Raw genomic sequence first — 57,082 nt, forward strand, 5'->3', positions numbered from 1 at the left:
GCCCACACAGATTGCTTGATTCAAATTGTTAAAGAGCGTGGCGCTTGTCGCGCTGAGGTGGCGTATAATACCTTCCTCACTTCGAAAGTCAAGCGCTTGTTTTCGCTTTTCTTTCGGCGCTGGCTTCACGAGGAAGCGAGCTCATCAGGTTGGCGTGTTCTGCCGTGCTGGTGAGGGCGCATTATAGGGAGGCGCGCCGCAATGACAAGGGCTTTTTCACCAAAAAAACTCGTTCGCTCAGATATGCAGCAAAGCGGTTCTATTTCGCTCTCATCACCACCATTTCGGTCTTTCATTGGATTTAAATTGAACATTTGAAAAGCCAATTTATAATTAGCTTTTCAAATGTTCAATTAAGGTCTCGCCATGCATCAGATCCTGGATAGCCGCAAAGAGGAGAAAATCGTTCCTCTGTTCCGCCTCGGGTTTAGGCCCTTCTTTCTGCTTGGCGCCTTGTTCTCGGCATTGGCGATGCTGGGCTGGCTGGGGCAGCTCAATGGCTGGTTCGTTCTGACGGGGATTGGCAACCCCATCTGGTGGCATGCTCACGAGATGTTGTTTGGTTTCGGGGCGGCGATCGTCGCGGGATTTCTGCTGACGGCAGTGCAAAACTGGACCGCTCACCCCGGGGTCAGAAGCTGGCCCCTGGTGCTGGTCGTCGTACTATGGGCATTGCCGAGGGCCTTGCTGCCCTGGCTGGGTGAGCACAATACCTTCTTGATGACGGCAGACCTGCTCTGGTTGCCTCTTTGCGCCTGGTATCTGGCCAAACCCATAGTGGTAACCAGGCAGTGGCGCAACCTCTTCTTTGTGCCTCTGCTTGTCGTTCTGACCCTGCTCAACGCCGTCAGCTGGCTGTGGCAGACACAGTGGGCAGATATGGAACATCTGCTCATCACCACCGTGCTCTTGTTTACGACTCTGATCGCCGTGATGGGAGGGCGAGTCATTCCCTTCTTTACCGCCAGAGCCACCGGGATGGAAAAAGTCGTCCCTATTCTCTGGCTGGAACGGGCTTCCCTTGCCACGCTGTGGCTCATACTGGTGAGCTGGCTGCTGCTACCCACCCCATGGGTGACCAGCCTCTACATGCTTCCTCTATATATAGTGGCGGCCGTTTTGCACTTGTGGCGCCAGTTGCGTTGGCAACTGCCGTCCACCCTTGGCCAACCCCTCTTGTGGTCGCTGCACCTAGCCTACCTGTTTATTCCTCTCGGCCTGCTCGCCCTTGGTGCTCTGACCGCCGGCCTGCCCATCAGCTTGTCGCTCGCCAGCCACCTGCTCAGTGCCGGCTGCATGGGGACCATGATCCTGGGGATGATAGCCAGGGTCTCCCTCGGCCACAGCGGTCGGGCCTTGCAGGTGGGGCGCAGGATCCAGTGCGCGTTCGTGCTGGTCATCATGGCCGCCCTGCTCCGGGTGCTGATCCCGCTGCTTTGGCCTGCCTATACCCTGTACGGCTGGAACCTGAGCGGCCTGGCCTGGAGCCTGGCATATGCTCTGTTTGTCTGGGTCTATGCCCCCATACTGACCAGCCCCCGGGCTGATGGGCGCCCTGGCTGACCCGTGAGGGTCAAGATCTGCTGGCCGGATAGTGGATCAGATTGTGGAATATTGCAGGGGCCACCCCCTGATTTCGATAGCCATGGGGGCGGTCGGCCGCGAAACGCACCGCCTCCCCCTGCGTCAAGGAGCGCCACTCCCCTTCCACCAGCACTTCCATCTGGCCGCTGATGACGATGACATGTTCGGTCACCCCGGGTTCATGGGGTTCTGACTCTCGTTGATAGCCGGGCAACAGAGTCAGCTCAAACAATTCGAAACCAAAACGCCCCTCATAAGGGAAGAGGGGAGCGACCTGCATGCCTTCTCCCGCCGGTTGCTGGCGAATGGCATCGGCGGTGCGATAAAGCACATCGTCCTGCGTCGTGGGAGCCGGCTCGATAAAGCTGGAGAAAGAGACACGAAAGCCGGTGGCAATCTTCCACAGAGTGGCCACCGTCGGGCTCGACTCCCCCCGCTCAATCTGGCCCAGCATGGCCTTGCTCACTCCCGTCTCCCGCGCCGCCACATCCAGGCTCCAGCCCAGTTCGCTGCGCAAGTCCTTTAGACGTTGGGCCAGATGCTGATTCATCTCTTGCATGAATGCCTCTTTGTTGCGCTTGCTTGAATCGCCTTGTGCGCTATAGCGCACAGCGATATAGTCTGAAGCAATATTGTACGCAATAACGCACAAACCGTCACAACCCCACAAGGACGTCACCATGCCCTTTGCCCTCCCCCATCTGGTCGCCGGCTTCATCGCCGTGATGGTCGGCTATACCAGTTCGGTCATCCTGATCATTCAGGCAGCCACGGCAGCAGGGGCCGATGCTGCCCAGCTCGCGTCCTGGCTATGGACGCTGGGCATCGGCATGGGTATCAGCTGCATCGGCCTCTCCCTCTACTACCGCATCCCTGTCTTGACCGCCTGGTCGACCCCAGGTGCTGCCCTGCTCATCACCAGCCTCGGCAACTTCACCCTGGCCGAGGCCATCGGCGCCTTCGTTATCTCTTCTCTATTGATCACCCTATGCGGCATCAGCGGCTGGTTCGACCGGCTGATGCGCCATATCCCGGCCCAGCTGGCGGCGGCCATGCTGGCCGGAGTGCTGCTCAAGTTCGGACTGGATCTGTTCAAGGTCGCCCCGGCAGATCCCTTGCTGCTCGGCAGCCTGTTGCTGGCATTCCTGCTCGGTCGCCATCTCTGGCCCCGCTATACCATGGTGCTGGTGCTGGCAGTCGGGATCCTCATCTGTCTGTTGCGAGGGGAGCTGCAGCTTGACGTCATTCACTGGCAACTGGCCGGCCCGGCCATGGTCTGGCCAGAATTCTCTTTTGATGCCCTGTTCGGCATTGCCCTGCCGCTGTTCATCGTCACCATGACCTCCCAGAACATGCCCGGCATTACCATTTTGCGGGCCCACGGCTATCAACCCGCCACCTCCTCTCTCATCACCTGGACCGGCCTGACCGGCCTGTTACTGGCCCCCTTCGGCGGCTACGCCTTCAACCTGGCGGCCATCACGGCGGCCATCTGCATGGGGAAAGAGGTGGATCCGGACGCCAACCGGCGCTGGCCCGCGGCGGTGTGGGCCGGGGGCTTCTACCTGCTGACCGGCTGTTTCGGGGCCACGGTGGCGGCGCTGTTCACGGCCTTCCCGACCACGCTGGTGACCTGTGTCGCCGGGCTGGCGCTGCTCGGCACCATCGGCAGCAGCCTGCACACCGCATTGCAACACGACGATGCCCGTGAGGCCGCCCTGCTGACCTTCATCATCACCGCCTCCGGCATCAGCCTGCTAGGCATCGGCGCCGCCTGCTGGGGATTGCTCATCGGCATCATCCTGCATCAAGTCAACCAGCGGAGAAACTGACCTGACCATCTGGGGAGCCCCCCGTGAGACACCGCACATAATTCAGAGAATTTGGTTCACAGCTGAAACTAATTGCCATTAAGTGGTGGCGAGGCACTTCTTCTTCCCCGATGCGTGCCTCATGTCAGACTCATAAACTGGAGAATAATAATGAGGAATCAGGCTGTCATTTTGTTACTGGCACTGCTGGGCGCCACCACCGCCCAGGCTGCCGACACCGATCGGGAGCTGGCCCGCCAGCTCGCGCTGCAGCAGAAGAACCTGCTGCCGCTGCTGAACAATCAGGAGTACCAGAGCCCGCTGCCCAACCTGTTGCAAAAGGCCAGTCCGCGCCTGAAACGCCAGGCCCGGGATGCCAACCAGGCAGCCATCAGCCGGCAAGGGCTGGACGGAGAGGTCAAGGAGCTGATGCAACTGCGACTGGCCAACCCGGAACAGGCCGCCGCGCTGCAGCAGGGTGTCGAGCCGCTGGTCGCCTATGTACCGAGCGGAGATGAGAAGAGCTGGAGCGCCATCGAAGCCTTCGACAGCGCCGGCAACCCCGTCTATCTGGATGTGGACAAGGCACCGGCCCGTCCGGTCCTGGTCGTGGAGGCCGATCCCGTCAAGGCCAAGAACGCCGGCCTCAAGGTGATCCGCAAGGCGCTGGCTGCCGCCGACATGCAGGTGGCTCCCCGTGCGGCTGCCAGCACGGCGCCGCTCAAGACCAGCATCCTGAAGAAAATTCGGTTGAAGGATGATCAGGAGCCCTGGCTGCTGGGTGCGGCCGAAGTGTATGCGGTGGTCGCAGGGGTCAATCCCAGCCGGGATGAGCCCGTGGTCGACATCGTCGACATGCCCTATCTCGACTATGACAACACCGACTACACCCCCAACCAGATCCTGGTCTACTGGGATCGCTATCGCTGGGGTGCCGTCGACATCGTCATGATGGAGCAGGACGACAACGTCAACTACAAGGAGCTGAGCGGCCTGTTCATCGATGCCCTCAAGCTGGCCTTCACTGCTGGCGGCGTGCCCGAGGCTCTGCCCTTCCTCGATCTCGGCGGTCGTATCGTCAAGGCACTGCCCGACTCCTGGATGACCAACAACGATGACTATCTGGATACCTTCTACACCCTGGAGCAGGACCAGAGCTATCACCAGTACCCCGGCGCCGCCGGCAATGCGGTGATCGATCTCGAACCCAAAGAGATCGCTCCCACCAGACCCTGATTGGTCGCCATAACAAAAAAGCCAATGAGCAGCTCATTGGCTTTTTTTGTACCCGCGATCCGTTACGGCTGGCCTTTCGGCCTCACCCCCAGGGTATGGCAGATGGCGTAGGTCAGCTCGGAGCGGTTCAGGGTATAGAAGTGGAAATCCTTCACCCCCTCCTGACTCAGCACCCGTACCTGATCGATGGCGATGCTGGCCCCCACCATGTTGCGGGTCATCTGATCGTCATCCAGCCCCTCGAAACGCTGATGCATCCAGCGCGGGATCTTCACGTTGGTGAAACCGGCAAACTTGGCCAAGGTCTGGTAGTTGGAGACCGGCAGGATCCCCGGCACGATTTCCGCATCGATGCCGATGGCGGCGCAGCGATCCCGAAAACGCAGGTAGGTCTCGACGTCAAAGAAGAACTGGGTAATGGCGCGGTTGGCACCGGCATCGATCTTGCGCTTCAGGTTGAGCAGATCCGACTGCGCACTGCGCGCTTCCGGGTGACCTTCCGGGTAGGCGGCCACCGAGATATCGAAGTCCGCTTCGGCCTTGAGCAGGGCTACCAGGTCGGTGGCATACATCTCCGGCTTCTCCAGGCCCTGGGGCAGGTCGCCGCGCAGCGCCACGATATGGCGGATGCCGCTGTTCCAGTAGTCGCGGGCAATGGTGCGCAGCTCGTCGCGGCTGGCGTCGATACAGGTCAGGTGAGGGGCGGCGATCAGACCGGTCCGCTCCTTGATGTCCTTGATCACCTTGTGCGTGCGATCCCGGGTGCCCGAGTTGGCACCATAGGTCACCGACACGAACTTGGGCTCCAGCACCTTCAATCGCTCGATGGATTGCCACAGGGTATTTTCCATCCCTTCGCTGTTGGGCGGAAAAAACTCGAAACTGACCGAAATGTCGCCACTCAAATCTGCCAGACTCTGGTTGAGTGCCTCAACCTGACGTGCGCTGTGAAATCCCATCTGCTCTCTCCCTGCCCTGCAATCCATTTCTCTACGTCAAAACGGATGTTTGGACGTCTAAACGTCTTTCTATCTTTATGAGAAAATGACACAAAGTCAACACTGTTTTACAGCGAGAGGAAGGCCGCCGATTTTTATTTGGCAATAAAGCCAAAGTAACGATTGGCACCCCATCCCAAAATCCGGCGAGTCGCGTTATGATGAACGCAGATCGTCCTGGACGTTCTGAATCTGCGTGTGATTGTTTGGCCGGAGGTTTCTCCGGCCCCTTTTCAACCTCTTCTCCTTCCTGCCGATAACCAATTGAACAATTCGCAGGAGCATCATCATGGACACCCACCCCGGCTTTGCCACCGACTTGCTGTTCGATCGCTATCAGGGCAACGTGGTCGACCATGATCAGTTCTGGGCCGTGCGCACTCCCGATGCTCCCGATTACTACTTTGGCAACTATCTGCTGCTCCCCTTCCCCCCCAGCGATCACGACAAGGGCTGGCTCGAGGCCAGTTTCGACAAGCTGATCGGGCAGGATCCCCGGGTCAGGCACCGCACCTTCCAGTGGCCTCTCGCGGCCGGACAGAACAGCCGGGTCGCCGGCTTCGTGGCGGCGGGATACCAATACATGGAGTGTGTGGTGCTGGCGCTGGAGGCCACCGACTGGCAACCGCCAGCCGCGACGGTGGCTGCGCGCCCCTTTACCCCGACCGACTGGGACGAGTGGCTCGCCTTTGAACTGGAGGAGCGGGATCCCGGCCATTCGGAGCAGAGCTACCTGCCCTATCTGCAGTCACGCCGCCAGTTGTATGAGGCGATGATCGGGGACGGGCTGGGTCAGTGGTGGGGGATCTGGCAGCAGGAACAGCTGGTCGCCAGTTGCGGCCTCTTCTTCACCGATACTCTGGGGCGCTTCCAGCTGGTGCGCACAAGGCAGGCATGGCGCAATCAGGGGTTATGCCGCCAGCTGCTGAGCCAGGTTGCCAGGCACGGGCTGACGCGGGTCAACCGGCTAATCATAGTGGCCGACGAGCACTATCACGCCCAGCGCGTCTATCGCTCGCTCGGGTTCGCTCCGGTGGCCCGCATCGGCAGTCTCTGCCGCTGGCCCCGTACGGAGCAATGAATCAGACCACGGGCAGCAAAGAAAACGGGAGGCTGATGCCTCCCGTTGTATATCTGCCGGCAGCTATTGCTGCGGCGTTTCCAGCTCATTGGAGAGCGCCTGCTCCACCTCGGCCGACGGCGCCGGTAGCGGGGCTGCCGCAGCAGATGCCGCTGCGGCAGGCGTTGCTGACGGCGCCGGGTCGGCTGGTGTATCTGTCACCGCCGGCGTCGCGGCAGGTGCAGCAGCAGGTTCGGTGGTCGCCGCTGCGGCCGACACCGCAGGCACGACGGCAGGAGCGTCACACTGGCAATCTGCCCCTTTCACCTTGTTGCCCTGATGGGGCGGATACCAGCCCTTCAGCCCCTGCTCCAGCCGATCGGCTGCCGCCTTGGGCTCCATCTTGCCGAGCAGCACGGCCTGACTCACTTCGGCCAGCTCGTCCCCCAGCTTGGGCGTACCGCGGGAGAGGATCTGGGTGGCCACCCGGATGGTGGAGTCGCACTGATCCCGCCACTCCATCATCTCCTTCGCCGCCGGGTTGGTGACCTCGAAGAAGTGGTTGGAGAGGGAGAAGAAGCCGGGCAGCGAGTTGGTATAGAGCTCTGCGAATTGGGGCGTGGTCAGCCACTGCAGGAAGGCCATGGCCGCCTCCTTGTTCTTGCTGGCCGGGTTCATGCCCATCCCGATGTCGGTGTGATCGGTAAAGAAGCAACCATCGCCCTGTTTTGCCACGGGCGGGCGCATCACGCCAAAGTCCACCTTGCCGGTGAAGGGGGCGATTTCCCAGGAACCCGCCACGTAGAAGGCGGCCTTGCCCGAGGTAAACAGCTCGTTGGTCGCGGCATAGTCGCGGCTCTCGCCACCTTCGCCGAGGTAGGGACGCCAGCGCGCCAGCTCCTCGAACACCTTGATGTAGGGCGGGTTGTCAAAGCGCTCCTGCCCCCCGATCAACGCCAGCCTGCCATCCTCCCCCTTCCAGTAGTTGGGGCCTATGTTCTGGAAGCCGAGCTCGGAGGATACCCAGCTTTCCGAGCCACTCATGGCCAGCGGCACGTAGCGGCCATCGGCCTTCACCTTGTCCAGCGCCGCGAAGAAGGCATCCCGGGTCTGCGGCACGCTCAGCCCCAGCTCACTGAAAATCTTCTTGTTGTAGAAGAAGCCGTGAATCACCGAGGCCATGGGCACGCAGAAGGTCTGGGCGCCGGAGTCGGTCTGCCAGGGTGACTGGGCAAAGCTCGGGAAGTTCTCCATCCCCGACATCTCGGTCAGCTCCGCCAGATGGCCCGCCTTGAACAGGGCCAGGGAGTCGTCGAACGGCCGGCAGGTGATGAGATCCCCTGCCTTGCCCTCCTTCAGGCTGGCCCACAGGGTCGGCATGTAGTCGACATTCTGCACCCCGTTGAATTTTACCTGGATACCCGGGTGGGAGGCCTCGAAGGCAGGGATGATCTTCTGCTCCCACAAGGCCTTGTCATCTATCCGCCAGCTCTCGATCACCAGCTCGCTGGCCATCAGCTGACCACACAACAGGAGACTCAGGGCCCCGATCCACTTGTTAGACATAAGCCCTCCTAAACCTTGAAATGTGCGATCAATTGCTGCTGCTTGGCCACCAGATCCGCCAGCACCTCGCTGCTGCTGGCCGACTCCCGTGCCTCCCGCTCGGTCTCGTAGGCCACCTCGGCGATGCCGGAGATATGGCGTGCCACCCCCTGGCTGACCGAGATCTGCTCCTGAGCCGCGTGCGCCACCTGATCCGCCATCGCCTTGATGGCGCTCATCCGGTCGGCGATGGACTGCAGGGCCGCATCCATCTCCCGGGTCTGTTCGACACAGCTGTGAGTCTGCTCCTGGCTGCGCCCCATCACCTCCACCACCAGCTTGCTCGAGCTCTGCAGGTTTTCGATCATCGCCTGGATCTCTTCGGTCGACGTCTGGGTCCGGTTGGCCAGCGCCCGCACCTCGTCGGCCACCACCGCGAAGCCACGGCCAGCATCACCGGCCCGCGCCGCCTCGATGGCCGCGTTCAGCGCCAGCAGGTTGGTCTGTTCGGCGATGCTGCGGATCACGTCGAGAATGCTGCCGATGTTGTCGCTGAATTCGCCCAGCTTGTAGGTGATACCGACGGCCTCCTCCATGGCACCGGCCAGTTGTTCCGTGATGCGACGGGTGGTTGCCACCTTCTGGCGACCGGTTCTAGCTTCGTCATCCGCCAGATCCACTTCCCGCTTGGTGCCGTCGGTGGAACGAGCCACCTCGGTGGCGCTCACCTCCAGCTCGGTGATGGCGGCAGCCACCTGATCGGTCTGGCTCTTCTGATCCTGTACCCGGGATACCGCCCTTTCGCTGATCTCGGCGGCGCGGCTTGCCTCCTCCACCAGATGACGGGAGCCGGCATTGATCTGGGAGAGCAGCTCGCCGGTCTTGCCGGCCAGCACATCGATGGAACGGGCCAGGGCGCCGAATTCGCAGCTGCTGCGGTAATTGATGCGGCGGGTCATGTCCCCGGCCGCCATGTAATCCAGCTCCTTGTTGATCATCTGCAGCGGACGTTGAATGCTGCGCGCCGTGGTATAGCCGATGATGAGGGCGGCGGCAGCCGAGATGGCGGCCACGATCAGGATCCAGAAGCTGGCACTGCTGACCGCGTCATCCGCCGTGGTACGGCTCTGGCTGGCAATCGAGCCGGCCGACTGTCCCATCTCGTCGAGCAGCCCCAGGCTGTTGATCAGGCTGGCGTCGAGCTGCTGATTGAGGGTCTGCAGCGAGGCGGCCAGCTGCTGGGCATTGCGCATGGTGGCGAGCAGCCCCTGCGGGCCGAGCGCCAGCTCCTGCATCCGGTCGAGGTTGGAGACGAAGCGCTGCTTCACGTCATCCGGCACCAGCACCCGGTCAAGCCGCTTGCGCGCCATCTCGATGTCCTTGCTCAGCACCTTCTCCAGTTCGTTGAGGTCGGTCTTGGCATCGGCCCGGCGAATGTTCTTCAGGTCGCGCGCGATGCCCGAGGTGATGAGCTCCGCCTTGTTGCGCATGGAGCGCTTGCTGGCGGTCTGCTGCAGCAGCAGATCGGCCGCCCACTGGTAGGTGTCTTCCAGCCGGATGAAGGCAATCTCCAGCTTGTGGCGCTGATCCTGGGCATTGACCCACTGACTGTGCTGGGAGAGCACCTGTTCGGCCAGGCCGTAGAACTGCTTGGTCGCCGCATCGACCTGCTGGAAGCGGGAACCGGCCTCGGTCACCCCACTGAACTTGTCCATCTCCTGGCTCAGCTGACTGAAACGCGCCTGCTGCTCCTTGAACTGGCTGGCCAGCTGCGGTAACTGACTGCCATCCTCATTGGTCCGGTAGACCAGCACCCAGCGGTTGCTGTCCTGTAGGGCCCCCTTCAGACCGGCCACTGCAATCACCAGGGGGGTTGCCCGGTCGGAAACCTGTGACAAACCGTCGTTGATGCCCCTGATCTTCAGGGTGCTGATCACACCCAGCAGGATCAACAGCAGCAGCATCAACACAAATCCGGCGATGATCCGCTGCACAATAGATAAACCCATGGAGACATCCTCACTCGTGGGGGAAAGGTAACGTGAACATAGACACTATCGGCACAAGGGGCGAATTATAGAGGGGAGACCGAGGGTATTTTATTGATCTATATGGGGTTGGATCACAGTTGGCGGGGAGTGGCCTGAACGTAAAAGGGCCCGGACTGTGCCGGGCCAAAGAGACATGCTAGCTGTAATGGCCCGTGGGGAGGCCAACCCTGTGTCCTATCAGAAGCGATAGCCGACACCAAACATGAAGGCCATGGGATCGATGGAGGTATTGATGGTCCCGACGGCGGTGTGCACATCGGTATCGATATCGATGATCCAGGCGGAAGCGTTGACGAACCAGCGGTCATTGATCGCCATGTCCAGACCGACCTGACCGGCCATGCCCCAGGAGGAGTCAACGCTCACGTCGGTACCATCCAGCGCACCGCGGCCCTGCTCGTCGAAGAAGGTGGTGTAGTTGATACCGGCACCGATATAGGGGCGAACCTTGCTGTTGGCATCACCGAAGTAATACTGCGCCATCAGGGTCGGCGGCAGGTGCTTGACCTTGGCCACTTCGCCCAGGCCGGCGGTGGAGACGGAGTGGGAGAAGGGCGTGGCCGCCAGCAGCTCGACACCCCAGTTGTCGGTAATCAGATAGGAGAGCGTCAGACCCAGCTGCATATTGCTGTCGATTTCCAGCTCGCCGGTACCCAGCACGTTGTCACTGCTCGTTTGCGGAGAAACGAAAGCCAGGCCGCCACGCACCAGAAAATCGCCGGCCTGGTGAGCCATGGCGACGGGGGACGCAAGCGCTGCTGCGATCATCAGAGGAAGGATCTTTTTCATCACGTATTCCTTTTAGTTTTCGTTTTATATGTTGCAAGCCCGAAAACTATAAAGGGATGTGAATGCCGAGTTATTGATTTAGCTCAAACGTTACCAAGAAATAGATGGATGTGTACAGCAGCTTACAACCACGCTGAGCATCGTGAAAAACACCAAAAATATCAAATAAAAACAATTAACTGGAGAGATTTGCCGCCTTAACAACTACAATAAGAAATAATTTCAACATATCTTATTGCGGATAAAAACGACTGAAAACGGTTGTTTCACTCGTCCAACAAGAGTATTTTTGCGGGCCATGTAGCCGGGCTGTAAGTAATTCTTTATGAAACCACAAACCAGAAGGGACAAAATAGTAGCCATATTGGCAGCCATCTGGGGCATTGGCTCTTTTCTGTTTATTTTGCTGGGCTTCGTGCTCGGCATGGCCCTGCTGATCCTGACCCATTAGACCGGTTGGTTGGCGTGGGAGGCCTGGCACAACAGCCACTCCCCTTCCGCCAGCTGCTCCGGGCTCAACCTCCACTGTGCCCGCCCCAGCTCGCCGCTGTATCCACGCCAGCGATCCCGGCCCTCCTGTTTCGCCCGGTACAGGGCCATGTCCGCCAGCTTGAAACTCAGACTCCAGAAAGAGTCCTCCAGCTCCGCATGCAGAGGATAATCGCAGAATCCCAACGAGACGGTCATGCGCAGCGGCAGCTCCTCCCGCCCGAAACGGCAGTCGGCGATCTTGCGGCGCAGGCGCTCGATCCGTTCCGCCACTTGTCCTGGCTCCTCTCTGGCCAGCAACAGCATGAACTCCTCGCCACCCAGCCGGATCAGCGGCTCCTCCTCATCCAGCGCCCCTCGCAACAGCTCGGCCAGCTGACATAACAGCAGATCGCCGATGTCGTGGCCGAAGCGATCGTTGACCCGTTTGAAGTGATCCAGATCCAGGATCACCAGCACCCAGCCTGCCGCCGGATCCTGGCGGTTCAGCAACCACTCATCGAGATAACGGCGGTTGAAGGCATGAGTCAGTGGATCCGTATAGGCGGCGACCTCCATGCGGGAGGAGTGGGCCTGCAGGGCACTGTGGTGCAGGCTGATCCTGGCCGCCATCTCGCGGAACTTGCGGCTGAGCAGCGCCATCTCCTGGCTGCTGTCGATGATGGGCAGCACGCTCGCGTCCTGCTTTTCGGTAAACTGGTGCAGCGCCCCCACCAGCTCGCCGATCGGCCCCAGCACGATGGCCCGCAGCCGGGCCAGTGCCATCAGAATGCAGGCGAAGCTTATCAGCAGCATGCCGATGAAGGTCCAGATCGCCCCCTCCATCGCCCCCAGCAACACGTCCCGCTCCTCGTCCACGATCAGGGTCAATACAGGCTCGCCGTCGTTGTCGAGCAGCAACCCCTCCCCTCTGACCTGCTGCAACCCGAGATCGACCAGCCGGTAGCTCATATGCGGCCCAAGTGGCTTGAAGGAGCCCAGATGCTCGCGCGTTCTTGGCTGGGCTATGGTCAGCGTGAGCGCGGTCCGTTCCCCCAGATCCTGCAGATAGCGCTTGTCCAGCCAGCGAGTCGCCAGCAGATAACCGTTGGGTTTAACGCTGCCGAGGGTATCGGTCACCGGCTGCAGCGAAAAGATGAGCGGTCCCCACTGGGAGCGTCTGACGCCACTCAGGCTGCTGATGCCCGCCTGCCGTGACTCGCGCAGCAGCTGCAGCTTGAGATCGTCCAGAAAGGAGGGCAACAGGGTGGTATCCGCGTCCGGCGCATCTGGCAACAGGGTGCGGGTCCAGATCTCCGAGCCCTGCAAATCCATGTAACTCAACACGTTGAGTTCAAAGTCCCGCATCGGGGTGTCGACCAGCAGATTGGAGTTGATGTAGGCCTGGTTGGGGTGGGCCAGAAAATGGTAGCTCTGATCCCAGATCCCCCAGTCCCGGGTAAAAGCATTCATGGCGCCGATGTCGTTCTGCACCGCTCTGATCACCCGCTGCAGGTGCTCCTCCATCCGTCGCTCCTCGACCCGCTGCGCCGCCGGCACCTGGGCCAGTGCGATCACGATGAGCAGCATCAGGATGGCTCCGGCCCAGACCGGAAACATGGAGTAGGCCAGCAGATGGTCGATGGAGCGGGACGGTTGAGCCATGGGCGCCAATATCCTTTGAATGGCAATGCGAAGCGGGAAGGGTCTTGCCCCAAGTATGGAGGATAGGCCCGCCGAGAGGTCACTGAATTACCACAATAAAAACAAGGGGCCCAGGGCCCCTTGTCACAATTATTGAACGCTTTATCTGGCCAGCAGAGGTGCCAGGAAGCGGGCCGTATGAGAATCCTCGCAACGACTGATCTGTTCCGGCGTCCCCGTTACCAGGATGCGGCCGCCACCGGCACCCCCCTCAGGCCCCAGGTCGACGATCCAGTCGGCGGTTTTGATGACGTCCAGATTGTGCTCGATGATGACGATAGTGTTGCCGCGATCCCGCAGCTGGTGCAGTACCTTGAGCAGCTGCTGGATGTCGTGGAAGTGCAGCCCTGTAGTCGGCTCGTCCAGGATGTAGAGGGTCTGCCCGGTATCCCGCTTGGAGAGCTCCCGCGCCAGCTTGACCCGCTGCGCCTCGCCGCCAGAGAGCGTGGTGGCCGACTGGCCGAGGCGGATATAGGAGAGGCCCACGTCCATCAGGGTCTGCAGCTTGCGCGCCACCGCCGGTACCGGATCGAAGAACTCGCGGGCATCTTCCACCGTCATCTCGAGGATCTCGTGGATGTTCTTGCCCTTGTACTTCACCTCCAGGGTCTCGCGGTTGTAGCGCTTGCCCTTGCAGACGTCGCACGGTACGTAGACGTCCGGCAGGAAATGCATCTCCACCTTGATGACACCGTCCCCCTGGCACGCCTCGCAACGCCCCCCCTTCACGTTGAAGGAGAAGCGGCCCGGCTGGTAGCCGCGGGAACGCGCCTCCTGGGTGCCGGAGAGCAACTCGCGGATCGGAGTGAACAGACCGGTGTAGGTGGCCGGATTGGAACGCGGAGTACGGCCGATGGGGCTCTGATCGATGTCCACCACCTTGTCCAGGTGCTCCAGCCCCTCGACGCTGCGATAGGGAGCCGGGGTGGACTCGGTCGCCTTGTTCAGCTCGCGGTGAGCGATACGGAACAGGGTGTCATTGATCAGGGTCGACTTGCCGGAGCCGGAGACGCCGGTGACGCAAGTCATCACCCCGATGGGCAGGTCCAGGTTGACGTTGCGCAGGTTGTTGCCGCTCGCCCCCTTCAATTTCAGCCACTTGCCGGTGAGCGGGGTGCGCTCGGCCGGGATGGCGATCTGCTTGCGGCCGGAGAGGTAGTCACCGGTCAGGGATTCGGGGTTCGCAATGATCTCTTCCGGCGTCCCCTGGGCGACGATGGCCCCGCCGTGCACCCCCGCCCCCGGGCCGATGTCGAGCACGTGGTCGGCGAGGCGAATGGCGTCCTCGTCGTGCTCCACCACGATCACGGTGTTGCCGAGATCCCGCAGGTGGGTCAGGGTCTTGAGCAACCGCTCGTTGTCCCGCTGGTGCAGGCCGATGGAGGGCTCATCCAGCACGTACATGACCCCCACCAGACCGGCCCCGATCTGGCTGGCCAGCCGGATCCGCTGCGCCTCACCACCAGAGAGGGTCTCGGCGCTGCGGGACAGGCTCAGGTAGTTGAGACCCACATTCACCAGGAAGCCGAGCCGCTCGACGATCTCTTTGAGGATCTTCTCGGCAATCTGGGCGCGCTGGCCGGTGAGGTTCAACCCTTCGAAGAAGGCCAGCGCATCGCCGATGGACTGCTCGGCGATGGCCGGCAGATTGCGGTTGTCGACGAAGACGTGGCGCGCCTCTTCCCGCAGCCGGCTGCCACCGCAGCTGGTGCAGGATTTGTTGGCGATGTATTTGGCCAGCTCTTCACGCACCGAGTTGGATTCGGTCTCCCGGTAGCGGCGCTCCATGTTGTGCAGGATCCCCTCGAACGGGTGCTTGCGCACCACCACATCGCCGCGGTCGTTCATGTAGCGGAACTCGATCTCGGTACGACCGGAGCCGCGCAGGATCACCTCCTGGGTCTTGACCGGCAGATCCTCCCAGGGCGTATCCAGATCGAACTTGTAGTGCTCGGAGAGGGATTTGAGCATCTGGAAGTAGTAAAAGCTGCGCTTGTCCCAGCCACGGATGGCGCCGTTGGCCAGGCTGATGGCCGGATCGCCGATCACCTTGGCGGGATCGAAATATTGCTGCACCCCGAGGCCGTCACAGGTGGGGCAGGCTCCGGCCGGGTTGTTGAAGGAGAAGATGCGCGGCTCCAGCTCCGACATGGAGTAGCCGCACTCCGGGCAGGCGAAGTTGGCGGAGAAGGTCATGGGAGCGACCCCCTCCTCGCCGTCCATGGGCACCACCAGTACTATGCCGCCGGAGAGGGTCAGCGCCGTCTCGAACGACTCGGCCAGACGCAGGGCCAGGTCATCGCGCACCTTGAAGCGATCCACCACCACCTCGATGGTGTGCTTCTTGTGCAGCTCCAGCGCGGGAGGGTCAGACAGGTCGCACACCTCGCCATCGATGCGGGCACGGATGTAGCCCTGGGCCGCCAGGTTCTCCAGCAGCTTGGTGTGCTCACCCTTGCGGTCACGCACCACCGGGGCCAGCAGCATCAGCTTGCTCCCCTCCGGCTGTGCCAGCACCTGATCCACCATCTGGCTGATGGTCTGGGCGGCGAGCGGAATGGCATGGGTCGGGCAGCGCGGCTCACCGACCCGGGCAAACAGCAGGCGCAGGTAGTCGTAGATTTCGGTGATGGTGCCGACGGTCGAGCGCGGGTTGTGGGAGGTGGACTTCTGCTCGATGGAGATGGCGGGCGAGAGCCCCTCGATATGGTCGACGTCCGGCTTCTCCATCAGGGAGAGGAACTGGCGGGCATAGGCGGAGAGCGACTCCACGTAGCGGCGCTGCCCCTCGGCATAGAGGGTATCGAACGCCAGAGAGGATTTGCCCGAACCGGAGAGGCCGGTGACCACGATCAGCTTGTCGCGGGGCAGGGTCAGATTGATGTTCTTGAGGTTGTGGGTGCGAGCACCCCGGACCACGATCTTTTCCATCTTGTTGCACGCTCGATACGGAAACCTGAGCGAGTCAGTATGGCATAGAGACTACTGGATGAATAGACAGGTTTTATCCATCATCCCCATCGATTTCAGAGATATTCCTTGGCCCAGCTCACCGCCTGCAAGCGGTTCTTCACGTTCAATTTCTTGAAGACGTTATAGAGGTGGGACTTGATGGTGTGCTCGCTCACGAACAGGCTGTCGGCGATCTCGGTATTGGAGGCGCCCGTCATCAGATAGCGGATGATCTCCTGCTCGCGCACGGTCAGCAGCGTCTGGTTGCGCAGGTGATGTTCCCCACCCTTGCGGTAGTAGTTGACCAGATCGCACAGCAGGTGGCGCGGGATCCAGTACTCCCCCTCCAGCACCTTGCGAATGCCGAGCACCAGCCGATCCAGCGGATCCTGGCAGAAGAAGAGTCCGCTGGTATGGGGCCACATCAGCAGCAATTCCCGATCGGTGCTGGTCGGGGCATTGAGCAGCACCGTATTGGCCTCCCCGAAGCGGCTGGAGATCTCCCGCGGCCATCCTGCCTGCTGGCTCGACTTGAGGTAGTCCAGATCGACCAGAAACAGCGGACGAGGCTCGAGCTCGTCCGGTTGCGGCAGCTCCTCCAGGGTGCTTACCAGCACAATGGGCAGTGCCAGCTGCTCGGCCAGATAGCTCTGGAAGCTGGTTGCCTGCACATTGTTTTCGGTTACCAGTACGATGGGATATGGGGTGCTCATGAAAGGCTGGTCCTTGAACATTGCGGCCATGGTTTTTTTCGGCAGCAGAGAGTACCAAGCCCCCCGTGGGGTGCAGCATTAAAAAAGTATTAGACGGCGATGCGCCTCCTTTGAAACTCACCAATTTTCCAAGCAATACAAATAACTAGCAGCCCCCCCCCATTTGGGTGGAATGCTGGCATCCGGGCAGACAGGGGCTGTCGTAGCGTCATCGAATTCACTTTTCGCGCCCGGGTTTCGATGCTAGGCGTCCCCCTCTGCGGCTCACTTGCTGGCCAAGGCCCGCCTCGTGTAAGTTAACCCCTCGGTCCGGAGAAGCTGGCGACGAAGAAGACGTCTTTCTCCCCAAAAACTGTTACTATTGCGGGCAAAATCTGGAAACGGCATGGCAGTCGACAGGCGAGCCAACCCGGGTTCAGTCATCACATGAGTCGCAAGCGCCTGCGGCGTTCTTGCGTATCTCGCAGAAAACAAACGAAATGTTGAATTGGTCCGGGCATATGGCCTGGCCGGAATACAAAGGGTGGAAGAGAGATTATGGCCAGTCGAGGCATCAACAAAGTCATTCTGATCGGTAACCTGGGGCAAGACCCGGAAGTGCGCTACATGCCGAGCGGCGGTGCCGTGACCAACATCACCCTGGCCACCTCCGACACCTGGCGCGACAAGCAGACCGGCGAGCAGAAAGAGCGCACCGAGTGGCACCGCGTGGTCTTCATGGGCAAGCTGGCCGAAGTGGCAGGCGAGTACCTGAAGAAGGGTTCCCAGGTCTATGTGGAAGGCAAGTTGCAGACCCGCAAGTGGCAGGATCAGAGCGGCCAGGAGCGTTACACCACCGAGGTGCTGGTCGATGGTTTCAGCGGCGTGATGCAGATGCTGGGTGGCCGTCCGCAAGGCGCCGGTCAGGGCATGGGCGGTCAGTCCCAGGGCAACTGGGGTCAGCCGCAACAGGGCATGCAGTCCCAGCAGCCGATGAACCAGTCCCGCCCGGCTCCGCAGCAGAACATGCAGCAACAGCAGGGCGGTTATGGCCGTCCGGCCCAGCAGCCGCAGTCCGCTCCGCCGGTATACAACGAGCCGCCGATGGATTTCGACGACGACATCCCGTTCTAAGGGAAGCTCACAGTTCAGAGGGCCCTGTTCACGCAGGGCCTTTTTTTGCCCGTTATTGACGCAGGCGCGGCACGCAAGCCGGCTCCCCCGACCAGAGTTGCCGACCCTGCTCCCCCTGTCGCCCGCCCAAGGTTTATCATCAGGGCAATTCGTTTGTCAGAGAGAACGCATGGGGTTTTTGTCTCGTATCCTGCTGCTCGCGGCAAGCCTTGCCGTGCTGTTTCGCTCTCCCCTCTTGCTGGCCGGCGAGCCACTGCGGGTGGGGGTCAGTTTCGCCATTCCCCCCTATGTGATTGAGGAAGAGGGACGCGGCATCGAGCTCGATCTGCTGCGGGAAGCCTTTCGTGGCAGCGGCTACGAGCCCAGCTTCGAATATCTGCCGCTGGAGCGCACCTTTCGCATGCTGGAGTCCGGCAGGCTCGATGCCATTATCAACGTCAAACCCGGGATGTTGGACAACGTCTTCCTGTCGCAGCCCGTCATCGCCTTTCACAACCGGGTGTTCACCCTGAGCAAGACCCATATCGCCACGCTGGACGACATGAAAGAGTTGAGGGTCAGCGCCTTTCAGCGGGCACGCCAGGTATTGGGGGGAGCCTTCGCCAGCATGGCCGACCAGAATCCCCGTTACGAGGAGGTCGCCAAGCAGCAGGGACAGGTGCACAGACTGATGCTGGGGCGGGTGGATGCGGTGATCCTGGAGCAACGGGTGTTCTATTACTATCTGGCGCAACTGGCCACCAGCAAGTATGGCGCCGAGCTCTATGCCCCCAGCCGGGTCAGACAATATGATCTGTTCGCCCCCACCCACTACCATTTCGCCTTTCGCCAGGCCGCGCAGCAACGCTGGTTTGATCGCCAGCTCGGCAAGATGCGGGCTGATGGCCGCTACGAACGGATATTTGCCAGCTACGGCGCCACCCCCTGAGCCCACGCCAAAAACATAAAAGCCAGCCCGAAACAGGCTGGCTTTTTGTTACTGGCTCCAAAGGAACTACAGCATGGGGAGCGTTACTTCATCGCGCTGCCGTTTTTCAGTTCTGCTTTCTGACGTTTGGCTTCGCGCTTCTCTTTCAGTGACATCTGCGGTTTTTTCTTGGCATCTTTGCCGTTGTGATGTTCTTTGTTACTCATCATCAAACTCCAAAAATGTTACCCAGACAGTTGGAACCCAGGTTCCAGCATGCCATCCGAATCGTAGACTACAGTACGCTTTCAGTGACGATCCCAAGATCGCACTCAATCCAGCATACCCCCAATCTTGCGCAAGAATCCACCCTCATCCGTCACGCCGCGCCAAACCGGGGCCGATGACCCCCGTCAGGCACTCCTGGGCGGGGAAGGAACGGCCGTAAAAACACCGGAAGCCTTATAAAGTAGCGATTATCAATATTATTTGGTGACCACCTGAAATAAATCACCAAAAACCAAAATAACTATTATTTAAACGAGCAGTGTTAATTTGGATAAGCATTCTCACTATCGCCGGAAACAAAAAGTTACAACCTCAAGAAGTCATTATTAACGCAAGCTGATATTATCAGGCCTTATTTTCAAACTATTTCATCGAGAATAGGGATATCCCATGACCAGAAAAACCAGAGCCGCCTTGGTCTCGGTTTGCTCCAATATCAGCCTGATTGTCATGAAGATAATTGCCGGCATACTGAGCGGTTCCGTCAGCATCATCTCCGAAGCCATCCACTCGGCCATGGATCTGGTGGCCGCCCTGATCGCGCTGGTGGCCGTGCGCAAGTCGGATATTCCACCCGACCCGCGCCACCCCTATGGCCACGACAAGATAGAGAATGTCTCCGGCGTGATCGAAGCGCTGCTGATCCTGCTGGCCGCCGGCTGGATCATCTTCGAGGCCGTCGGCAAGCTGATCACCCCCACTCCCATCGAAGGCGTCGGACTCGGCGTGCTGGTCATGCTGTTGTCGGCGCTGGTCAACAGCGGCGTCTCCGCCTATCTCTACCGGGTCGCCAAGGAGGAAGAGTCGGTGGCGCTGGCCGCCGATGCCCTGCATCTGAAGGCGGATGTGCTGACCTCGCTCGGGGTGGCTGCCGGTCTGCTCGGCATCTGGATCGCCTCTGCGCTGGGCTACAACCTCTATCTGCTGGATCCCCTCGTCGCCATCGGGGTCGCGCTCTTCATCCTCAGAGAAGCCATCGCCATGCTCAACCAGGCCTTCCAGCCCCTGCTGGATCACAGCATGAGCGAGGAGGAGCTGGCCATCACCACCCAAGTGATCGAGGAGTGTTGCCCGGAGCACGGCGGCTTCCACGACCTGCGCAGCCGTCAGGCGGGGCGTCGCCGCCATATCGACTTCCACCTGACACTGCCCAAGGAGATGAGCATCGAGCACTCTCACGCCATCTGTGACCGCATAGAGCAAGGGATCCAGCGCCATCTGCCCCACGCCATCGTGCTGATCCATGTCGAACCAACCGGTCACGCCTAGTCCAACCGGGGAAATCATCGGGAATGCCATCGACAGCACAATAAACAGCCAGGTGACGTGGTAGGGTATTCCCTCCCCGTCATCAGGTACACGCCGTGAAAAAGCTGGAAATGAAGGATCTCACCGACGCCGAAAAGGCCGGGATCACCCTGCTGCTGCAAAAAGCACAGGCCAACGCGGACCACCCATTGACCAATGCCGAACGCAATCGCATACGCGAGGAAGGCCGGCTCAAGGTGGTCGCAGACCGGGCAGCAGCTGCGAAAGCGGCGGCACAACTCGCAAGAGACAAGGCCAAGGAACGGGCCGCCAATCAGGTACTGCCCGAGACATTCAGCTGGGTTGACTCCGTCAGCAATCGCTTTCGAAAGAAGCCTTGATCATGCCGTTTCAACCGAATGTAGCCAGCCCACGCCCTGTCGACGGGCTGGCTTTTTCATGATGGAAGGGGAAGGTTCTGACCCTTGACGTGACATTATCTGTCGACTCGCATGACCCTTTATCTCGTTTTTTCTGCGCACAAAGGGATTCACCCCAACCCGAAACGCACCTGAAATGGATATTCATGCTATTGATATAAAAGGTAAAATCGTCCTGAAAATCCAGTCATCCGGCACAGAGTGCCAACTGAGAGATAAAGTTTGCTTTAACAAAGCGTGCGTGTTCTAATCGACAGCGATAGTTCGGCAGTTCAGTCCTGATTATGTTAGGCAGTCATTTTAGTAAAGCAGTGATTAGTGCAAGTGTTATTTCGATGATGCTTGACGAATAATTCTCCTTCTTTAGTGCTTCCCCTACGTATTGCTGACGAAAAATCAAAACTTGCCATCTGATGGCATTTCAAACACTAAATTTGAGAGTAATTATTATGTCCAAAGTGACTGGTACCGTAAAATTCTTCAACTCCGAAAAAGGTTTTGGCTTCATCTCCCCGGTTGATGGCAGCAAAGACGTGTTCGTACACTTCTCCGCTATCCAGTCCAACGGTTTCAAAACCCTGGAAGAAGGTCAGCGCGTTGAGTTCACCATCGAGCAAGGCCAGAAAGGCCCGGCTGCTGCCAACGTAGTTGCCCTGTAATTCAAGTCAGGGATACCGTCACCCCGCTTCTGCCGGCTGAACGGATCCACTGCAAGAATTGAAAAAACCCGCTTCGGCGGGTTTTTTGTTGCCTCGAATTCACCCTGCCCGCCATCCCCGCCCTGCTCCCATCCTTGCATACCTCCGCTTCTCTGCTGGCGAGAGGATAACCGCACAATATTAATGAGATTAATTATCATTTACACAGCCATCAGTGATCACTACAATGCCTGCCGACCGCCGGGATCACTATTCGATTGAACCTGCCTGGTCCGGGTTTCACGCGGGATGCGGCGAGACCCCCCATCGATTCACCCAAAGGATGAATGCATCTTCTTACTAAAAAAGAGTTCAGGCCAACATGATAACAATGCACCGCAACAAGCTGACCACGCTCATTCTCGCCGTCCTCGCCGCCAACGCCCATGCCGCCGAACAGGAGGTCATGGTGGTGACCGCCTCCGGCTTCCAGCAGAAGATCGAGAACACCGCCGCCTCCATCTCGGTGGTGACGCGCGAGCAACTGGAGAAACGCGCCTACCGTGACGTGACCGACGCCCTGAAGGACGTGCCGGGGGTGGTGATCACCGGCGGCGGCAGCAGCAGTGACATCAGCATTCGCGGCATGAGCTCCAAGTACACACTGATGCTGGTCGACGGCAAGCGGGTCGACAGCCGCGGCACCCGTCCCAACAGCGACGGCCCCGGCATCGAGCAGGGCTGGCTGCCGCCGCTGCAGGCCATCGAGCGGATCGAGGTGGTACGCGGCCCCATGTCCTCCCGTTACGGCTCCGACGCCATGGGCGGCGTCATCAACATCATCACCCGCAAGACCGCCAGCATGACGGCCTGGCAAGGTTCGGTGCAGGCCGACTCCACCTTCCAGGAGAACAAGGACTCCGGCAACATCTTCCAGAGCAACGCCTACACCGCTGGCGCCCTGGTGGATGGCCTGCTGGGGGTGCGAGTGAACGGTCTGCTCTCCCACCGCGGCGAGGATCAGTTCCAGAACGGGTTCGCCGAACAGGAGATGCGCAGCGGCACTGTGGTGTTCAGCCTGACGCCGGACGAGCACAACCGCTTTGACTTCGAGGCCAGCCGCGGTCTGCAGGATCGCAACCGGACCCCAGGCGACTCTCTGGCAGCCAAGGCCAAGCCCAGCCTGAACACCTACGGGCGCACCAACTACGCCATCACCCACGACGGCCGTTATGACTTCGGCTCTTCCACCAGCTACCTACAGCGGGAAGAGAACACCAACCCCGGCCGTCAGATGAAGCTCATCAACACCATCGCCGACACCCATACCCAGTTCGAACTGGGGGCTCACTACCTGAGCGTGGGCGGTCAATACCGTCACGAGGATCTGCAGGATGAGGGCAACCAGCTCAACGTGGCCAACCGTGCCAATCAGCTGACCCGCTGGAGCTGGGCCCTGTTCGTGGAAGACGAGTGGTCGCTGACCGACAGCTTCGCCCTCACCGGCGGCGTGCGGATGGACCGTGACCAGAACTACGGCACCCACTGGAGCCCGCGTCTGTACGGGGTCTGGCACCCGGCCGAATTCTGGACCCTGAAGGGTGGGGTCTCCACCGGTTACCGCTCACCGGATCTGCGCATGTCAGCCGCCAACTGGGGCCAGGCCACCGGCGGCGGCACCCAGGACGGCATGCTGGTCGGCAACCCGCAGCTCAAACCGGAAACCAGCGTGAGCCAGGAGATCGCCCTGCTGTGGGATGGTCAGGAGGGGCTGAGCACAGGGCTGACCCTGTTCAATACCGACTTCGAGGACAAGATCTCCGAGATCCGCCGCTGCACCAGCAAGGATGACCCCTCCTGCACCCTGAACGGTCACACCTATGACTTCATCAGCGACCGCATCAACGTCGACAAGGCGAACATGCGCGGGGTGGAAGGCACGGCCAACTGGGCCATCAACGAAAAGTGGTCGCTGGCCTCCAGCTACACCTTCACCCAGTCCGAGCAGAAGAGCGGTCCGAACGAGGGCAAGGCGCTTAACCAGATGCCGCGCCACATGTTCAACACCACGGTTGACTGGAAGAGTACCGATGACGTCAGCCTCTGGTCACGGGTCAACTTCCGCAGCAAGACCTCGGACTACCTGAGCCGGGTCAGAATGGCCGACGGCACCCCTTCCTACACCTTCTTCGACACGGGTCTGGTCTACAAGGCCAACGAACATCTGAACGTCACCGCAGGCGTCTACAACCTGTTCGACAAGACGGTGGACTACAGCAGCTTCGGCACAGTGCTGGATGGTCGCCGCTACACCCTGGGCATGACCTACAACTTCTGATGACTCACCGCCGCCCACCCTGGGCGGCGGTTTTTTATTGCCCCGCCTCGTCTGCCATCTCTTTCACATAGCTTGCCGCCTGCCAGGTGTTGCGCCCCAGCGACTTGGCGCCATACATCAGCTGATCCGCCTGCAGCAGCACTCGTCGGCCCTCTGCCCTCACCTCTGCCGGCACCCACACCGCCCCCGTGCTGATGGAGATGCCAAGCTCCCCGGCGCTGGTCGACAGCTTGCGGCCATTGACCTCCCGCCCGATCCGCTCGGCCCACTGCTGCAGCGTCGCCATGTCGACCACCAGCAGACTGATGCAGAACTCCTCGCCGCCGATGCGGGCGAACAGGGCGCTGGCGGGCAACACCCGCTGCACGCGCGCCACCATGGCCGACAGTACCTCGTCGCCGACCCCGTGCCCGAAGTGATCGTTGATCCCCTTGAAGCGATCGAGATCGAACAGCAGCAGGGCACACGGCTCGCCGCTGCTCAGCCGTTGTTCCAGCAGCGGCAAGAAGGCGCGCCGATTGAAGATGCCGGTCATGGAGTCGGTGCTGGCGAGGCGCTCCAGCCTGGCGTTGGCCTGGATAAGCTCGGCGGTACGGCTCGCCACCGCCCGCCGCAGCTGGATGATGTAGGCCATCAGCACCAGGCCGCCGGCGGCCAGCAGCCAGGGCCAGAGATGAGCCGGGTAGACGGTCTCGATATGCATCCACTTGCGGATGATCCGCTCCCGATCCGCCTCGCCGATGCGGGTGAAACCCTGCTCCAGCTCCTGCAGCAGCGCCTGATTGCCCTTGGCGACGGCAAAGCGGACGTCATCGCTGTAGAGGTGGCGCACCGGGATGAAGCGGGTGGGATCCGCCGCGGTGTAGATGTAAAAGTTGGCCACCTGCAGGTCGGCGATGAAGGCTTCCAGTTCGCCGTTCAAGGCAGCGCGCAGCATGGCGTCGTTGTCATCGAAGGTGCGCAGCCGGGTGCGCGGGAAGTTCTTGCGGGCGTAGTACTCCTCGAACCCTCCCGCCACCACCCCCACGCTCTCGTGCAGCAGGTAGTAGTTCACGTCCGAACCGCGCAGGGAGTTGGCGAAGAAGAGCTGGGCGTCGAGGTGGGAGAGGGCCTGTCCATAGTCGTAGACCATATTGCGCTCCGGCGACCAGAGCAGGCCACCATGGACATCGGCCTGGCCGTTGCGAACCAGATCCAGCGAGCTCTGCCAGTCCACCAGCTTGAACTGGATGGGGCGACCGGTGACGCGGCCATACTCGCGCCACAGATCGATCAGCAGGCCATCGGGCTGACCCGCTTCATTGAGATAGGAGAAGGGCTGCCAGGCCTTGGAGTTGGCCACGATGAGCGGTTTGGGCGCTGTGTTCGCCCATGCCGGCAATACCAGCGCACAGAGCAGCAGCAACCACCCGTATCCTCGCCACCTGACTCCCGACTCACCTGCCATCCCTGTACCGACCCTGCTGTTTAGCCGTCTGCGCGGCCATCGATTATCACCATCTTCAGCATAGGAGAACAAGCATGAGCGAGTATGAAACGAGCGTGATGCCGGCCGGACCAGTGCAAGACCAAAAACGAACAGGGCGCCCACAGGCGCCCTTTCCATCGACTCGTTCGCCCCTCACAGCGGCAGGCTGATACGCGCTTCCAGTCCGCCCTGCTCCCGGTTGTGCAGGGTCAGTTCGCCCCCATGCTGGTGCACCAGGGTGCGGGCGATGGAGAGTCCCAGCCCTACGCTGCCGGATTCGGTGTTGCGGGCCTCGTCGAGGCGCACGAACGGCTTGAACACATCCTCCAGCCGGGCCGGATCGATGCCGGGCCCCTGATCGCAGACCCGGATCACCAGCTCGCTGTCGGTGCGTTCCAGCGACACCTCGGCGCTGCCGGCATACTTGATGGCGTTGCCGATGAGGTTTTGCAGCACCCGGCGCAGGGTGTTGGCGCGGCAGGCGTAGACCTGCTTGCCCTCTGCCAGACAGGTAACCGGCTGACCTGTGTCGGCATAGTCGTCGCACAGGCTCTCCAGCAGGCTGACCAGGTCCAGCTCCCGGGTCGCCTCCTGCTGCCCCTCCTCCCGGGCAAAGCTGAGGGTGGCCGCCAGCATCTGCTCCATCTGTTGCAGGGTCTGCTGGATCCGCTCCTTGTCCTCCCCCTCGTCCAGAAATTCGGTGCGCAGCCGCAGGCTGGTGATGGGGGTACGCAGATCGTGGGAGATGGCCGCCAGCATACGGGTACGGTCCTGCACGAAGCGATCGAGCCGGGTGTGCATGCGGTTGAAGGCCTGGATGGATTCGCGTACCTCGGTCGGCCCCTCCTCCCGCAGCGGCTCTATGTCCTCGCCGCGGCCGAGCCGGTCCGCGTTGGCGGCCAGCTGCTTGAGCGGCCGGGTGGCACGACGGAACAGCCAGATCATCATGCCGATCACCAGGCTCGCCACCAGCATCAGGTTGAAGGTGGTCTGCCAGGACCAGCTGGCCGACTCCTTGTCCACCAGCGAGCTGAACTGCAGCCAGCCGCCGCGCGGCAGCTGGATGGAGCCGTACAGCCGCATGTCCTGCGGCGGCGGCCCCCCCTTGCGGTCCTTCATCATCCGGTTGTGGTGCTGCCAGGCCCTGCTGCGCTGGGCATCCTGCTTGAGCTCGGCGCTGATCTCCACCATCAGGCTCGAGGGGTAACCCAACCGGGAGCGCACCAGCTGCTCGAAGCGGGGACTGCGGTTGTCCGGCTGCAGCGGCTCGTCGGCGATGCGCAGCAGCAGGGTCTCGCTGCGGCTCGCCTTGAGGATCTCGTCATAGAGGGAGGGGGGCGAGAGGGCCAGCAGCCGCACCACCGAGACGATGCGCTGCATGGCGTTGCGGCTGTTGACGTAGCCGAGCGCCTCCTCCCGATCGGTACGATAGATCTGGATGCTGAGCAGCTGGATCAGCACCAGCCCGGCCAGCGCCACCAGGATGATCTGGCCGGTCAGCCCCTTGGGCCACAGCTTCGACCAGCCGCGTCTTAACATCCCCACCGCCTTATACCTGGGTCACATCGGCAGCAAACAGATAACCGCCGCCCCAGATGGTCTTGATAAGCTCGGGATTCTTGGGATCCCGCTCCAGCTTGCGCCGCAGCCGGCTCACCAGGGTGTCGATGGCACGGTCGAACGCCACCGCCTCGCGGCCGCGGGCCAGATCCAGCAGCTGATCCCGGCTCAGCACCCGCTGCGGGCGCTCCAGAAAGACCCGCAGCAGGTCGAATTCGGCGGTAGAGAGGCTCAGCCCCACCCCTTCCTCATCCACCAGCTCGCGCCGGTTGATGTCGAGCAGCCAGCGATCGAAGCGCAGATCCCGGGTCAAGGCCTCGGCCACCGGCTGCGGCTCGACCTGGGTGCGGCGCATCACCGCCTTGATGCGGGCCAGCAGCTCGCGCGGATTGAACGGCTTGGCGAGGTAGTCGTCGGCCCCCATCTCCAGCCCTATGATGCGGTCGGTCTCCTCCCCCATGGCGGTAAGCATGATGATGGGCAGGCTGGACTTGGCCCGCAGCTCGCGGCACAGGGTCAGGCCATCCTCCCCCGGCATCATCAGATCCAGCACCAGCAGATCGAACTCCCGCTCCTCCAGCAGCCGCTTCATCTCCTTGCCATCGCGGGCACAGCTGACCCGCAGGCCGTGCTGTTCCAGAAAACGCTTCAGCAGATCGCGGATCTCGCTGTGATCGTCGACCACCAGAATGTGGGTGCTGTTTTGATTCATGGGGACCTCCTGTTAGAGCTGGCACGAGTATACGAAAATCCGCCGGGCGGTTTGTGTCAAAGTGTGCCAGATCAGCAAGATGCCACACTCTGCTACAAAAAAGCGGCCGCTCGGCAAAGTTGAGACACAGACCGGCTGTTTACTGTGACCACCCCATTGGTTGCAGGAGCAGACAGGCCATGCTGGCCCTCACCACCCCCTTGCTGCTGGCCTTTGCCGCCAGCGAAGCCCTTGCCAGACAGGCAAGGCGCACATCCGGCCAGACCGACCCGGTGCAAGCCAGCGCCGTCAACGCGGCAGCAGACGATATCAGTGTGCCCGCCGACCAGGCGACCGAGCCCCCTTCGTCATGATGCGCCCCCTCCGGTGCGCACCCTGACCTTCCCGCCGCCCCTGCGGCATCTCATCAAGGAGAATCGACTCATGATCAACAAGACCATGGCCCTGTTCATGCTTGCCGGACTGGCCCACACCGGGCTGGCCCAGGCCGCCCTGCCGGCCGACGTCAGCGTTGCCCCCGGCCTGCTGTTCGTCAACTGGCACGACACCGCCAGCAGCGGCGATGCCCATCCGACCCTGGAGGTCCACAATGCCGCCGGCGATCTGATCAAGCGGGTCCCTGCCCGGCTGAACGGCATGCAGCAGGTACGCCTGCCGATGCGGGCCCAGGGTGACCTGACCCTCAGCCTGGATGGCGAGAGCAGCAGCTATCGGATGCCCTACAACGTCGGTAGCGGTCGCCAGCGCTAAGCCCGCCCATCCGGAAAAATACCCCGCCAGTGACAGACACTGACGGGGTATTTTTATTGCCCGCCAGCATGGGTCCGGTCAATGCCCAGTACAGGGTCATGGTGTCACACTCTGCTACAAAATAGGCTTCAACTGGCAAAGTTCAGACACCTGTCTGGTGTGTAATCAGGGTCAAGGCGAGCAAGCCGACCCCGAACTCAATCCGCAAGGAGATAGACCATGAAAAAACTGACCAAGACCCTGCTGACCGCCACCCTGATCCTTGGCCTGCCGCTTGGCGCCTATGCCGCCAGCGAAGCCGTCAGCACTGCCCAGCCCGGCATGATGACCGACTGCCCGATGGACGGCAGCGGCATGATGGGCGGCAAGCACCATGGCGGCCGCCACGACAAGATGGCCCGCATGCAGAACATGACGCCTGAGCAGATCCAGACTCACCTGCAGCAGCGTTACGACAAGATCGAAGATCCGGCCAAGAAGGCCGAGTTCGTGAAAAACCTGAATCTGCGTGCCGACGGCATGACCAAGCACGCCGAAGCGATGAAGCAGTTCGCCGAAGCGCACCAGTAATTCGAAAGCAGCAAAAAGGGGCCCGCGGGCCCCTTTTTTCATGCACGTCGTTCAGACTCAGGCCTTGGTCTTGTCGGCCAGGTTCAGGGTCTTGACGGTTTCGCCTTCGAACTTGATGAGCACGGTTTTCTGGGCCACTTCGGACTCCTTGAACAGGCTCTTGGAGGTCTCTGCCAGCATGGGGGAGACCTTGTTCAGGGCGCCCAGATCATAGGTCCACACTTCCAGACCGGCTTCGGTCTTGGTGCTGGCCGGTGCACCCAGCTTCTCTTTGATGGCCTGCTTGTTGGAGCCGCCTTCCTTGATGTCCAGCGCCTTCTTGATCGCCTCGTTGGAGGCGCTGTCCATGGCGGTGCCGGCCATCTCTTTGGCAGTGCTGGTTACGCTGCTGGTCACTGTGTCGGTCAGGGAGTCCATCAGGCCGGCGTTGGCCATCAGGGGCAGTGCAGTCAGGGCAACCAGGATGCTCTTTTTCATCGTTTCATGTCTCACGGGGATTAAAGAGCGCGCATCAGACCAGCGTACCCGTACGGAGTCAAGATGAGGCTGCGGTCAAGGCGCATTCGGGGGGAAGGATTAGCACCATTCGGCAGCCAGCGGCCTGGCGGGGCGGCCGGCTACTGGCAGATCTGGTTCTTGCCCGTCTGCTTGGCCTGATAGAGGGCCCGATCCATTCTGACCATCAGCTGACCCATGCTCTCGTCCGGCCGGTACTCGGCCAGCCCGAAGCTCATGGTGATGGGGAAGTGCTCGCACACCGGCGTCGCCATCAGCAACTGCCGCAGCTTGTCGGCCACCCGCCAGCCATCGGCCAGGCCGGTATTGGGCAGCACCACCATGAACTCGTCCCCGCCCCAGCGGGCAATCAGGTCTATTTCGCGAATATGTGCCCGCACCAGCGCCACTATGTTGATCAGGGTCTGATCCCCCGCCTGGTGACCGTGGCTGTCGTTGATCTGCTTGAAGTCGTCCACGTCCATGGCGATGACGGAGAAGGGTTGCTGAAAACGCTTGGCACGCTCGCACTCCTGCCGAATGGTGCGCTCCAGCCGGTAGCGGCTGGCGGCACCGGTCAGGGCGTCGGTTTCCGCCAGCTGGCGATTCTCCTCCGCCTTTTGCTGCAGCGCCTCGTTGAGCCGTACCAGCTCGGCGGTGCGCAAGGCAATCTGCTGCTCCAGGGTGTGGTTGCGCCGCTCCAGCTGCTCCAGCAGCAGCTTCTGGGCGTGGATGTTGCGGTGAGCGCCGATCATCCGGGCCACAGAACCGTCCGGGTTGCGGGCTATGATGCGGCCGCAATCCTCGATCCAGATGTAGTCGCCGCCGCGGCTGCGGCAGCGATACTCGACCCGGTAGTCGGGGGCGGCGCCGCTCAGGTAGGCGTCGAAGCAGGCCATCACCTGCTCCATGTCGTCGGGATGGATCACGCTCTCCCAGGTGAAGACAGTGTTGCCGAGGGTGTGGGGCTCGTAGCCCAGCATCCGGTACCAGCCGGGATTGCGATAGACGAACCCGGTGTTGGCGTTCCAGTCCCAGATACCGTCGCTCACCACCGCCAGGATGCCGTGCACCACGGCTTCGCTGACGTCCGAGATCCTGATCGTGTCACTGTCTTGCAGCATAGAGACCATCCTTGCCCTCTCACCCCCAACTGCGGGAAATGCAATCTGATTGAAGAAAAACGATTATGGGGAGACGACTCCCATGAAACCCAACTCTGTCGCGGCCAGCCGGCTAATGGCCCGTCTCCGGTTATCGGCCGCAATCAGGTTCGTCTGAACAACAGTAGCAACCAGTGTGACTCAATACACTAGCCTTTTCCGGTTTTAAAGGCGGGATGATGCCGGTGGCGATAGTGGCTGGGCGCCAGGCCATGCTGGCGTTTGAAGGCGGTGGAGAAGTGGTACTCGTTGCGAAAGCCGCACTGCTCGGCCAGCAGCTTGACCGAATCGGCCCGGCTGGCCAGCAACAACGCCGCCCGTTGCAGCCGCAGCCGTTGCAGCAGCGCCATGGGCGCCAGCGCGAAGTGCTGCTGGCAGAGCCGGTAGAGCTGACGCTCGGAGAGATGCAGGGCGCCGGCCATGCGCGCTATGTCCCAGGGCTCGGCCAGCGCCTCCTTGAGCAGCAGTTCGAGGCGCAGCGCCAGCCGCTCGCCGCGCCGCTGCCCCTCCCCCTTCTGCAGCAGACGGCGTAGATAGAAGCCGAGCTGCTCTACCAGCAGGGCACTGAGCAGCGGGTCCTGATGGCGCTCCTGCTCCGCATAGAGGTTCTCGATGGTGCGCAGCAGAGTGGCCTGCTGGGAGGTGCAACCGAGCCGGGATTGGCTGGCGAAGGCATCCCAGGGGGAGTCCTTGTGCAGCAGCAGCCACACCAGCTCCCAGTCGCTCGACTGTTGGCTCAACGGCTCGCTCGGTGGCTCTCTCAACTGCTCACTAATCGGCTCACTCAGCTGCTCACTAAGCTGCTCACTAAGCTGCTCTCTCAACTGATAGCAGAGCGGCTCCCCGGCCGGGATCAGAGCCCATTCACCCACCTGCAGCCGCGCCATGCGATCGCCCACCAGCACCTCCCCCTCGCCCCCCAGGGTCAGCAAGAAGCAGTGCATATCGGCAAAGCGGCGCGCGATGCGGTAGCGAGTCTTGAGGCGAGAATAGCCCGCCAGCCACACCTGCTCCTGCGCGAGGGCCGGCAGCAGGCTGTCACAGCAGATCTGCTCGCGGCAGTCGGGGGAGACATCGATAAGCTCGATGTTGGCAGTTTCAGACATCATCAGGACGGACTCAACCATGTCGAAGGGGCAGGCCCCAGCATAGCATTAAGGGCATCAAGTCACAGGAGACCAGCCATGCATATCCATCACGTCGCCATCTGGGCGCAGGATCTGGAGGCGCTCACAACATTCTATTGCACCCTGTTTGGCGGGCAGGCCAATGAGCGTTACCACAATCCAAGCAAACAGTTCAGCTCCTACTTCGTGCGCTTCGAAGGGGGGGCCAGTCTGGAGCTGATGCACACCCCCATCCTATTTCCGGCGGATCTGCGCCTGCCACACCCGCTGCAGGGGCTGGCCCATATCGCCTTCTCCCTCGGCAGCACAGAGGAGGTGGACAAGATGACCGCCCGCCTCAAGCTACTCAAGGGGGCCGAGGTGAAACACCTGGACGGCCCCCGCTGGACCGGCGACGGCTATTACGAGAGCACCTTCCTCGACCCGGAAGGCAACCGGCTGGAGCTCACCATCTAATCCCAGAGAGCTCCCCTCACCCTGCCCTCTCCCAACGGGAGAGGGGATCATGCGGTATCGGGAGCATGATCGCTCACCACACCGATTCAGTTAACCGCAATACCATCAGCCAGGTAGGTTCGATTAGCGAAGCGTAATCGGACAGCGTATTTGCTCCCTTCTCCCCTTGCGGGAGAAGGGTCGGGGATGAGGGGAAGGCAAAATAGATTTAACGGTAAACACTGGGCTTCGTTCAGCCACCACCTTCGCACCAGATTGATTGATGCGGGCCTCGAGCAGAAATATATACGGGACTACCAATCGCCAGATCATATCACCTGAGGCGCAATACTATATCTCAGACAGGGTGACACCAGCGCCGCTCAATATCATATTCAGAAAAACAAATATTAATCTGGCACACGGTACCAAAAACAACGTCTCAATATTTAATCCTGTCTCTGGCGTGGTGCTGCTTTTGATTGTCATCATCGTGCAGCCCCATATCATGTCGCAACCAGTCTGGCATATTCTCCTGCTTGAATGTGCGGGTCTTGTCGGCCCTTCTGGTCAATATTTTCATGATCGATTCGATCAGATTGCTTCCTGCCGTTTCCATGATAACCTCGCCTTTATTTCGCCGTTTGATTGGACGTCGAGTGTTATTAATCCGGGCCAGGAAGGCCAACGATGAAAGCTAACCAGACACATAAGCGCAAGTTATACATCGCCCAGATCGGCGCCCTGCACACCTTCGAGGCGGCGGCCCGCCACGGCAGCTATTCCCGCGCCGCCGAGGAGCTGTTCATCACCCAGGCGGCGGTCAGCCAGCAGATCCGGGGGCTGGAACAGAGTCTGGGGGTCAAGCTGTTTGTCCGCGAGGGGCGCAACATGCGCCTGACCGAGCGGGGTGCACGCCTGCTCCCCTGGGTCAGCCAGGGCATGGCGGCGTTCGAGCAGGGCATGGCCGCCCTCGAGTGTGAGCCGCTGGCAGGGGTGCTGAACGTCACCGTCATCCCCTCCTTCGCCAGCCGCTGGCTGATGCCGAGGCTCTGGCGCTTCGTCGAACGCCATCCCGAGGTCGAAGTGCGCCTCAACGCCAACCCCCAGGTGCAGCCCATAGGCCGGGGTGGCATGGATCTGGCGATCCGCTACTGCAACCGGGTCGACCCCGAGCTGAGCTCCTGCCTGCTGATCCGGGAGTGCGTCTTTCCGGTCTGCTCGCCGGCCCTGGCCGAGCGGCTGCAGCGTATCGAGGATCTCTACGACACCGTCATCGTCTCCGGGCCCGACTACGCCGGAGTCTCGTGGGAGAAGTGGCTGCAGGAGTCGGGCTATCGGCTCGACCTGAGCCGGATCAAGCGCTTCGAGGTCAACAACAACAGCCTGGCGATCGACATGGTGCTCTCCGGCAAGGGGGTCGCCCTGAGCCGCAACGTGCTGGCGGGGGATCTGATCGCCAGCGGCCTGCTGACCCGCCTCTTCACCAAGAGCTACAACCCCGACAACGACTACCACCTGATCTGGGATCCCGACTCTCCCCGACTGACCCGGATCCGCTGCTTTACCGACTGGCTCAAGGAGGAGGTCGCCCAAGGCCCCGGCTGCCAACCGGATATGCAGGCCGAACCATAAGCCAGAGGCGGTTGGGGGGGGTGGATATTCGACACTCGAATCTCTGGCTTGCCGAAACCCCGGCCAAGGGAGCCTCCAATCAGGTGATCGTCGGATTACACGACCATCCGGTTACGCGATTGTCCGATTACGCGACCGTCCGATTACGCTTCGCTAATCGAACCTACAAATGCCGGATAATCCCGTGGTGCGAAAGATATAAAATGATGCCCAGCCTCCCTTCTCCCGTTTATTAAAAAAGGAGGAGAAGGGTTGGGGATGAGGGGAAGGAAAAAGAGATTTCGCGGTAAACGTTGGGCTTCGCAGGCTCNGCCACAACCTACATAATCGGTAGGTTGGTGCTGAGCCTGCGAAGCCCAACATACGAGATATGCTAAAGCTTAGGAAGAAAATGCTCTCTCAATATTTTCAAAACTGCATCATCAGAACCAGCCACATGCCTTATTTCACTCGGTCCGAAAACAACAACATTAAATTTCTTTTTATTTGCTTCTTTAGTCCTTTCAATGCGAGTAATGGACTCATCAGAAAGACGTCCAGTTGTCCACAACTCAAAATTAGGAATGCCGCTGTTTGCATTAATTACTTCTAGTCTCTGTAAATGCTCTCTGACTCGTTTAATTCTAACATCTAGCCATTTATTTATTTCTTCGTTACTCACAAAAGAACCTGGTTTCATGGCTTTACACTCGATGATTCTTGGTTCACCGACCTGAGGAACTACATAAACATCAACCTCGGCCTTTTTTCCATTATTGTCTCTGAACATTCTATTAAGATAGACATTGCCATTAGTAGAATTTCTTATTATGTGGCTGACAAGCATTTCAAAAAATGCGCCTCGCATATTACCCATAGCACCTTCGAGACTGCCTAGCCTTGTGATCACTTCATCAAAAGCTTTACTTTCAATCTCTCCTGTAGCTGATTTTTTAGTAATATCGATTAAAGATATGAATGCTTCGGCTATATCTTTGCCAAAAAGACTTTCTGGTGTTGCTGGTATAACACCTTTTTCTTTGAGTTTTTTTAGTGCTTCTTTTTCATAGCTAAGGGCAACAAAAATATAAATAACCTTATTTATTTTCTTTAATGCTTGCAGTGAATTTATTTTATTTAAAAATGGCTCTATATGATTGATCCCTACACTTTCTGAAAATAAAACATCACAAACAACAAAGCCAGGGTTAGGCTTTTCTTGCTTATTCCAATCAACTAATGGTGCTAAGTAACTAGGTGATGAAAGATCCCAAAAAAATGGTCCCACCATTGGCGGGATCTTGATATCAGATCTTGTTTTAATACAATCAAAACTTGCTATAGATAACCTACGGAGCCACTCTTTTATAGCGCCAATAAATATCTCTTCAGCAAGTAACCTTGCACGAACAGAAACTATTTCCAACTCTTTCAATTCATTGTTGTCATATAAATCCTTGGTAAGGATGCACTCCCCTATGCCATCCACTTCGTCTTTTACAAAAATCTTCGCACTAAGCATTCTTTCCAATACACCAAGTGCACTAATTTTTTTCTGCTGAGCTTTTGGTGAGCCACAAACGGTATAAAAATGATCGATAGGAACAATGCCCCTAGCCTGTACAGCCCCCAGAGCTAAAGCGTACGCACCTTTCTGGCTATAAATTGCTTTAAACAAATGTCCCCAGAACATAGGAGAACCATAATCTTGTTCTAAATATGTAAAACGAGTCCCTCTAGAAAATGTTAAATATGCGAGCTGTTTTACTCGATTACTTGATCGCCTGATCCGTTGGCGAGCAGCTTCGTGTGTTAATCCATGCTTCTCTACAAGGTATGCGGCCAAATCACTGCTCAGACAAGGACCAAGATTCTTATACGAAAGTGCATCTTCAATCACGACCTTCCTCCCTGTGAGACATGTCACGCTGCGCTATTTATAAAACAAAAATACATGTTGCCATCCACAAAAAGCGCATCGAGACAACACCCATTAAAAATCAATGCCTTAAGTGTCAAAAATGACAGACACCATTACCTCACGTCACGGTCATAAAACATACAGCTCATTGCCACAGCACTGTTGGTCCAATTAGCACTGCGTAACGGGTCAACGGCAACGCCCTTCACCGCCGTACCATCGCTCACTCCCCCAACCTCTCCGCCAACCCTGAATAACGCTCGGTCTTTTTCCGCACCGCTTGGGCCAGCAGGGCGCGATCGCCGTAGAGATCGAGCCGTGCCTTGGCGCGGGTGATGCCGGTATAGACCAGCTCGCGGGTCAGCAAGGGGCTGGGACTGTCGGGCAGCACCAGCACGGTATGGGCAAACTCCGAGCCCTGGGATTTGTGGATGGTCATGGCGTAGACGGTTTCGTGGGGCGGCAGCCGGCTGGGCAAGAGGGCCCGCAGGGTGCCGTCCGGCTGCTCGAACCAGACCTTGAGTCGCCCGCTTTCATCGGGCAGGCAGAGCCCCATATCGCCGTTGTAGAGGCCGACCCCGTGGTCGTTGCGCACCACCATCACGGGGCGGCCCGCATACCAGTCGCCGTCGCGGACAATCAGCCCGGCCCGTGACAGGGCCAGTTCGAGGCGCTCGTTGAGCCCCTCGACCCCGAACGGGCCGCCCCGCAGGGCGCAGAGGATCTGAAAGCCGTTGAATGCCTTGAACACGGCGGCGGGTGCCTCCCCCGCACGGGCCGCCTTCAGATAGCTGCCGTAACCGGCCACCCCCTGGGCAATCAACTCGTCATAGGCCTCCCCCGCCCAGGGGTGCAGGCTGATATCCGTAAAACCCGCGCCCCAGACCGCCTCCACCGCCGCCGCATCGCCGCAGTTGCAAGCGCGCGCCAGCTGGCCGATGCCGGAGTGCTGATCAAAGCGCCAGCTTTTGGAGAGTAAACAGAGGCTGTCGCGCACCGGGGCCCCCGCGGGCGTGCCCTGCAAGCGGTAGCCGGTCTGGCGGGAGAGCCAATCCGCCTGGGCGGGGCTGATGCCCTGTTCGATAAAGCTGCAGATATCGCCGAGCACGGCCCCCGCCTCCACCGAGGCGAGCTGATCCTTGTCACCGAGCAGGATCAGGCGAGCGTGGCTTGGCAGCGCGTCCAGCAGGCGCGCCATCATCGGCAGGTCCACCATGGAGGCCTCATCCACCACCAGCAAGTCCAGGTGCAGCGGGTTGCCTTTGTGATGGCGGAACTGGCTGCGCCCCGGGATCACCCCGAGCAGCCGGTGCAGGGTGCCCGCCTCGGTGGGGATGGCTTCCACCCACTCGGGGGGCAAGTCCAGCGCCTGCAGGGCAGCGCCGATACTCTCGGTCAGACGCGCCGCCGCCTTGCCGGTGGGGGCCACCAGCCGGATCGCAGGGGCCTTGCCCGCTTGCAGGCCGGTCTCCACCAGAATGGCCAGCAGTTTGGCGACCGTGGTGGTCTTGCCGGTGCCGGGGCCGCCGGAGATCACCGCAAAGGGGCGCGCCGCCGCGGTGGCCGCCGCCAGCTTCTGGCCGTTGCAGCAGAGCGACTCGGGCACCAGCGCATCCAGCTTGTTCAGGTCGTTTGCGGCCTGAGCACTGGCCAGCAGCGCCTCGATGGCAGGCCACTCCACTTCGTTCGGGAACACCAGATCCAGGTACTTCAGGGTAAAGTGGCGGGCCGAAAAATCCGGTGCGAGGCGGGCCTTGAGCAGTGCACCGAACACCAACCCGTAGTCGCGGGCAAAGAGACGCGACAGGGCCGGGGCAATCTCCGGCCATTCGGCGCGCTCGCTCAAGGCGCGCAGATGGCGGGCCACTCCCTGCTCGTGATCGTGGTAACGGGTGAGGTAGAGACGGCCGTGCCAGAGCCGCAGCGGCCAGCGCGGGGCTTGCCCCTCATCTTGTTCAGTGCCAACGAGCGGGCTTGCCGCAAACAGGGCGGGCCACCGGGCCGGATCCGCCAGATCGGCCAGCAGATCCCGGCCCTGATCCGGATCCAGCCCGAACGGGCGCAAGGATCCGGCAGATAACATCTCCAGCGGCAGGCAGACATGGCCGCGCCCCAGCTCGAAGCAGGCGAGCGCCGCCCCCAGCACCAGCTCGGGAGTGCCGCCAAGGTCGGCCACCAGCTTGGCAAATTGCAGATCCAGCTGGCGGATGCGCCCCGCCAGCGCCAGGGCCTTGAGCCGTTCGATCATCATTGCGCTCTTCATGCTTCTACCCCGTTATCCCATTCTTGTGCAGAGGCGGTCGTTGCCCCCTCGCTAAACAGCCGATCCAGCCCCTGCACCAGCTCGCGGCTGGGGCGAGTATGGAAGATCCCCCCCTGTGGCATGCCGCGCAGGAACAGATAGAAGACCCCGCCAAAGTGCTGGTCGAAGTCGTAGCCCGGCAGACGCAGGGCGAGCAGCCGGTGCAACGCCAGGGAATAGAGCTGGTATTGCAGATCGTAGCGATGCTCCACCATGGCCTGCTCCAGCGCCGGCCGGCTGTAGTCGGCCGGGCTCATGCCGAGGTGGTTGGATTTGTAGTCGAGCAGATACCAGCGCCCCTGCCACTCGAACACCAGGTCGATAAAGCCCTTGAGCATCCCCTGCACGGTGGCGAAGCTCAGCGGCTTGTTGCCCCACGACAGCGGGTCGTGCTGCTGGCAAAGCGCGGTCAGCGCAGGTGCCGTCACCCGCCCCATGGGCAGGAAGAACTCCAGCTCCACCTGCTTGCGCTCGGGGGCCAGATCCCGCAGCCGTAACGGCTCGCCAAAGCCCGTTTCAAGCGGCGTCTCCAGCACCGCCTCCACCTGCTGTTGCAGCACGGGAGCCCAGCTCTCGTCGAAGCCGTCCTGCGCCAGCAGGGTGGAGATATGCTGTGCCAGCGAGTCGCCTGCGGCACTTTGAAAGTCGATGGTCTCGAACAGGCTGTGCAGCAAGGTGCCGGGGCGCGCCCCCTTCGGGAAGGTGAAGATGGAGGGCTGGGGCGCCTGCACTGGCTCTTCGGCAGCCAGCGCGGCCGCCTCGGTCACCACTTCGTCATCGAAGCCGGGATTGGCCAGCACCCCCTTGCTGTGACCGTGGCCCTGGGCCGCGAGACCGGTGTAGGAGCTGATCCACCAGTCCCGCTCAAGGGTGCCGCCAAAGCGGCGCACCTGGGGCTCGCCCAGTTGCTCCTCTTCTGGCGGCAGCGGGGCCGGGCGGGTGAGCGAGGGCTCACCGACGGCCACCCCGGGCAGATCTTCAGCAAGCGAACTGAGGGCGGTGGCCAGGGTCGCGGCGTCCCCCTCCTCCCCCTTTTGCAGCAGGTAGCCGATGGCGGTCTGGTGCAGGTCGGTCTTCTCCGACTTGCCGTTGCCGGAGCGCACCGGCGCCAGCCCCAGCCAGGTGGCGTAGACGCCCCGGGTCAGCGCCACGTAGAGCAGCCGCAGATCCTCGGCGAGGCGCTCCTTGTCGGCCTCCGCCAGGGACTCCTCGGCGCCGGTGAGATCGAGAATGGTGCGATTGCCCGCCTCATCGGCCTCGTGATAGAGGGGGGTATCGGCGCTGCGGTGGCTGCAGATAAAGGGGAGGAACACCAGCGGGTACTCCAGCCCCTTGGATTTGTGGATGGTGACGATCTGCACCAGCTTGCGCTCGGACTCCAGGCGAAGTATCTGCTCCGTATCCTGGCCGCTCTGGCGGTTCACCGCCTCCCCCAGCCAGCGCAGCAGGGCGTATTCGCCGTCCAGCTCGCTGCTCACTTGCTGGAGCAGCTCCCCCAGATGGAGGAAGTTGGTCAGCCGCCGCTCCCCGTAGGGGCTCGCCAAAAGCGATGCGGCGAGATTGCGCCGGTGCAGCAGGGCCCGCAGCATGGCCAGCACGCCACGGCGATGCCAGACCTTGCGGTACTCCATAAACTCCTGCACCGCGCTCTCCCAGGCCCGCTCGTCACTGGCAAGCTCGTCGAGGGCCTTGGCATCGAGATCGAACAGGCCGGTGGCGAGGGCCGCCCGCAGGCTCCTCTCCTCGCTCGGGTTCTGGCAGGCGTGCAGAATGAGCAGGATCTCCCGCGCCTCCACCTGCTCCAGCACGCTCTCGCGATTCGACAGATAAACCGAGGCGATGGCGAGGCGTGCCAGCTCCTGCTGCACCAGCTTGCCCTCGGCGCCGGTGCGTACCAGCACGGCGATATCCCCCGCTTTCACCGGCTCACTGCCGATCAGCGCCTTGCCCTCCCGGGCCAGGGTCAGCAGGCGGTGGATCTCCGCCGCTGTGGCGCGGGCCATCTTGCTCTGGTAATCCCCCCGGTTGAAGGTGGGCTGGCCGGTGAGCTGCCAGCAGTGCAGCACGGGGGCGGTTTCTCCATCGAGGCGCAGCGCCTTGCTCTTGCCCTGCGCCTCCACCGGCAGGAAGGGGATATCCGCCTCGTAGATAAAGGGATCCTTGGCCCGCTCGAACAGACCGTTGACCGCCGCCACCAGGGCGCCGCTGGAACGCCAGTTGCGCCCCAGGGTGTAGTGGGCGCTCACATTTCGCCGCGCCTGAATGTAGGTGAAAATGTCGGCGCCGCGAAAGCCGTAGATGGCCTGCTTGGGGTCACCGATCATCAACAGCGCCGTGTCTTGGTGGCCGCCGTACAGCCGGTGGAAGATACGGTACTGCTGGGGGTCGGTATCCTGAAACTCATCGATCATGGCCACCCGGTAGGTGGCGCGAATACGATCGCAGAGCCGCTCGCCAAGGGGAGAGCCCAGCGCACCGTCGAGGTCTTTGAGCAGATCGTCGAATGAGAGCTGATGTGCCTGGCGCTTGCTGGCCTGCATCCGGCTGCGCACCATCACGGCGGCCCGCTGCAGGATAAGGTCGCGGATGCCGGGACGGCTCGCCAGCAGCGCGTCGATCTCGCTGAACAGCGGCAGGGTGGGCACAGCGCCCCCCTTCTTGAGGTTTTCCTCCAGCACCGTCTGGCCGAAGCGCTCCAGCTCCTTGGGAATGGCGTATCCGCTGGCATCAATCTGTGCCCAGTCGGCTATCTTGGCGAGCCAGCCTTCGTAGTTCTTGCCGGTGTAGCGGCTGATATGGCCGTCGGTCTGGCGGCGGATCTCGTCCACCTGCGCCAGCCATTCACGCTTCACCGCCTCAATGCGGGCCATGGCTGCCTGATGGCGGGCGGCCAGGGTCTCGTCCCCCGCCGGCGGGCGCATCTCCAGTTCGCTGTTGTCGAGCCAGCCATTCATCTCCCGCAGCAGGGCGGCGGGGCTTGGCCAGAGCGCGCGCACGGCGCTCGCCAGGGTTTTATCCACCGGATAGAACTCGGCGCGCCAGTAGTCGCTCACCGCCTGCAACCTGAGCTGGCTGTCGTCGGTGAGAAATTCGGTTTCGAAGAGGGCGCCTGACTCGAAGGCGTTTTGCTTGAGCATCCGCTGGCAGAAGCCGTGGATGGTGAAAACGGCCGCCTCGTCCATCTGCCGCTCGGCGGCAAGCAGGCGGCGGGCCGCCAGCTCGTGATCCTCCACCTCGGCTAGCAGCTGGGCCAGCAGGGCATCGCCGCTTTGCCCGCGCATAAAGGCGAGGCGCGCCTCGTGGATGCGGCCGCGGATCCGCCCGCGCAGCTCGGCAGTGGCCGCCTCGGTAAAGGTCACCACCAGGATCTCGGTCACCGACAGGGGCCGCTCGTGGGCGCTCGCCTGACCAGCATCGGCGCCTTCTTCAATGAGCGGGCCGTGACCCAGCAAGAGGCGCAGGTAGAGACCGGCGATGGTGTAGGTCTTGCCGGTGCCGGCAGAAGCCTCGATCAGCCGCTCGCCATGGAGGGGAAAACGCAGGGTATTGAGCGGATTGGCCATTATTGCAACTCCTCCAGCGCCTTGAGCAGCGGGGTCAGGTGTTCGCGGGCCAGCGCCTGCAGCTGGGCCAGCACCTCGTCATCGAGTTCCGGGAAGCAACGGGCGACGTAGACGTCCTGCCCCTCCCCCGTCACCATGTAACCGCCGTTGAAGCGGGCGAGGGCCGCCTTGTCGGCGGCCTCCGGCTTCTCCGGATCCTTCTCGATCCCCTTGAGCCACTCCCAGGCGGTGCTCGGGAAAAACGGCAGCGGCCGCTTCATCCCCTGGGTCCAGAGCGCCACCAGGGCCGCCAACTTGGGCCGAGCCTCGTCGGCCGCAAGCCTGGGCAGGCGCAGGCTCTGCTTGGCGTCAAACAGCAGGGTGTCGCCGGGGGCATCGCTCAGGGCGAGGCAAAGGTGCTGGATCCAGCCCAGCAACAGATCCTTGCCGTTGAAGCTGCCGGGTTTGATCACCAGCAAGCGCCCCTTCTGGGTGTCGATCCACCCCTGCAACTGGCCCTGGGTCAGGGAGATATCGATCTCCACCGCCTGTTTGTCCGCCTCATTGGCCGCCACCCAGGGGCGCAGGCGCGCCGCCAGCTTGCCCATCTCGGCATCCAGATCATCCAGCAGCAGGCTGCCGAACCAGCCCTGGGGCAGCAGGCCGGAGAGCTGCAGGCGCTGGCGGCGCTCCTCGCTTTCCCCCTGCGCCAGATGGGCATCGAGCAGCAACGCCTTGAGCTGGTAGTGCTGCAGGCCGTCCAGCTCGAACGGCTCGCTGTCCTCGATCTCGGCCTCATCCAGTTCGAACCACACCTTGAGGCGGCGGTTGAGGAAATACTTGGCGGGCTGGCGATAGAAGCGCAGCAGCTCCGCCAGCTCCAACCCCTGCTCTTTCCCCCATTCGGGGGGCAGCGGCAGCTCGCCGCTCTGGAAGTTGGCGGCCCCGCGCTGCGGGCTCAGGGCCGGCAGCCAGTCGGCGGCATAGGTGAAGAGGCCGGAATCCGCCTCTGGATAGAAGTAGCTGCGGCTGTAGGGGGTGAGCGGGTGTTCGACGATCAGGTGTTCGAGCAGCCGCTTGCCGGACGTCTCGTCATCTAGGCCCTCATCCCCCGCCAGCACGAAGCCCTGGCGCACATAGTCGATGAGCTCCGCCAGCAGCACGGAGGGCACCTTCTCGCTGTTGTCCTGGGCGCTGAAGCCCTGATAGCTGATGTAAAGCCCCTGCTGGGCGCTCAGCAGCGCCTCTAGGAAGAGGTAGCGGTCGTCGTCGCGGCGCGAGCGATCCCCGCGCCGGCCCGCCACCGCCATCAGGTCGAACCCCATGGGGGGCAGGGTGCGCGGGTAGACGCCGTCGTTCATGCCGAGCAGACAGACCTGCCGAAAGGGGATGGAGCGCATCGGCATCAGGGTGCAGAAGTTGACCTGACCGGCGAGGAAGCGCTGGCTGGAGCGGGACTCCCCCAGCACGCTGCCGAGGTAATCCTGTAGCAGGTCGGCACTGATGGGCTGCTCGAAGCGGGCCTCGCCAAGCTGGGCGAGCCAGTCAGCCAGCTGGCTGCGAATAAGCTGCAGCTGGCGCTCTTCATCCTCGTCGGCCAGATAGAAGCGCTCCAGCAGTTCGTTGAGGCAGGCGATCCACTCGGGCAGCGACTGCGCCTGTTGCAGGCGGGGCAAAAATTCCGCCAAGGAGTCGACAAACCAGGCAAGCTTGCCGAGCGCCAGCCCCTGCTGCCCCTCGATATCGGCGTAGGGCAAAATGCCCGCCACCGGCTCGCCGTCCCCCATGGCAAAGCCGAGCAGCATGCGGCGCAGGCCGAACAGCCAGCTGTTGCCAGAGAGGCGCGGCAGATCGAAGCGCTCCGGGTAGCCGTCATCCAGCCCCCAGCGGATGCCGGTCTCCTGCACCCAGCGTCGCAGCTGGTTGAATTCGTCGTCATCGAGATCGAAGCGGCGCAGCACGGCGGGCACCTCGAGGATGGCGAGCAGCTCGCCGGCTCCCAGCCGGGCGTTGGGGAGTCTCAGCAGGGCGAGGAAACTTTGCAGCAGCGGGCTCTCCTGGCTCGCCGCCCGATCGGATACCGCGAAGGGGATCTGGCCTCTCGCCCCGAACACCGCCTGGATATAGGGGCCGTAGCTGTTCACATCCGGCATCATCACCACCACGTCTTTCGGGGTGAGGGTGGGATCTTGCTCGAACAGCGCCAGCAGCCGGTCGTGCAGCACCTCGAGCTCGCGCATCGGGCCGTGGCAAGCGTGGATCTGCAGGGATCCATCGCTCGCGTCGATCGGGCCCTTGTGCTGGCTGCTATCCAGTTCAAACTCGCCAGCTCCCCGTTCGGCCAGCTCCAGCACATCCTGCTGGATGGCGCGCAGCAAGCTGGTGTCGTCGATATCGACGAAGGCCTCGATCTGCGGCACCTCCAGCTCCATCAGCTGGTGCAGGTAGTCGCGCCCCAGCTTGCCCATGGAGGCGAGCAAGGGGTTGGCGGGGCCCTGCAGGGTGTCGAGATCGGTGCCGGGTTTGAGCTTGTTTTCGAGGCGCGCCAGGGTCTTGCGATCGAGCAGGTCACCCCAGTAGTAGCGGCAAGGGTTGGTGACGAACAGATGCACCTCCACCTCATCCCGGCTGCCGAGGGCCAGCAGCGCCTCCACGTAGCGCGGCGGCAGCGCCGAGATGCCGAACACGAAGACCCGCCGAGGCAGCTTGCCCGGCAGATCCGGGGTGCGCTCCAGCTCGTGGATAAACTCCTCGTAGAGGTTGGCACGGTGGTAGCCGCTGGGTGCCAGCGCCAGGGTGCGGGCCACCAGCTCGCGCCAGAGCTCCGGCTGCCAATCCTGACCGCTCACCCCGGCCAGCTCCTGGCTCAACCCTTCCCCCTGTTCCCAGCGGGCGATCCAGTCCGGCCGGTAGACCAGATACTGGTCAAAGAGATCCGCCACCTTCTGGCAGAGCTGCCACAGCCGCACCTGCTCGGGATCCTTGGAAGGATCCGCGTCATCCCCGCCCAGATAGGCGGCCAGCGGCGCAAAGGCGGGGCGATCGAGCAGGGCGGGCAAGATGGTCATCAGCTGCCAGCTCATGGAGCCCTTGTTGTAGGGACTCTGGCGCGGCACGTCCGCCAGCACCCGGGTGAACATCTCCCAGATAAAGCTGGCGGGCAGCGGAAAGTCGATGTTGGCGGCGATGCCGAAGGCCTTGGCCAGCTCCAGCTTGAGCCACTGGGCCATGCCGGGGCTCTGCACCAGGATCTGCTCGTGCTCGAAGGGGTGAGCGAGGGGGGTCTGCCGGATGCGGCTCACCAGCAACTCTTTGAGCAGATCCAGCTGATTGGAGTGGTAGAGGGTAAACATGGGCAATTCCCGCCAGTGCAAAAGAGGGGTCAGCGCGGGAAAACCTCAAGGATCCCCGTCACGTCACAGGTATCGGGATTGTCGGGGATCGGGGGATAAGATGCAAAAGGCGCTTGTTGTCGCCGATCACATCGCCCATCTGCCACAGGCAAATGTGACGGGCATAAAAAAGCCGGTGTAATTGCACCGGCCAAAAGGCGTTGGAAAACTCGAACCTGCGGGGTTTACCAGTTCTTGCCGAGGCGGGCATCCAGGCTGAAGGCCCCTGCACCGGCCGCCGCCAAGGCCAGGAAACCACCGGCCACGGAGACGTTCTTCATGAACATCAGCATCTGCATCTGGTCGGCAGGCTGATAGTGGAAAATAAAGGCGGCCATCAGGGTGAAACCGGCCATCAGCACGGAGAGGCTGCGGGTAAACAGGCCCAGCATGATGGCGAGGCCACCGCCCAGCTCCAGCAGGATCACCAGCGGCAGGATGAAACCGGGCACGCCCATGGCTTCCATATACCCCTGGGTACCGGCGTAACCGCCGATCTTGCCCCAGCCCGCAATCACAAACATCAGAGCCAGCAGTACGCGACCCACCAGCAGTGCCAAATCTTTCATCTTGTCCATTTCAATATCCTCGTTTTGCGTCACATCACCGCTGACTGCTTCAGGGTAGGTCAAATAACAGGGCTTGGCTGGCACTCATGGCCACCAGATCCCATTTGGGCTCATCACGACTGAGTACCCCGTCGCCGGGTCGGGCAGCCAGACCGTTGGCGGCAAGCTCCCCTGAAATCATCTGCAGGTAACCGTGTCGGCCGGCCAGCTCCCAGGTGAGGCTCTCACCCGGTTCAAGCTGCAACCGCCAGACGCGGGCCTGCTGGCGGATCCTGAAGGATCCTGCTTCGCCGTCCGGTGACGCCACCAGCGTCATGCCCGGGTTGGCTTCAATCTTCTTCTGCTGATAGCCGGGTGTCGTGCCGTGTTCGTTCGGCTCGATCCAGATTTGCAGCAGGGAGAGCGGCTCGGTCTGCGAGGGGTTGTACTCGCTGTGCCGGATGCCGGAGCCTGCGCTCATCAGCTGGAAATCCCCCGCCGGGATCTGCTCGGCATGGCCGAGGCTGTCCTTGTGCTCTATGGTGCCTTGCAGCACGCAGGTCAGGATTTCCATGTTGGCGTGAGGGTGGGTCGCGAAACCGCCACCCGGCGCCACCAGATCCTGATTGATGACCCGCAGCACTGAATGCCCCATCCAGTCCGGGTCGTAGTAGTGCCCGAAGGAAAAGCTGTGGCGCGCATCCAGCCAGCCGAAGTTGGCCTTGCCGCGCGCTTCTGCGGCTCTCAATTTCATCATGGTGTGCTCCTCACGTACCGATACGGTTGATTAACGCTGTTTGCCGCTACCGATGCCGAACGGAATGCGGTAGTCGCTGCTCTGCTCACCCAGGCTCACGGTCAGGTTGCCCTGGGTGCGGCTCGGGATCTGGACCTGCTGGCTGCCCATCAGGTTGGCGTGGACGGAGGCAACCAGGTCGCCAGACTCGTCACGCACTTCCAGCATGGGGTTGCCCTTGCCTTCCACCGCGGCGGTCGCGTGCCAGTTTACAAACAGCACGCCCGGGGCTGCGTTGAGGTCGGCCGGGACGGAAGCCTGAGCAAAACCTGCGGTCATCAGGCCTGCAACGGCCAGCATCTTGATTACGTTTTTCATGTTCATTCACTCTCTTGGTTTTATGTCATTGCCAAGGCCGCTGTGGCCAGAATCAATGCATCCATGCAAGAGGTCATTCAAATAGTGTGTTGTTCTTTCACCGAAGTCAGACGCCCTGATTGAGGGGGTCACAGTCTGGAACTACCCGTTTATTTGGCTGCTTGGCGCTCCTGCCTAAGCGTTGATTGAATATTAAAGACACTTGGCCTAACTTGTTAGCGAGATAAACTGGCAAACATGTTCAAAAAAATTGAAGGCAATTTATGGCCAAGGAACTGAACAAGGAACGGGCACTGACCCTGGAAGCCATCCGGGTGCTGGATGCCATCGATCGCCGCGGCAGCTTCGCGGCGGCGGCCGACGAACTGGGCAAGGTGCCCTCGGCGCTGAGCTACACGGTACAGAAGCTGGAAGACGAGCTGGACGCCATGCTGTTCGACCGCAGCGGCCACAGAACCAAGTTCACCCCGGCGGGCCGCATGCTGCTGGAGCGCGGCCGGATACTGCTGGAAGCGGCCGAACACCTGGTGGGCGAGACCCGGGCGCTGGCCCGCGGCTGGGAGACCGACATCACCATCGCCGTCGATGCGCTGGTGCCGCTGCAGGCGCTCTACCCGCTGGTGGAGCGGCTGGCCGAGCTGACCGATACCCGGCTGCGGCTGCGGGCCGAAGTACTGGCGGGCAGCTGGGAGTGTCTGGAGGATGGCCGGGCCGACCTGCTCATCTCCTCCCTCAATCCCGACATCATGATGACCGGCATCAAGCACCAGCCGCTGCAGGAGGAGGTGATGCTCTACGTCGCCCACCCGGATCACCCCCTGCATCAGGAACCCGAGCCCCTGGCGGACGATACCCTGCGCCGCTACCGGGCCATCGCGGTGGCCGACACGGCGCTGCGCAAACCGGTGCTCACCTATCGTCTGCTCGACAAGCAGCCGCGGCTGACCGTCAGCACCATGGGTGAGAAGCGCGACGCCCTGCTGGCGGGGATCGGGGTCGGCACCATGCCGCTGAGCTGGATTGAAGAGGACATCCGGGCCGGACGGCTCAAGGTGATCGGCCCCGAGTATCGCCACCAGATCCAGGTGGTGCTGGCCTGGCGGCGCGACACCATGGGCAAGGCCAAGAGCTGGCTGATCCGGGAGATACCCAAGCTGTTTCCCTGCAAGGGGGAATAAATGTCTGTCGCGCGAGGGCGACGGCGCAGGAAGTGCCGAAACTGAGCCCCTGTCTTGACGGCGGGCTCAGATTCTAGGAAAAGAAAAAAGCGGCCCTCTTGCGAGTTCCGCTCAATGCCAGGAAAGAATAAAAAACCTTGCGGTTTAAAAAACCCTTAAATTGGAAGCAAACAATCGATTTCTCAACCAGGAAGGTCTTGAATCCGATTCGTTTTGAATTATGCGCGATGTTTTATGCGCCACCAGCAAAATGTTGAACGGTTGAAGGATATGCACCGCAGAGTATCACTATCTGCAACCTTCGAGCGCGACTGGTCTGGCCATTTCAATCGATTAGGTCGGGTTTGTTTCCTCTGGTTTTTTAAAGTGTCAATATCTGAGCCCACAGCGACAAAAGAACTCAATTTCTGACACAACATAAAAATGCAGATAAAGGAATAGTTGCATGACCTACAGCCAGACCCTGGCCAACAATATTCTCGACACCCTGAAGAAGACCCTGACCGACAAGGGGATCCGCTATCAGACCCTGGCAGAAGCCATGGGGGTCTCCATCGCCACCGTCAAACGGATGATGAACAAGCCCTCCCTGCCGTTCGACACCCTGCTGGAGGTGTGCCACCTGGTGGGGCTCTCGTTCGAGGAGCTGCTGGACCGCACCCAGGACGCCCAGAGCCGGCGCGCCGTCTTCACCCAGGAGCAGGACGAGGCGTTCCACAGGGAGCCCGGCCTCTACGCTTTTCTCGCCAACATCTTCTGGCGCGACAAGACGTTAATCGATCTCAAGCGGGAGTACGGCCTGACCGATGCCTCCTGCTACCTCTACCTGCGCAAGCTGGAGAAGCTCGGCATCCTGCAGCTCGGCATCGACAACAGCTACCACTTCCTCATCAGCGAGCGGATCAGCTTCGAGCAGCACAGCCGCTTCGCCCGCCAGCAGGCGCGCCAGGCGATGTCGGTGCTGGGGGACTATCTGGTGGAGAACATGCACAGGCCCAACAACTACATGGCCCTGTGTCAGCTCCACCTGGACGAGAGCGAGGCGATGGCGCTGATCGAGCGGATGAAGGAGTACTGGCACCAGGAACTCAAGCTCAACCGCCCCGCCATCGGCCAGCGGGAGGGCAGCAAGACCTACACCATGTCGCTGCAACTGGCCGACTGCGGCTATCAGAGCTTCGACGATCTGATCCCCAATATCGACAACTGATCCCGGCGGATCCCGCGGGATCCGCTCCCCCTCCTTTCCAGGCTGGCGTTGCTTGCCGGCTCACCCCTGATCCACGAGCCGGGTTTGCTGCTGCTTGCCTGCGAGGGGCTGCAATGCTCGCGTATCGAGACAGATGCGGATGGCATCCGGTCGCCAGTGCTCGATGTCGCAATCCACCAGCGCTCCCCGCTCGTCATAATTGACCCGCACCAGCCGCAGCACGGCACTCCCCTCCGCCAGATTGAGGGCGCGGGCAATGGCGCCACGCGCCGCCGAGGGGGTGATCTCGAGGCTCGCCCCCCCCTGGCCTATGCCATAGCGCTCCCGATAGAGCTCGGTGAGGGAGCTGGCCAGCGGCGCGCTGGCGATGTCGGGAAAGCGGCTTGCCAGCAGGTGGTGGCTGACGTGCAGCACGGGGCGCCCGTCGATAAGGCGCAGGCGGCGGATTTCATAGAGCGGGGTGAAAGGCTCCAGCCTCATCCAGCGGCAGAGCTCGCTGCTGGCCAGCTCGCCGCCGTGGGCCAGCACCCGGGTCTCGGCGGTGCGCTGCTGCTCGCCGATCCACTGGTGAAAGTGGGTGTGGATGGCGGGGTCGTAGGTGAGGCGGGGCGGTGCCACGAACCAGCCGCGCCGCTCGGCCCGGTAGATGAGGCCATCCGCCTCGAGGCTGGAGAGCGCCTCCTTGATGGTGATGCGGGTGGTGGCGAAGCGCTCGCTCAGGGCCCGCTCGGCGGGCAGCTGCTGCCCCGCCGCCAGCTGACCGCTGCCGATATAGCGGCGCAGGGTCTGGCAAATCTGTTCACACTTGGAGGCGCGGCCATCGGCCACTGCCCGCTCGCTCAATCTCGGTTCGATCACGCTCATCTTCCTGTCGATCATCCTGGCTGCCGTGGCTGACTCAACTCTCGCTGGAGTAGTCCAGCCTCACTCGGATTGAGAGTTGTAACCGTGCAGGATGACAGCGCCATGACAGGACGATTGTCATCAAACTGCCATCAAAGCGCCCCGCCACCGTCATATTTTCCCTCTAGCATCCCTCTCGAACCTTAACTGACCTAGTCCAGAGGGATGGAATGATGAAAAGCGTGATCGCAAGTGCACTGGCCCTGGTGGCCATCAGTCAGCCACTGTTTGCCGCCGAGAACATCGCGGATCTCGAGAAGGCCGCCCGCGGTGAAGGCCAGCTCAGCAGCGTCGGCATGCCGGACAGCTGGGCCAACTGGAAGGATACCTGGCAGCAGCTCGGCAGCATCTACGGCATCAAGCATCAGGACACCGACATGAGCTCGGCCCAGGAGATCGCCAAGTTTGCCGCCGAGAAGGGCAACGCCACCGCCGACATCGGCGATGTGGGCGGCGCCTTCGGCCCGGTGGCGGTCAAGCAGGGGGTCACCCAGCCCTACAAACCCTCCACCTGGGCCGACATTCCGAACTGGGCCAAGGATGCGGATGGTCACTGGATGCTGGCCTATACCGGCACCATCGCCTTCCTGATCAACAAGGATCTGGTCAAGGCCGCCCCCACCAGCTGGCAATCCCTGCTGGGCGGCGACTACAAGGTGACCCTGGGTGACGTGGGTGTCGCCTCCCAGGCCAACAACGGCGTGCTGGCGGCGGCCTATGCCACCGGCGGCAGCGAGAAGAATCTGAAACCTGCGCTGGAGCTGTTCGGCAAGCTGGCCCAGCAGGGCCGTCTGTCGCTGAACGACCCCACCATCGCCAACATCGAGAAGGGCGAAGTGGAAGTGGGGGTGCTGTGGGACTTCAACGCCCTGAACTACCGCGACCAGATCGACCCCAAGAAGTTTGATGTGGTGATCCCGAGCGACGGTTCCGTCATCGCCGGCTACACCACCATCATCAACAAGTGGGCCAAAAACCCCAACGCCGCCAAGCTGGCGCGGGAATACATCCTCTCCGACGCCGGCCAGATCAACCTGGCACGCGGCTACGCCCGCCCCATCCGCAGCAACGTGACCCTGCCGGATGACGTCAAGGCCAAGCTGCTGCCGGCCGAGCAGTACGCCAATGCCAAACCGGTCCAGGATCACGCCGCCTGGGAGCAGAGCTCCAAGGCACTGCCGCGCCAGTGGCAGGAAACCGTCATGATCAACATGCAGTAAGGAGCGGCCAGTGCAACACAAGGTGATAGTGGTACTTGTGGATGGCCTCTCTGCCGAGGTAGCCCATTGCATGGGCTACCTCGCGGGCATGGTGGAGGCGGGACAGGGGTTGCAGGCCACCCTGAGCTGCGCCCTGCCCTCCCTCTCCCGGCCCCTCTACGAGTGCATCCTGACCGGGGCGACGCCGGTGGAGAGCGGCATCACCCACAACGGGGTGAGCCGTCTCAGTCGGCAGGAGTCCATCTTCCATCTGGCCCGGGCGGGCGGCAAACGCACCGCAGCCGCGGCCTATCACTGGGTGAGCGAGCTCTACAACCAGAGCCCCTGGCAAGCGGCCCGCGATCGCTTCACCCATGACGAGCGACTGCCCATCCAGCACGGCTGTTTCTACTGGGATGACGGCTACCCCGACAGCCACCTGCTGATGGATGGCGAGTGGCTGCGCAGCCAGTACGACCCCGATTTTCTCTTGATCCACCCGATGGGGGTGGATGACGCGGGCCACCAGTTCGGCCTCGACTCCCGTCAGTACCGCAATCAGGCGCGCCGGATGGACAGCCTCTTGGCCGACCTGCTGCCGCAGTGGCTGGCGGAGGGGTATCAGGTGGTGATCACCTCGGACCACGGCATGAACAACGATCTCAGCCACGGCGGCACCCTGACCGAAGAGCGCCGGGTACCGCTCTGGCTGTTTGGCGATGCGTTCGTGGCCCAGTGGCCGGCCGGTCCCGTCATGCAGCAGACCCAGCTCTGCGCCCTGATGGCCGACCTGCTGGGAGTTTCCCACGACAAGCCGGGCTGCCCGCCGCTGCTCAAGGCCGGCAACCTGCCGGAGGTACACTGATGATGCCCGCCACCACCGAGATCCTCGCGGATCAACCGACCGTCACCCGGCGCCGGCTGCGCCGCCACTGGCTGCCCGCACTGGTGCTGCTGCCGTTCGTTCTCCTGATGATCCTGTTCCAGCTCGCCCCCATGGTATGGGTGCTGGTGGGCAGTTTTCAGACCCCGGATGGCTGGGGCCTCGACTACTACCGGGAGATTTTGAGCTCCCCCTTCTACCTGCAATCGTTCGGCAACTCCTTGCGCATCGCCGGCATCGCCAGCCTGGCGGGGCTTGCCATCGGCACCCTGGGGGCCGCCGCGCTGCGCCACAGCGGCGAGCGGGTAAAACGGCTGCTGCTGGCCTTTGTCACCATGACCGGCAACTTCAGCGGAGTGCCGCTGGCCTTCGCCTTCATCATCATTCTCGGCATCAATGGCGCCGTGACCTTGCTGCTGAAATCCTGGGGCCTCATCGACGGCTTCAACCTCTACTCGGGCAGCGGCCTCATCCTCATCTACACCTACTTCCAGATCCCGCTCGCTTTGCTGCTGCTCTACCCGGCCTTCGATGCGCTGCAGGATGAGTGGCCGCAGGCCGCCGCCCTGCTCGGCGCGAGCAAGAGCCAATATGTCTGGCACGTGGCGCTGCCTGTGCTCACCCCCGCCCTGCTCGGCACCCTGATCATCCTGTTTGCCAACGCGGTGGGGGCCTATGCCTCCGCCTACGCCCTCACCACCGGCAACTTCAACCTGGTGACCATCCGGGTGGCCAGCCTGGTCTCCGGCGACATCTTCCTCGAGCCCAATATGGCGGCGGCGCTGGCGGTGATCCTGATGGTGCTGCTGGGGGTGGTGACGGCCGCCAACCAGTGGCTGCTGAAAAAGAGCTACGTGAACAAGGGGCAATCCCATGCATGATTTGAAACCTGGCTGGCCGCGCTGGGTGCTGGGGGCCCTGGTGGCCACCCTGCTGTTGCCGCTGCTGGCCACCTTCCTCTACTCCATCTCCACCCGCTGGGGGGCCACCCTGCTGCCAGACGGCTTCACCCTCGACTGGTATCTCAAGCTCTGGGGCGACCCGCGCTTTCTGGCGGCGTTTGGCCGAAGCCTGCTGGTCTGCTTCGCCACTCTGCTGCTGGGGACCCTGGTGCTGGTGCCGACCGTGCTGGTGGTGGCCTACTACTTCCCCAAGCTGGATCCCTGGATGAACCTGCTGATCCTGCTCCCCTTCGCGGTGCCGCCTGTGGTCTCCTCGGTAGGGCTGCTGCAGATCTACGCCGACGGCGTTCTGCCCATTATCGGCACGCCGTGGATCCTGATCGGCACCTGGTTCACCGTGGTGCTCCCCTTCATGTACCGGGCGCTGGCCAACAGCCTGCAGGGGGTGCCGCTGAAAGATCTGATGGATGCCGCCCACCTGCTGGGGGCGAGCAGCCGGCGCGCCTTCCTGCTGGTGGTGATCCCCTGCCTGCGCAAGGGGCTGCTGGCGGCGCTGTTTCTCTCGCTCTCCTTCCTGCTCGGCGAGTTCGTGTTTGCCAACATGCTGGTGGGCACCCGTTACGAGACCCTGCAGGTCTACCTCTACAACATGCGTTCGACCTCGGGCCACTTCACCAGTGCGCTGGTGATGAGCTACTTCCTGCTGACCCTGCTGCTCACCTGGGCGGCGAACAGATTTCATAGGTGAATCAAGATGTTCCATCTAGAAGTGAATCAACTGCACAAATCCTACGGCGACACCCGGGTGTTCGAGGGGATCGAATTCGGCATCCGCAAGGGGGAGCTGGTGACCCTGCTCGGCCCCTCCGGCTGCGGCAAGTCCACCCTGCTGCGGGCGCTGGCCGGGCTCACCCCGGTGGATGGCGGTCAGGTGCGGGTGGCCGGTGAGGAGATCACCTGGCAGGAACCCCAGAAGCGGGGCATCGGCATGGTGTTCCAGAGCTATGCCCTGTTCCCCAACATGATGGTGCGGGATAACGTCGCCTTCGGCCTCAAGATGAAGCCCCAGCCGGGGCGGGATCTGGCCGCCAGCGTGCAGGAGGCGCTGGCGCTGGTGGAGCTGACCGGCTTCGAGCGCCGCTATCCGGCCGAGCTCTCCGGTGGCCAGCGCCAGCGGGTCGCGCTGGCCCGGGCTTTGGTAGTGCAGCCGCGGATCCTGCTGCTGGACGAGCCGCTCTCGGCGCTGGATGCCCGCATCCGCCGCAGCCTGCGCCAGCAGATCCGCGAGATCCAGCAGCGCCTCGAGCTCACCACCATCTTCGTCACCCACGATCAGGAGGAGGCGCTAACCATGTCGGACCGGATCTTCCTGATGAACAAGGGATCCATCGTCCAGAGCGGCACGCCGGAGGAGATCTACACCCGCCCCGCCGACGCCTTCGTGGCTGGCTTTATCGGCAACTACAACCTGCTCGATGGCGAGCAGGCCAAGGCCCTGTTCGGCCAGCACTGTCGCGGCAAGCTGGCGCTGAGGCCGGAGTCCCTCTCCCTGCTGCCGGCCGGCGTCCGCAGCGACGAGCCACACCTGCCGGGGGTTATCAGCGGACAACAGCTGCTCGGCAACGTGATCCGCTATCAGGTGAGTTGTGCGGCGGGGATGCTGACGGTGGACTGCCTCAACCGCTCGGCCCGGGATCTGCTGCCGGTGGGCGGCGCCGTGACCCTGGCGGTGGCCCGGGATCAACTCTGTGAGGTAGCATGACGCCCCATTACATTTCCATTTTCACTGCGAGGAGCACCCATGGCACTGGCACTGTTTGATCTGGACGAGACCCTGATTGCGGGGGATTCCGCCAGCCTCTGGCTGGAGTACATGGTGACCGAGGAGCTGGCCCCGGCCGGCATGATCGCCGAGGAGCAGGCGATGATGTCCCTCTACCATCAGGGCAAGATGGACATGCACCAGTACATGGCCTTCACCCTGCAGCCGCTGGCAGGCAAGTCGCGCCAATGGCTCGACCCGCTCTGTGCCCGCTTTGCCGAGCAGGTGCTGCGCGAGCGCATCTACCCTGAGGGGGTGGAGCGCATCGAATGGCACCGCAAGCGGGGCGACGAGCTGGTGCTCATCTCCGCCTCCGGCGAGCATCTGGTGGCCCCCATGGCGCAGATGCTGGGGATGGATCACTGCGTGGCCATCCTGCTGGATGAAGAGGCCGGCATGCTGACCGGCCAGACCCGCGGCACCCTCAGTTTTCGCGAGGGCAAAGTGGCCCGCATCAACCAGCTGTTTGCCGCAAGCGCCGACCCCTGGCGGGAGAGCCACGGCTACAGCGACTCCCACAACGATCTGCCGCTGCTGCAGGCGGTGACCCACCCCCACGCGGTCAATCCCGCCCCGGGGCTGCGCCAGATCGCCACCGAACAGGCCTGGCCCACCCTCGACTGGCAGCTGGCCTCCTGAATGAAGAAGAGGCCCTCAGGCCTCTTCGTTGCTCAGCAGTGCATCGTCGGCAGGGGGCGTCTCCTCCTGCCCCTTCCCCTCCGACCGAACCAAACAGATACGGTTCTTGCCGTCGCGTTTGGCACGATACACCTCGGCATCGACCGCCGTCAGCAGCGCCTTGGCATCCATCCCAGTCCGGCTGGCTACCAGTCCGCCGCTCAAGGTGATCCTGAGCCCCGGCTCGCGCCAGTCCAGTGACTCCACCCCCTTGCGGAACTGCTCCAGCAGCATCTGGCAGAAGTGGATGTCCGGGTTGACCAGCAACACCACCAGCTCCTCGCCACCGTAGCGGCAGACCCAGCCGTGATCCCCCAGCAGGGACCGGCCGAGCTGGCTCACCCGCTTGAGCACCACATCCCCGGTCTGATGGCCGAAGGTGTCGTTGACCCGCTTGAAGTCGTCCAGATCCACCATGGCCAGGCAGAACGGCTGCTGCTCCTGCAGTAGTCGGTTGAGACGTTCGTCGAAGAAGCGGCGGTTGTAGAGACCGGTCAGCTTGTCCAGATTGGCCTGCTGGCGCGCCTCGTGATAATCCTTGCTCACCTCGGCCAGCTCGGCATAGACGTGTCTGAGCTCGCGCATCCCCCCCTGGGGTACCCCGTCTGGCTTCATCCGGCTGGCCCGGATCATGCTCGAGATCTCGTCTAGCATGCGGCGAAAATAGCGGGACCAGATCAGCGCCAGCATCAGGTAGAGCACACAGGCCAGCGCCACCATCAGCAGCACGTTGAGGGAGACCCTGTCCACCACCGCCATCACGCTGGCCGCCGGCTGCACGCTGATCAGCACCCAGTTGCGTTCGGGCAGCCAGATGTAGGCCACGAACTGACGGGAGTCCTTGTCCAGGAAGATGCCGTCCTCCTGCGTGAAGCGAGCGAGCCATTCTGGGTGGGCCATGGGCTTGAACAGCTGGGCCGCGTCAGGATGGGCCAGCACCTTGCCGGACTGGTTGACGATCATCTGGTAGCCCTCATCCAGATGACGATTCAGCTGGGCGGAGAAGGGGGCCAGGATGGCATCGACCGCAAGGACCCCGCGCACCTTGCCCTCCCTGTCGGTCAGGGCCCGCGCCAGGGCGATCACCAGGTTGCCGTTGGTGTAGTCGTAATAGGGCTCGGTCCAGACCATCTTGCCCACGTGCTGGCTGGCCAGCTGATACCAGGGACGCACCCTGGGATCGAAGTTGGCATCCGCCTGCCAATCGGGGTAGATCAGCATCTGGCGCTCGGCGGTGCCGACATAGATGTAGACCAGATCGGCCATGATCCCCTTGTAGAGCTGCCACTCCTTCAGATAGGTCTCGGTGTTGAGCAGGCGGGGGCCGCTGATGTCCTCAACCTTGACCCTGTCGTAGATGAGGGTGAACTGGCGCTCCATCTCGTGCAGATAGGGCTCGATGAAGACGTGACGAAGCTGGTGGTTGGTGGCGAGCAGGCGTTGCTGCAGCTCGCTTTGCAGACTCCGCTCCATGTGCAGGTAGTAGATGCCACCCAGCATCAGCACCGGAATGAACAGCAAAAGCAGGCCCATACGCATCCTGGTTACCAGGGACCAGGTTTTTTTGGCGACCGCTCGTTTAACCAATCCTGACTCCTGCTATTGCCAGACCACGCGTAGTGTCAGAATATCAGCAGCGCGAGATGGCGTCCAAAAGGAAGCTGTTTATCTGCTCAATTAGAGGTAATCGACACGGATGCTGAACCCGGAC

At 61.7% G+C, this 57,082-nt stretch carries 49 protein-coding genes (1 of these 49 cut by a window edge); 24 read left to right on the forward strand and 25 right to left on the reverse strand.

Annotation, left to right across the window (positions count from 1 at the left end):
- Window positions 1-366 precede the first annotated feature (366 nt).
- A complete protein-coding gene (locus AB5Y81_RS17880) occupies window positions 367-1,563 on the forward strand; it encodes an NnrS family protein (protein ID WP_017780903.1) in 1,197 nt (398 codons plus the stop codon).
- 10 nt (window positions 1,564-1,573) lie between these two features.
- On the opposite strand, the gene AB5Y81_RS17885 is transcribed toward AB5Y81_RS17880, so the two are convergent.
- Window positions 1,574-2,143 (reverse strand): helix-turn-helix domain-containing protein, encoded by a 570-nt coding sequence (locus AB5Y81_RS17885; RefSeq protein WP_026141483.1) that lies wholly within the window; start codon window positions 2,141-2,143, stop codon window positions 1,574-1,576.
- 121 nt (window positions 2,144-2,264) lie between these two features.
- Here AB5Y81_RS17885 and AB5Y81_RS17890 point away from each other — a divergent pair, with 121 nt between their 5' ends.
- Together AB5Y81_RS17890 and AB5Y81_RS17895 are read left to right on the forward strand one after the other, a co-directional pair.
- Window positions 2,265-3,416 carry a benzoate/H(+) symporter BenE family transporter gene (locus tag AB5Y81_RS17890; RefSeq protein ID WP_279485201.1) on the forward strand — a complete coding sequence of 384 codons (1,152 nt, stop codon included), beginning with the start codon at window positions 2,265-2,267 and terminating at the stop codon, window positions 3,414-3,416.
- Window positions 3,417-3,566: 150 nt separating this feature from the next.
- On the forward strand, window positions 3,567-4,631 hold the full coding sequence (locus AB5Y81_RS17895) for a DUF3103 family protein (RefSeq protein ID WP_279485200.1): 1,065 nt from the start codon (window positions 3,567-3,569) through the stop codon (window positions 4,629-4,631).
- Between the two features lie 62 nt (window positions 4,632-4,693).
- On the opposite strand, the gene metF is transcribed toward AB5Y81_RS17895, so the two are convergent.
- A complete protein-coding gene (gene metF, locus AB5Y81_RS17900; RefSeq protein WP_005306036.1) occupies window positions 4,694-5,590 on the reverse strand; it encodes a methylenetetrahydrofolate reductase in 897 nt (298 codons plus the stop codon).
- Between the two features lie 328 nt (window positions 5,591-5,918).
- Between metF and AB5Y81_RS17905 the strand changes: the two genes are divergently transcribed.
- Window positions 5,919-6,710, forward strand: a complete 792-nt coding sequence (locus AB5Y81_RS17905; protein WP_279485199.1) for a GNAT family N-acetyltransferase — start codon at window positions 5,919-5,921, stop codon at window positions 6,708-6,710.
- A gap of 63 nt (window positions 6,711-6,773) precedes the next feature.
- Here AB5Y81_RS17905 and AB5Y81_RS17910 read toward each other — a convergent pair whose 3' ends face one another.
- The 6 genes from AB5Y81_RS17910 to AB5Y81_RS17935 all read right to left on the reverse strand — a co-directional run bounded on the left by AB5Y81_RS17910 (window position 6,774) and on the right by AB5Y81_RS17935 (window position 16,932).
- On the reverse strand, window positions 6,774-8,255 hold the full coding sequence (locus AB5Y81_RS17910; RefSeq protein WP_208201492.1) for an ABC transporter substrate-binding protein: 1,482 nt from the start codon (window positions 8,253-8,255) through the stop codon (window positions 6,774-6,776).
- A gap of 8 nt (window positions 8,256-8,263) precedes the next feature.
- Entirely contained in the window at window positions 8,264-10,243 is a 1,980-nt protein-coding gene (locus tag AB5Y81_RS17915; protein WP_099360445.1) for a methyl-accepting chemotaxis protein, read from the reverse strand.
- Window positions 10,244-10,462: 219 nt separating this feature from the next.
- Window positions 10,463-11,074 carry an OmpW family outer membrane protein gene (locus AB5Y81_RS17920; protein ID WP_005306049.1) on the reverse strand — a complete coding sequence of 204 codons (612 nt, stop codon included), beginning with the start codon at window positions 11,072-11,074 and terminating at the stop codon, window positions 10,463-10,465.
- 447 nt (window positions 11,075-11,521) lie between these two features.
- Window positions 11,522-13,207 (reverse strand): diguanylate cyclase, encoded by a 1,686-nt coding sequence (locus AB5Y81_RS17925; RefSeq protein ID WP_279485198.1) that lies wholly within the window; start codon window positions 13,205-13,207, stop codon window positions 11,522-11,524.
- A 141-nt stretch (window positions 13,208-13,348) separates the two neighbouring features.
- The gene (gene uvrA, locus AB5Y81_RS17930; RefSeq protein ID WP_017782173.1) at window positions 13,349-16,177 is read right to left on the reverse strand and encodes an excinuclease ABC subunit UvrA; all 2,829 of its coding nucleotides are present in this window, start codon (window positions 16,175-16,177) and stop codon (window positions 13,349-13,351) included.
- 95 nt (window positions 16,178-16,272) lie between these two features.
- Complete coding sequence (locus tag AB5Y81_RS17935) at window positions 16,273-16,932, reverse strand: LuxR C-terminal-related transcriptional regulator (protein ID WP_010635910.1); 660 nt, start codon at window positions 16,930-16,932, stop codon at window positions 16,273-16,275.
- 516 nt (window positions 16,933-17,448) lie between these two features.
- On the opposite strand from AB5Y81_RS17935, the gene AB5Y81_RS17940 reads away from it, so the two are divergent.
- On the forward strand, window positions 17,449-18,024 hold the full coding sequence (locus AB5Y81_RS17940; RefSeq protein WP_043172002.1) for a single-stranded DNA-binding protein: 576 nt from the start codon (window positions 17,449-17,451) through the stop codon (window positions 18,022-18,024).
- Between the two features lie 169 nt (window positions 18,025-18,193).
- Window positions 18,194-18,952 (forward strand): ABC transporter substrate-binding protein, encoded by a 759-nt coding sequence (locus AB5Y81_RS17945; RefSeq protein WP_279485197.1) that lies wholly within the window; start codon window positions 18,194-18,196, stop codon window positions 18,950-18,952.
- An 83-nt stretch (window positions 18,953-19,035) separates the two neighbouring features.
- Here the strand turns inward: AB5Y81_RS17945 and AB5Y81_RS17950 are convergent, their stop codons facing one another.
- Window positions 19,036-19,158 carry a hypothetical protein gene (locus AB5Y81_RS17950; protein ID WP_005306071.1) on the reverse strand — a complete coding sequence of 41 codons (123 nt, stop codon included), beginning with the start codon at window positions 19,156-19,158 and terminating at the stop codon, window positions 19,036-19,038.
- Between the two features lie 451 nt (window positions 19,159-19,609).
- Here AB5Y81_RS17950 and AB5Y81_RS17955 point away from each other — a divergent pair, with 451 nt between their 5' ends.
- From AB5Y81_RS17955 to AB5Y81_RS17970, 4 genes are all read left to right on the forward strand, one after another.
- Window positions 19,610-20,488 carry a cation diffusion facilitator family transporter gene (locus AB5Y81_RS17955; RefSeq protein WP_010635891.1) on the forward strand — a complete coding sequence of 293 codons (879 nt, stop codon included), beginning with the start codon at window positions 19,610-19,612 and terminating at the stop codon, window positions 20,486-20,488.
- Window positions 20,489-20,583: 95 nt separating this feature from the next.
- The gene (locus tag AB5Y81_RS17960) at window positions 20,584-20,868 is read left to right on the forward strand and encodes a DUF3811 domain-containing protein (RefSeq protein WP_017785534.1); all 285 of its coding nucleotides are present in this window, start codon (window positions 20,584-20,586) and stop codon (window positions 20,866-20,868) included.
- Window positions 20,869-21,356: 488 nt separating this feature from the next.
- Window positions 21,357-21,566, forward strand: coding sequence for a cold-shock protein (locus AB5Y81_RS17965; protein WP_005306081.1), 210 nt, complete (start codon window positions 21,357-21,359; stop codon window positions 21,564-21,566).
- Between the two features lie 370 nt (window positions 21,567-21,936).
- Window positions 21,937-23,883: a ligand-gated channel protein gene (locus tag AB5Y81_RS17970; protein WP_017782169.1), complete on the forward strand. Its 1,947-nt coding sequence runs from the start codon at window positions 21,937-21,939 to the stop codon at window positions 23,881-23,883.
- A 34-nt stretch (window positions 23,884-23,917) separates the two neighbouring features.
- Here AB5Y81_RS17970 and AB5Y81_RS17975 read toward each other — a convergent pair whose 3' ends face one another.
- From AB5Y81_RS17975 to AB5Y81_RS17985, 3 genes are all read right to left on the reverse strand, one after another.
- The gene (locus AB5Y81_RS17975) at window positions 23,918-25,402 is read right to left on the reverse strand and encodes a transporter substrate-binding domain-containing protein (protein ID WP_368146749.1); all 1,485 of its coding nucleotides are present in this window, start codon (window positions 25,400-25,402) and stop codon (window positions 23,918-23,920) included.
- Between the two features lie 102 nt (window positions 25,403-25,504).
- Window positions 25,505-26,890 (reverse strand): ATP-binding protein, encoded by a 1,386-nt coding sequence (locus AB5Y81_RS17980; RefSeq protein WP_368146751.1) that lies wholly within the window; start codon window positions 26,888-26,890, stop codon window positions 25,505-25,507.
- A 10-nt stretch (window positions 26,891-26,900) separates the two neighbouring features.
- Complete coding sequence (locus AB5Y81_RS17985; RefSeq protein ID WP_005306095.1) at window positions 26,901-27,623, reverse strand: response regulator; 723 nt, start codon at window positions 27,621-27,623, stop codon at window positions 26,901-26,903.
- 179 nt (window positions 27,624-27,802) lie between these two features.
- Here AB5Y81_RS17985 and AB5Y81_RS17990 point away from each other — a divergent pair, with 179 nt between their 5' ends.
- From AB5Y81_RS17990 to AB5Y81_RS18000, 3 genes are all read left to right on the forward strand, one after another.
- The gene (locus AB5Y81_RS17990; RefSeq protein WP_162852029.1) at window positions 27,803-27,976 is read left to right on the forward strand and encodes a hypothetical protein; all 174 of its coding nucleotides are present in this window, start codon (window positions 27,803-27,805) and stop codon (window positions 27,974-27,976) included.
- 70 nt (window positions 27,977-28,046) lie between these two features.
- Window positions 28,047-28,373, forward strand: coding sequence for a hypothetical protein (locus AB5Y81_RS17995; protein WP_126880664.1), 327 nt, complete (start codon window positions 28,047-28,049; stop codon window positions 28,371-28,373).
- Window positions 28,374-28,592: 219 nt separating this feature from the next.
- Entirely contained in the window at window positions 28,593-28,943 is a 351-nt protein-coding gene (locus AB5Y81_RS18000; protein ID WP_010635886.1) for a hypothetical protein, read from the forward strand.
- Between the two features lie 57 nt (window positions 28,944-29,000).
- On the opposite strand, the gene AB5Y81_RS18005 is transcribed toward AB5Y81_RS18000, so the two are convergent.
- The 3 genes from AB5Y81_RS18005 to AB5Y81_RS18015 form a co-directional block, all read right to left on the reverse strand.
- Complete coding sequence (locus tag AB5Y81_RS18005; protein ID WP_005306108.1) at window positions 29,001-29,420, reverse strand: hypothetical protein; 420 nt, start codon at window positions 29,418-29,420, stop codon at window positions 29,001-29,003.
- Window positions 29,421-29,560: 140 nt separating this feature from the next.
- The gene (locus AB5Y81_RS18010) at window positions 29,561-30,562 is read right to left on the reverse strand and encodes a diguanylate cyclase (protein WP_215270541.1); all 1,002 of its coding nucleotides are present in this window, start codon (window positions 30,560-30,562) and stop codon (window positions 29,561-29,563) included.
- 188 nt (window positions 30,563-30,750) lie between these two features.
- Window positions 30,751-31,710: a helix-turn-helix transcriptional regulator gene (locus AB5Y81_RS18015; RefSeq protein ID WP_279485195.1), complete on the reverse strand. Its 960-nt coding sequence runs from the start codon at window positions 31,708-31,710 to the stop codon at window positions 30,751-30,753.
- Window positions 31,711-31,785: 75 nt separating this feature from the next.
- On the opposite strand from AB5Y81_RS18015, the gene AB5Y81_RS18020 reads away from it, so the two are divergent.
- Window positions 31,786-32,184, forward strand: coding sequence for a VOC family protein (locus AB5Y81_RS18020; RefSeq protein WP_021466292.1), 399 nt, complete (start codon window positions 31,786-31,788; stop codon window positions 32,182-32,184).
- Between the two features lie 421 nt (window positions 32,185-32,605).
- Here AB5Y81_RS18020 and AB5Y81_RS18025 read toward each other — a convergent pair whose 3' ends face one another.
- Window positions 32,606-32,782, reverse strand: a complete 177-nt coding sequence (locus tag AB5Y81_RS18025; protein WP_017780874.1) for a hypothetical protein — start codon at window positions 32,780-32,782, stop codon at window positions 32,606-32,608.
- A gap of 71 nt (window positions 32,783-32,853) precedes the next feature.
- On the opposite strand from AB5Y81_RS18025, the gene AB5Y81_RS18030 reads away from it, so the two are divergent.
- A complete protein-coding gene (locus tag AB5Y81_RS18030; protein WP_019838615.1) occupies window positions 32,854-33,798 on the forward strand; it encodes a LysR substrate-binding domain-containing protein in 945 nt (314 codons plus the stop codon).
- Window positions 33,799-34,171: 373 nt separating this feature from the next.
- On the opposite strand, the gene AB5Y81_RS18035 is transcribed toward AB5Y81_RS18030, so the two are convergent.
- The 7 genes from AB5Y81_RS18035 to AB5Y81_RS18065 form a co-directional block, all read right to left on the reverse strand.
- On the reverse strand, window positions 34,172-35,677 hold the full coding sequence (locus AB5Y81_RS18035) for a hypothetical protein (RefSeq protein ID WP_368146754.1): 1,506 nt from the start codon (window positions 35,675-35,677) through the stop codon (window positions 34,172-34,174).
- A 244-nt stretch (window positions 35,678-35,921) separates the two neighbouring features.
- Window positions 35,922-37,961: an exodeoxyribonuclease V subunit alpha gene (recD, locus tag AB5Y81_RS18040; RefSeq protein WP_279485192.1), complete on the reverse strand. Its 2,040-nt coding sequence runs from the start codon at window positions 37,959-37,961 to the stop codon at window positions 35,922-35,924.
- Window positions 37,958-41,563 carry an exodeoxyribonuclease V subunit beta gene (gene recB / locus AB5Y81_RS18045; RefSeq protein ID WP_279485190.1) on the reverse strand — a complete coding sequence of 1,202 codons (3,606 nt, stop codon included), beginning with the start codon at window positions 41,561-41,563 and terminating at the stop codon, window positions 37,958-37,960. Before recB ends, recD begins: the two co-directional genes overlap by 4 nt.
- Window positions 41,563-44,895: an exodeoxyribonuclease V subunit gamma gene (gene recC, locus AB5Y81_RS18050; protein ID WP_279485189.1), complete on the reverse strand. Its 3,333-nt coding sequence runs from the start codon at window positions 44,893-44,895 to the stop codon at window positions 41,563-41,565. Before recC ends, recB begins: the two co-directional genes overlap by 1 nt.
- Before the next feature lie 224 nt (window positions 44,896-45,119).
- A complete protein-coding gene (locus AB5Y81_RS18055) occupies window positions 45,120-45,512 on the reverse strand; it encodes a DoxX family protein (RefSeq protein ID WP_024941255.1) in 393 nt (130 codons plus the stop codon).
- 40 nt (window positions 45,513-45,552) lie between these two features.
- A complete protein-coding gene (locus AB5Y81_RS18060; protein ID WP_005306141.1) occupies window positions 45,553-46,239 on the reverse strand; it encodes a pirin family protein in 687 nt (228 codons plus the stop codon).
- A 30-nt stretch (window positions 46,240-46,269) separates the two neighbouring features.
- Window positions 46,270-46,602: a hypothetical protein gene (locus tag AB5Y81_RS18065; protein WP_011707661.1), complete on the reverse strand. Its 333-nt coding sequence runs from the start codon at window positions 46,600-46,602 to the stop codon at window positions 46,270-46,272.
- 257 nt (window positions 46,603-46,859) lie between these two features.
- Between AB5Y81_RS18065 and AB5Y81_RS18070 the strand changes: the two genes are divergently transcribed.
- Window positions 46,860-47,774 carry a LysR family transcriptional regulator gene (locus AB5Y81_RS18070; RefSeq protein ID WP_010635876.1) on the forward strand — a complete coding sequence of 305 codons (915 nt, stop codon included), beginning with the start codon at window positions 46,860-46,862 and terminating at the stop codon, window positions 47,772-47,774.
- 445 nt (window positions 47,775-48,219) lie between these two features.
- Window positions 48,220-48,984, forward strand: a complete 765-nt coding sequence (locus AB5Y81_RS18075) for a helix-turn-helix transcriptional regulator (protein ID WP_005306152.1) — start codon at window positions 48,220-48,222, stop codon at window positions 48,982-48,984.
- 60 nt (window positions 48,985-49,044) lie between these two features.
- Here AB5Y81_RS18075 and AB5Y81_RS18080 read toward each other — a convergent pair whose 3' ends face one another.
- Window positions 49,045-49,863 carry a UTRA domain-containing protein gene (locus AB5Y81_RS18080; RefSeq protein WP_368146757.1) on the reverse strand — a complete coding sequence of 273 codons (819 nt, stop codon included), beginning with the start codon at window positions 49,861-49,863 and terminating at the stop codon, window positions 49,045-49,047.
- A gap of 197 nt (window positions 49,864-50,060) precedes the next feature.
- Here AB5Y81_RS18080 and AB5Y81_RS18085 point away from each other — a divergent pair, with 197 nt between their 5' ends.
- Genes AB5Y81_RS18085 through AB5Y81_RS18110 form a run of 6 tightly spaced genes read left to right on the forward strand, consistent with a single transcriptional unit; the run spans window position 50,061 to window position 55,332 of the window.
- On the forward strand, window positions 50,061-51,107 hold the full coding sequence (locus AB5Y81_RS18085; RefSeq protein WP_005306158.1) for an ABC transporter substrate-binding protein: 1,047 nt from the start codon (window positions 50,061-50,063) through the stop codon (window positions 51,105-51,107).
- A gap of 10 nt (window positions 51,108-51,117) precedes the next feature.
- Window positions 51,118-51,951, forward strand: a complete 834-nt coding sequence (locus tag AB5Y81_RS18090; protein ID WP_279485188.1) for an alkaline phosphatase family protein — start codon at window positions 51,118-51,120, stop codon at window positions 51,949-51,951.
- Complete coding sequence (locus AB5Y81_RS18095) at window positions 51,951-52,850, forward strand: ABC transporter permease subunit (RefSeq protein ID WP_005306164.1); 900 nt, start codon at window positions 51,951-51,953, stop codon at window positions 52,848-52,850. The genes AB5Y81_RS18090 and AB5Y81_RS18095 overlap by 1 nt, the downstream gene beginning before the upstream one ends.
- On the forward strand, window positions 52,843-53,619 hold the full coding sequence (locus tag AB5Y81_RS18100; RefSeq protein ID WP_010635871.1) for an ABC transporter permease: 777 nt from the start codon (window positions 52,843-52,845) through the stop codon (window positions 53,617-53,619). Before AB5Y81_RS18095 ends, AB5Y81_RS18100 begins: the two co-directional genes overlap by 8 nt.
- Window positions 53,620-53,625: 6 nt before the next feature.
- Window positions 53,626-54,633 (forward strand): ABC transporter ATP-binding protein, encoded by a 1,008-nt coding sequence (locus AB5Y81_RS18105; protein WP_279485186.1) that lies wholly within the window; start codon window positions 53,626-53,628, stop codon window positions 54,631-54,633.
- Window positions 54,634-54,672: 39 nt separating this feature from the next.
- The gene (locus AB5Y81_RS18110; protein ID WP_017785516.1) at window positions 54,673-55,332 is read left to right on the forward strand and encodes an HAD family phosphatase; all 660 of its coding nucleotides are present in this window, start codon (window positions 54,673-54,675) and stop codon (window positions 55,330-55,332) included.
- A 15-nt stretch (window positions 55,333-55,347) separates the two neighbouring features.
- Here the strand turns inward: AB5Y81_RS18110 and AB5Y81_RS18115 are convergent, their stop codons facing one another.
- The gene (locus AB5Y81_RS18115) at window positions 55,348-56,958 is read right to left on the reverse strand and encodes a diguanylate cyclase (RefSeq protein WP_368146759.1); all 1,611 of its coding nucleotides are present in this window, start codon (window positions 56,956-56,958) and stop codon (window positions 55,348-55,350) included.
- A 109-nt stretch (window positions 56,959-57,067) separates the two neighbouring features.
- On the opposite strand from AB5Y81_RS18115, the gene AB5Y81_RS18120 reads away from it, so the two are divergent.
- Window positions 57,068-57,082, forward strand: partial view of a DUF2214 family protein gene (locus AB5Y81_RS18120; protein WP_005306181.1) — the beginning only. The gene runs 426 nt beyond the window's last position; only the first 15 of its 441 coding nucleotides appear in the window; its start codon is at window positions 57,068-57,070; its stop codon lies off the right edge, out of view.

The sequence above is a fragment of the Aeromonas sp. s2 genome (assembly GCF_040907935.1).
Lineage (GTDB): Bacteria > Pseudomonadota > Gammaproteobacteria > Enterobacterales > Aeromonadaceae > Aeromonas > Aeromonas dhakensis.

Excerpts from the sequence above, each read along its gene's own strand:
- AB5Y81_RS17880 (WP_017780903.1), top strand. The coding sequence starts at position 367 with ATGCATCAGATCCTGGATAGCCGCAAAGAGGAGAAAATCGTTCCTCTG.
- AB5Y81_RS17885 (WP_026141483.1), bottom strand. The coding sequence starts at position 2,143 with ATGCAAGAGATGAATCAGCATCTGGCCCAACGTCTAAAGGACTTGCGC.
- AB5Y81_RS17890 (WP_279485201.1), top strand. The coding sequence starts at position 2,265 with ATGCCCTTTGCCCTCCCCCATCTGGTCGCCGGCTTCATCGCCGTGATG.
- AB5Y81_RS17895 (WP_279485200.1), top strand. The coding sequence starts at position 3,567 with ATGAGGAATCAGGCTGTCATTTTGTTACTGGCACTGCTGGGCGCCACC.
- metF (WP_005306036.1), bottom strand. The coding sequence starts at position 5,590 with ATGGGATTTCACAGCGCACGTCAGGTTGAGGCACTCAACCAGAGTCTG.
- AB5Y81_RS17905 (WP_279485199.1), top strand. The coding sequence starts at position 5,919 with ATGGACACCCACCCCGGCTTTGCCACCGACTTGCTGTTCGATCGCTAT.
- AB5Y81_RS17910 (WP_208201492.1), bottom strand. The coding sequence starts at position 8,255 with ATGTCTAACAAGTGGATCGGGGCCCTGAGTCTCCTGTTGTGTGGTCAG.
- AB5Y81_RS17915 (WP_099360445.1), bottom strand. The coding sequence starts at position 10,243 with ATGGGTTTATCTATTGTGCAGCGGATCATCGCCGGATTTGTGTTGATG.
- AB5Y81_RS17920 (WP_005306049.1), bottom strand. The coding sequence starts at position 11,074 with ATGAAAAAGATCCTTCCTCTGATGATCGCAGCAGCGCTTGCGTCCCCC.
- AB5Y81_RS17925 (WP_279485198.1), bottom strand. The coding sequence starts at position 13,207 with ATGGCTCAACCGTCCCGCTCCATCGACCATCTGCTGGCCTACTCCATG.
- uvrA (WP_017782173.1), bottom strand. The coding sequence starts at position 16,177 with ATGGAAAAGATCGTGGTCCGGGGTGCTCGCACCCACAACCTCAAGAAC.
- AB5Y81_RS17935 (WP_010635910.1), bottom strand. The coding sequence starts at position 16,932 with ATGTTCAAGGACCAGCCTTTCATGAGCACCCCATATCCCATCGTACTG.
- AB5Y81_RS17940 (WP_043172002.1), top strand. The coding sequence starts at position 17,449 with ATGGCCAGTCGAGGCATCAACAAAGTCATTCTGATCGGTAACCTGGGG.
- AB5Y81_RS17945 (WP_279485197.1), top strand. The coding sequence starts at position 18,194 with ATGGGGTTTTTGTCTCGTATCCTGCTGCTCGCGGCAAGCCTTGCCGTG.
- AB5Y81_RS17950 (WP_005306071.1), bottom strand. The coding sequence starts at position 19,158 with ATGAGTAACAAAGAACATCACAACGGCAAAGATGCCAAGAAAAAACCG.
- AB5Y81_RS17955 (WP_010635891.1), top strand. The coding sequence starts at position 19,610 with ATGACCAGAAAAACCAGAGCCGCCTTGGTCTCGGTTTGCTCCAATATC.
- AB5Y81_RS17965 (WP_005306081.1), top strand. The coding sequence starts at position 21,357 with ATGTCCAAAGTGACTGGTACCGTAAAATTCTTCAACTCCGAAAAAGGT.
- AB5Y81_RS17970 (WP_017782169.1), top strand. The coding sequence starts at position 21,937 with ATGCACCGCAACAAGCTGACCACGCTCATTCTCGCCGTCCTCGCCGCC.
- AB5Y81_RS17980 (WP_368146751.1), bottom strand. The coding sequence starts at position 26,890 with ATGTTAAGACGCGGCTGGTCGAAGCTGTGGCCCAAGGGGCTGACCGGC.
- AB5Y81_RS17985 (WP_005306095.1), bottom strand. The coding sequence starts at position 27,623 with ATGAATCAAAACAGCACCCACATTCTGGTGGTCGACGATCACAGCGAG.
- AB5Y81_RS17990 (WP_162852029.1), top strand. The coding sequence starts at position 27,803 with ATGCTGGCCCTCACCACCCCCTTGCTGCTGGCCTTTGCCGCCAGCGAA.
- AB5Y81_RS17995 (WP_126880664.1), top strand. The coding sequence starts at position 28,047 with ATGATCAACAAGACCATGGCCCTGTTCATGCTTGCCGGACTGGCCCAC.
- AB5Y81_RS18000 (WP_010635886.1), top strand. The coding sequence starts at position 28,593 with ATGAAAAAACTGACCAAGACCCTGCTGACCGCCACCCTGATCCTTGGC.
- AB5Y81_RS18005 (WP_005306108.1), bottom strand. The coding sequence starts at position 29,420 with ATGAAAAAGAGCATCCTGGTTGCCCTGACTGCACTGCCCCTGATGGCC.
- AB5Y81_RS18010 (WP_215270541.1), bottom strand. The coding sequence starts at position 30,562 with ATGCTGCAAGACAGTGACACGATCAGGATCTCGGACGTCAGCGAAGCC.
- AB5Y81_RS18015 (WP_279485195.1), bottom strand. The coding sequence starts at position 31,710 with ATGATGTCTGAAACTGCCAACATCGAGCTTATCGATGTCTCCCCCGAC.
- AB5Y81_RS18020 (WP_021466292.1), top strand. The coding sequence starts at position 31,786 with ATGCATATCCATCACGTCGCCATCTGGGCGCAGGATCTGGAGGCGCTC.
- AB5Y81_RS18025 (WP_017780874.1), bottom strand. The coding sequence starts at position 32,782 with ATGGAAACGGCAGGAAGCAATCTGATCGAATCGATCATGAAAATATTG.
- AB5Y81_RS18030 (WP_019838615.1), top strand. The coding sequence starts at position 32,854 with ATGAAAGCTAACCAGACACATAAGCGCAAGTTATACATCGCCCAGATC.
- recD (WP_279485192.1), bottom strand. The coding sequence starts at position 37,961 with ATGAAGAGCGCAATGATGATCGAACGGCTCAAGGCCCTGGCGCTGGCG.
- recB (WP_279485190.1), bottom strand. The coding sequence starts at position 41,563 with ATGGCCAATCCGCTCAATACCCTGCGTTTTCCCCTCCATGGCGAGCGG.
- recC (WP_279485189.1), bottom strand. The coding sequence starts at position 44,895 with ATGTTTACCCTCTACCACTCCAATCAGCTGGATCTGCTCAAAGAGTTG.
- AB5Y81_RS18055 (WP_024941255.1), bottom strand. The coding sequence starts at position 45,512 with ATGGACAAGATGAAAGATTTGGCACTGCTGGTGGGTCGCGTACTGCTG.
- AB5Y81_RS18060 (WP_005306141.1), bottom strand. The coding sequence starts at position 46,239 with ATGATGAAATTGAGAGCCGCAGAAGCGCGCGGCAAGGCCAACTTCGGC.
- AB5Y81_RS18065 (WP_011707661.1), bottom strand. The coding sequence starts at position 46,602 with ATGAACATGAAAAACGTAATCAAGATGCTGGCCGTTGCAGGCCTGATG.
- AB5Y81_RS18070 (WP_010635876.1), top strand. The coding sequence starts at position 46,860 with ATGGCCAAGGAACTGAACAAGGAACGGGCACTGACCCTGGAAGCCATC.
- AB5Y81_RS18075 (WP_005306152.1), top strand. The coding sequence starts at position 48,220 with ATGACCTACAGCCAGACCCTGGCCAACAATATTCTCGACACCCTGAAG.
- AB5Y81_RS18080 (WP_368146757.1), bottom strand. The coding sequence starts at position 49,863 with ATGATCGACAGGAAGATGAGCGTGATCGAACCGAGATTGAGCGAGCGG.
- AB5Y81_RS18085 (WP_005306158.1), top strand. The coding sequence starts at position 50,061 with ATGAAAAGCGTGATCGCAAGTGCACTGGCCCTGGTGGCCATCAGTCAG.
- AB5Y81_RS18095 (WP_005306164.1), top strand. The coding sequence starts at position 51,951 with ATGATGCCCGCCACCACCGAGATCCTCGCGGATCAACCGACCGTCACC.
- AB5Y81_RS18100 (WP_010635871.1), top strand. The coding sequence starts at position 52,843 with ATGCATGATTTGAAACCTGGCTGGCCGCGCTGGGTGCTGGGGGCCCTG.
- AB5Y81_RS18105 (WP_279485186.1), top strand. The coding sequence starts at position 53,626 with ATGTTCCATCTAGAAGTGAATCAACTGCACAAATCCTACGGCGACACC.
- AB5Y81_RS18110 (WP_017785516.1), top strand. The coding sequence starts at position 54,673 with ATGGCACTGGCACTGTTTGATCTGGACGAGACCCTGATTGCGGGGGAT.